General features: G+C 61.6%; 46 protein-coding genes, 4 pseudogenes and 1 riboswitch (2 of these 51 cut by a window edge). Of the genes and pseudogenes, 21 read left to right on the forward strand and 29 right to left on the reverse strand.

Annotated elements, in window-relative coordinates:
• The 3 genes and pseudogenes from putA to AAIA72_RS12525 form a co-directional block, all read right to left on the reverse strand.
• Positions 1-932: the 5' portion of a bifunctional proline dehydrogenase/L-glutamate gamma-semialdehyde dehydrogenase PutA gene (gene putA, locus AAIA72_RS12515; protein ID WP_369600648.1), read on the reverse strand. 1,594 nt of this gene lie to the left of the window's left edge; only the first 932 of its 2,526 coding nucleotides appear in the window; its start codon is at positions 930-932; its stop codon lies off the left edge, out of view.
• Between the two features lie 152 nt (positions 933-1,084).
• Positions 1,085-1,585 (reverse strand): annotated as a pseudogene (locus AAIA72_RS12520) (bifunctional proline dehydrogenase/L-glutamate gamma-semialdehyde dehydrogenase); the annotation flags it as partial.
• Between the two features lie 103 nt (positions 1,586-1,688).
• Positions 1,689-2,456 carry an AraC family transcriptional regulator gene (locus AAIA72_RS12525; protein ID WP_369600649.1) on the reverse strand — a complete coding sequence of 256 codons (768 nt, stop codon included), beginning with the start codon at positions 2,454-2,456 and terminating at the stop codon, positions 1,689-1,691.
• Between the two features lie 149 nt (positions 2,457-2,605).
• Between AAIA72_RS12525 and AAIA72_RS12530 the strand changes: the two genes are divergently transcribed.
• From AAIA72_RS12530 to AAIA72_RS12540, 3 genes are all read left to right on the forward strand, one after another.
• Positions 2,606-3,112 carry a hypothetical protein gene (locus AAIA72_RS12530; RefSeq protein ID WP_369600650.1) on the forward strand — a complete coding sequence of 169 codons (507 nt, stop codon included), beginning with the start codon at positions 2,606-2,608 and terminating at the stop codon, positions 3,110-3,112.
• Positions 3,113-3,605: 493 nt separating this feature from the next.
• The gene (locus tag AAIA72_RS12535) at positions 3,606-4,136 is read left to right on the forward strand and encodes an OmpA family protein (RefSeq protein WP_369600651.1); all 531 of its coding nucleotides are present in this window, start codon (positions 3,606-3,608) and stop codon (positions 4,134-4,136) included.
• A gap of 389 nt (positions 4,137-4,525) precedes the next feature.
• Complete coding sequence (locus AAIA72_RS12540; protein ID WP_369600652.1) at positions 4,526-4,840, forward strand: TRL-like family protein; 315 nt, start codon at positions 4,526-4,528, stop codon at positions 4,838-4,840.
• Between the two features lie 80 nt (positions 4,841-4,920).
• Here AAIA72_RS12540 and AAIA72_RS12545 read toward each other — a convergent pair whose 3' ends face one another.
• The 3 genes from AAIA72_RS12545 to AAIA72_RS12555 are packed head-to-tail and all read right to left on the reverse strand — an operon-like array spanning position 4,921 to position 9,384.
• Positions 4,921-5,979: an ACP S-malonyltransferase gene (locus AAIA72_RS12545; RefSeq protein WP_369600653.1), complete on the reverse strand. Its 1,059-nt coding sequence runs from the start codon at positions 5,977-5,979 to the stop codon at positions 4,921-4,923.
• A complete protein-coding gene (locus tag AAIA72_RS12550) occupies positions 5,976-8,195 on the reverse strand; it encodes a dehydrogenase E1 component subunit alpha/beta (protein ID WP_369600654.1) in 2,220 nt (739 codons plus the stop codon). The genes AAIA72_RS12545 and AAIA72_RS12550 overlap by 4 nt, the downstream gene beginning before the upstream one ends.
• A gap of 10 nt (positions 8,196-8,205) precedes the next feature.
• Positions 8,206-9,384, reverse strand: a complete 1,179-nt coding sequence (locus AAIA72_RS12555; protein ID WP_369600655.1) for an acyl-CoA dehydrogenase — start codon at positions 9,382-9,384, stop codon at positions 8,206-8,208.
• 447 nt (positions 9,385-9,831) lie between these two features.
• Between AAIA72_RS12555 and AAIA72_RS12560 the strand changes: the two genes are divergently transcribed.
• Positions 9,832-10,680 carry a LysR family transcriptional regulator gene (locus tag AAIA72_RS12560; RefSeq protein WP_369600656.1) on the forward strand — a complete coding sequence of 283 codons (849 nt, stop codon included), beginning with the start codon at positions 9,832-9,834 and terminating at the stop codon, positions 10,678-10,680.
• A gap of 9 nt (positions 10,681-10,689) precedes the next feature.
• Here AAIA72_RS12560 and AAIA72_RS12565 read toward each other — a convergent pair whose 3' ends face one another.
• Positions 10,690-11,466, reverse strand: a complete 777-nt coding sequence (locus tag AAIA72_RS12565) for a tRNA/rRNA methyltransferase (protein ID WP_369600657.1) — start codon at positions 11,464-11,466, stop codon at positions 10,690-10,692.
• A gap of 127 nt (positions 11,467-11,593) precedes the next feature.
• Here AAIA72_RS12565 and AAIA72_RS12570 point away from each other — a divergent pair, with 127 nt between their 5' ends.
• Positions 11,594-12,193, forward strand: a complete 600-nt coding sequence (locus tag AAIA72_RS12570; RefSeq protein WP_369600658.1) for a hypothetical protein — start codon at positions 11,594-11,596, stop codon at positions 12,191-12,193.
• Positions 12,194-12,215: 22 nt separating this feature from the next.
• Here AAIA72_RS12570 and AAIA72_RS12575 read toward each other — a convergent pair whose 3' ends face one another.
• Together AAIA72_RS12575 and AAIA72_RS12580 are read right to left on the reverse strand one after the other, a co-directional pair.
• Entirely contained in the window at positions 12,216-13,145 is a 930-nt protein-coding gene (locus tag AAIA72_RS12575; RefSeq protein WP_369600659.1) for a LysR family transcriptional regulator, read from the reverse strand.
• A gap of 77 nt (positions 13,146-13,222) precedes the next feature.
• Positions 13,223-14,212, reverse strand: a complete 990-nt coding sequence (locus tag AAIA72_RS12580) for an AraC family transcriptional regulator ligand-binding domain-containing protein (protein ID WP_369600660.1) — start codon at positions 14,210-14,212, stop codon at positions 13,223-13,225.
• Between the two features lie 287 nt (positions 14,213-14,499).
• Here AAIA72_RS12580 and AAIA72_RS12585 point away from each other — a divergent pair, with 287 nt between their 5' ends.
• On the forward strand, positions 14,500-15,462 hold the full coding sequence (locus AAIA72_RS12585; protein ID WP_369600661.1) for a sterol desaturase family protein: 963 nt from the start codon (positions 14,500-14,502) through the stop codon (positions 15,460-15,462).
• Positions 15,463-15,565: 103 nt separating this feature from the next.
• A complete protein-coding gene (gene metE, locus AAIA72_RS12590) occupies positions 15,566-17,815 on the forward strand; it encodes a 5-methyltetrahydropteroyltriglutamate--homocysteine S-methyltransferase (protein WP_369600662.1) in 2,250 nt (749 codons plus the stop codon).
• Positions 17,816-17,872: 57 nt separating this feature from the next.
• Here the strand turns inward: metE and AAIA72_RS12595 are convergent, their stop codons facing one another.
• Together AAIA72_RS12595 and AAIA72_RS12600 are read right to left on the reverse strand one after the other, a co-directional pair.
• Positions 17,873-18,319 (reverse strand): OsmC family protein, encoded by a 447-nt coding sequence (locus AAIA72_RS12595; RefSeq protein ID WP_369600663.1) that lies wholly within the window; start codon positions 18,317-18,319, stop codon positions 17,873-17,875.
• A gap of 138 nt (positions 18,320-18,457) precedes the next feature.
• On the reverse strand, positions 18,458-19,375 hold the full coding sequence (locus AAIA72_RS12600; RefSeq protein ID WP_369600664.1) for a vWA domain-containing protein: 918 nt from the start codon (positions 19,373-19,375) through the stop codon (positions 18,458-18,460).
• A 540-nt stretch (positions 19,376-19,915) separates the two neighbouring features.
• On the opposite strand from AAIA72_RS12600, the gene AAIA72_RS12605 reads away from it, so the two are divergent.
• The 3 genes from AAIA72_RS12605 to AAIA72_RS12615 all read left to right on the forward strand — a co-directional run bounded on the left by AAIA72_RS12605 (position 19,916) and on the right by AAIA72_RS12615 (position 25,648).
• The gene (locus AAIA72_RS12605) at positions 19,916-21,076 is read left to right on the forward strand and encodes a hypothetical protein (protein WP_369600498.1); all 1,161 of its coding nucleotides are present in this window, start codon (positions 19,916-19,918) and stop codon (positions 21,074-21,076) included.
• A gap of 55 nt (positions 21,077-21,131) precedes the next feature.
• Positions 21,132-21,365: riboswitch (cobalamin riboswitch) on the forward strand.
• Between the two features lie 125 nt (positions 21,366-21,490).
• Positions 21,491-24,274: a ribonucleoside-diphosphate reductase subunit alpha gene (locus AAIA72_RS12610; RefSeq protein ID WP_369600665.1), complete on the forward strand. Its 2,784-nt coding sequence runs from the start codon at positions 21,491-21,493 to the stop codon at positions 24,272-24,274.
• 141 nt (positions 24,275-24,415) lie between these two features.
• Positions 24,416-25,648, forward strand: a complete 1,233-nt coding sequence (locus tag AAIA72_RS12615; RefSeq protein WP_369600666.1) for a ribonucleotide-diphosphate reductase subunit beta — start codon at positions 24,416-24,418, stop codon at positions 25,646-25,648.
• 38 nt (positions 25,649-25,686) lie between these two features.
• Here the strand turns inward: AAIA72_RS12615 and AAIA72_RS12620 are convergent, their stop codons facing one another.
• A complete protein-coding gene (locus AAIA72_RS12620) occupies positions 25,687-25,956 on the reverse strand; it encodes a hypothetical protein (protein ID WP_369600667.1) in 270 nt (89 codons plus the stop codon).
• A gap of 327 nt (positions 25,957-26,283) precedes the next feature.
• On the opposite strand from AAIA72_RS12620, the gene AAIA72_RS12625 reads away from it, so the two are divergent.
• Positions 26,284-27,318, forward strand: a complete 1,035-nt coding sequence (locus AAIA72_RS12625; RefSeq protein WP_369600668.1) for a nuclease-related domain-containing protein — start codon at positions 26,284-26,286, stop codon at positions 27,316-27,318.
• A 40-nt stretch (positions 27,319-27,358) separates the two neighbouring features.
• A complete protein-coding gene (locus tag AAIA72_RS12630) occupies positions 27,359-27,769 on the forward strand; it encodes a Fic family protein (RefSeq protein ID WP_369600669.1) in 411 nt (136 codons plus the stop codon).
• Positions 27,770-27,771: 2 nt separating this feature from the next.
• Here AAIA72_RS12630 and AAIA72_RS12635 read toward each other — a convergent pair whose 3' ends face one another.
• Complete coding sequence (locus AAIA72_RS12635; RefSeq protein ID WP_369603004.1) at positions 27,772-28,119, reverse strand: gamma-glutamylcyclotransferase family protein; 348 nt, start codon at positions 28,117-28,119, stop codon at positions 27,772-27,774.
• Positions 28,002-28,595, reverse strand: coding sequence for a gamma-glutamylcyclotransferase (locus tag AAIA72_RS12640; protein ID WP_369600670.1), 594 nt, complete (start codon positions 28,593-28,595; stop codon positions 28,002-28,004). The genes AAIA72_RS12635 and AAIA72_RS12640 overlap by 118 nt, the downstream gene beginning before the upstream one ends.
• A gap of 137 nt (positions 28,596-28,732) precedes the next feature.
• On the opposite strand from AAIA72_RS12640, the gene AAIA72_RS12645 reads away from it, so the two are divergent.
• Both AAIA72_RS12645 and AAIA72_RS12650 read left to right on the forward strand, forming a co-directional pair.
• Entirely contained in the window at positions 28,733-29,428 is a 696-nt protein-coding gene (locus AAIA72_RS12645; RefSeq protein ID WP_369600671.1) for a substrate-binding periplasmic protein, read from the forward strand.
• 192 nt (positions 29,429-29,620) lie between these two features.
• Entirely contained in the window at positions 29,621-30,136 is a 516-nt protein-coding gene (locus AAIA72_RS12650) for a DUF4136 domain-containing protein (protein ID WP_369600672.1), read from the forward strand.
• Between the two features lie 2 nt (positions 30,137-30,138).
• On the opposite strand, the gene AAIA72_RS12655 is transcribed toward AAIA72_RS12650, so the two are convergent.
• Positions 30,139-32,439 carry a LemA family protein gene (locus tag AAIA72_RS12655; RefSeq protein WP_369600673.1) on the reverse strand — a complete coding sequence of 767 codons (2,301 nt, stop codon included), beginning with the start codon at positions 32,437-32,439 and terminating at the stop codon, positions 30,139-30,141.
• Positions 32,439-33,524 carry a helix-turn-helix transcriptional regulator gene (locus AAIA72_RS12660; RefSeq protein ID WP_369600674.1) on the reverse strand — a complete coding sequence of 362 codons (1,086 nt, stop codon included), beginning with the start codon at positions 33,522-33,524 and terminating at the stop codon, positions 32,439-32,441. Before AAIA72_RS12660 ends, AAIA72_RS12655 begins: the two co-directional genes overlap by 1 nt.
• 95 nt (positions 33,525-33,619) lie before the next feature.
• Between AAIA72_RS12660 and AAIA72_RS12665 the strand changes: the two genes are divergently transcribed.
• Positions 33,620-33,763, forward strand: coding sequence for a hypothetical protein (locus AAIA72_RS12665; protein WP_369600675.1), 144 nt, complete (start codon positions 33,620-33,622; stop codon positions 33,761-33,763).
• 18 nt (positions 33,764-33,781) lie between these two features.
• Here the strand turns inward: AAIA72_RS12665 and AAIA72_RS12670 are convergent, their stop codons facing one another.
• The 3 genes from AAIA72_RS12670 to AAIA72_RS12680 form a co-directional block, all read right to left on the reverse strand.
• Positions 33,782-35,359: a GNAT family N-acetyltransferase gene (locus tag AAIA72_RS12670; RefSeq protein ID WP_369600676.1), complete on the reverse strand. Its 1,578-nt coding sequence runs from the start codon at positions 35,357-35,359 to the stop codon at positions 33,782-33,784.
• Positions 35,360-35,500: 141 nt separating this feature from the next.
• The gene (locus tag AAIA72_RS12675) at positions 35,501-36,850 is read right to left on the reverse strand and encodes an MATE family efflux transporter (RefSeq protein WP_369600677.1); all 1,350 of its coding nucleotides are present in this window, start codon (positions 36,848-36,850) and stop codon (positions 35,501-35,503) included.
• Positions 36,831-37,571: a hypothetical protein gene (locus AAIA72_RS12680; RefSeq protein ID WP_369600678.1), complete on the reverse strand. Its 741-nt coding sequence runs from the start codon at positions 37,569-37,571 to the stop codon at positions 36,831-36,833. Before AAIA72_RS12680 ends, AAIA72_RS12675 begins: the two co-directional genes overlap by 20 nt.
• Before the next feature lie 57 nt (positions 37,572-37,628).
• Here AAIA72_RS12680 and AAIA72_RS12685 point away from each other — a divergent pair, with 57 nt between their 5' ends.
• Together AAIA72_RS12685 and AAIA72_RS12690 are read left to right on the forward strand one after the other, a co-directional pair.
• Positions 37,629-39,500, forward strand: a complete 1,872-nt coding sequence (locus AAIA72_RS12685; RefSeq protein WP_369600679.1) for an ATP-binding protein — start codon at positions 37,629-37,631, stop codon at positions 39,498-39,500.
• The gene (locus AAIA72_RS12690) at positions 39,497-40,903 is read left to right on the forward strand and encodes a sigma-54-dependent transcriptional regulator (protein ID WP_369600680.1); all 1,407 of its coding nucleotides are present in this window, start codon (positions 39,497-39,499) and stop codon (positions 40,901-40,903) included. Before AAIA72_RS12685 ends, AAIA72_RS12690 begins: the two co-directional genes overlap by 4 nt.
• Here the strand turns inward: AAIA72_RS12690 and AAIA72_RS12695 are convergent.
• On the reverse strand, positions 40,842-42,509 hold the full coding sequence (locus AAIA72_RS12695; RefSeq protein ID WP_369600681.1) for an ABC transporter substrate-binding protein: 1,668 nt from the start codon (positions 42,507-42,509) through the stop codon (positions 40,842-40,844). The genes AAIA72_RS12690 and AAIA72_RS12695 overlap by 62 nt on opposite strands.
• A 77-nt stretch (positions 42,510-42,586) precedes the next feature.
• Positions 42,587-43,876 (reverse strand): phosphatidylinositol-specific phospholipase C domain-containing protein, encoded by a 1,290-nt coding sequence (locus AAIA72_RS12700; RefSeq protein ID WP_369600682.1) that lies wholly within the window; start codon positions 43,874-43,876, stop codon positions 42,587-42,589.
• A gap of 214 nt (positions 43,877-44,090) precedes the next feature.
• Between AAIA72_RS12700 and AAIA72_RS12705 the strand changes: the two genes are divergently transcribed.
• Entirely contained in the window at positions 44,091-48,026 is a 3,936-nt protein-coding gene (locus tag AAIA72_RS12705; protein ID WP_369600683.1) for a type VI secretion system Vgr family protein, read from the forward strand.
• On the opposite strand, the gene AAIA72_RS12710 is transcribed toward AAIA72_RS12705, so the two are convergent.
• Both AAIA72_RS12710 and AAIA72_RS12715 read right to left on the reverse strand, forming a co-directional pair.
• Positions 48,023-48,982, reverse strand: coding sequence for a formylglycine-generating enzyme family protein (locus AAIA72_RS12710; RefSeq protein WP_369600684.1), 960 nt, complete (start codon positions 48,980-48,982; stop codon positions 48,023-48,025). The genes AAIA72_RS12705 and AAIA72_RS12710 overlap by 4 nt on opposite strands.
• A gap of 141 nt (positions 48,983-49,123) precedes the next feature.
• The gene (locus AAIA72_RS12715; RefSeq protein ID WP_369600685.1) at positions 49,124-50,068 is read right to left on the reverse strand and encodes a formylglycine-generating enzyme family protein; all 945 of its coding nucleotides are present in this window, start codon (positions 50,066-50,068) and stop codon (positions 49,124-49,126) included.
• A 288-nt stretch (positions 50,069-50,356) separates the two neighbouring features.
• On the opposite strand from AAIA72_RS12715, the gene AAIA72_RS12720 reads away from it, so the two are divergent.
• Complete coding sequence (locus AAIA72_RS12720; RefSeq protein ID WP_369600686.1) at positions 50,357-50,974, forward strand: DUF3592 domain-containing protein; 618 nt, start codon at positions 50,357-50,359, stop codon at positions 50,972-50,974.
• 24 nt (positions 50,975-50,998) lie between these two features.
• On the opposite strand, the pseudogene AAIA72_RS12725 reads toward AAIA72_RS12720, so the two are convergent.
• From AAIA72_RS12725 to AAIA72_RS12750, 6 genes and pseudogenes are all read right to left on the reverse strand, one after another.
• Positions 50,999-52,308: pseudogene (locus AAIA72_RS12725) on the reverse strand (ISNCY family transposase).
• A gap of 200 nt (positions 52,309-52,508) precedes the next feature.
• Complete coding sequence (locus AAIA72_RS12730; RefSeq protein ID WP_369600687.1) at positions 52,509-52,760, reverse strand: formylglycine-generating enzyme family protein; 252 nt, start codon at positions 52,758-52,760, stop codon at positions 52,509-52,511.
• Positions 52,757-53,446 carry a formylglycine-generating enzyme family protein gene (locus AAIA72_RS12735; protein ID WP_369600688.1) on the reverse strand — a complete coding sequence of 230 codons (690 nt, stop codon included), beginning with the start codon at positions 53,444-53,446 and terminating at the stop codon, positions 52,757-52,759. The genes AAIA72_RS12730 and AAIA72_RS12735 overlap by 4 nt, the downstream gene beginning before the upstream one ends.
• A 163-nt stretch (positions 53,447-53,609) precedes the next feature.
• A complete protein-coding gene (locus AAIA72_RS12740) occupies positions 53,610-54,158 on the reverse strand; it encodes an adenine phosphoribosyltransferase (RefSeq protein ID WP_369600689.1) in 549 nt (182 codons plus the stop codon).
• Positions 54,159-54,203: 45 nt separating this feature from the next.
• Positions 54,204-55,495, reverse strand: a pseudogene (locus tag AAIA72_RS12745) (NCS2 family permease).
• A gap of 104 nt (positions 55,496-55,599) precedes the next feature.
• Positions 55,600-55,980, reverse strand: coding sequence for an MAPEG family protein (locus tag AAIA72_RS12750; protein ID WP_369600690.1), 381 nt, complete (start codon positions 55,978-55,980; stop codon positions 55,600-55,602).
• A gap of 190 nt (positions 55,981-56,170) precedes the next feature.
• Between AAIA72_RS12750 and AAIA72_RS12755 the strand changes: the two genes are divergently transcribed.
• Together AAIA72_RS12755 and AAIA72_RS12760 are read left to right on the forward strand one after the other, a co-directional pair.
• The gene (locus AAIA72_RS12755) at positions 56,171-57,340 is read left to right on the forward strand and encodes an ISNCY family transposase (RefSeq protein ID WP_369600308.1); all 1,170 of its coding nucleotides are present in this window, start codon (positions 56,171-56,173) and stop codon (positions 57,338-57,340) included.
• A gap of 155 nt (positions 57,341-57,495) precedes the next feature.
• Positions 57,496-57,671: pseudogene (locus AAIA72_RS12760) on the forward strand (ISNCY family transposase); it runs 1,134 nt beyond the window's last position.

Below are 57,671 nucleotides of genomic sequence, written 5' to 3' on the forward strand. Positions count from 1 at the left end.
AGATCGCGTGGCAGCGGGATCGCCGGGTTGGGCAACTGCCCATGAGCCCGGAGGGCATCCAGCGGATGGCGGCTGAGGCGCTCCACCGGTGTCCGTGCATCCAGCAGGCGATGAACGAAGGACGTGTTGGCACCGTTCTCCAGCAGGCGGCGGACCAGATAGGGCAGCAGATCCTTGTGGGCACCCACGGGGGCGTAGATCCGCACTGTCATGGGCGTGTCGTCCAGCACCGTGTCATAGAGGGCGTCGCCCATGCCGTGCAGGCGCTGAAACTCGAACGGTCGCGGGCTGCGGCGTGCCAGGTGGCGGATGGCCGTGACCGTGTGGGCATTGTGGGTGGCAAACTGGGGATAGAGCGCCCCTTCGGTGACCGGGCTCATCAGGAACCGGGCACAGGCCAGATAGTTCACGTCCGTGGCTTCCTTGCGGGTCCAGACCGGATAGCCCTCCTGTCCGCGCTGCTGGGCCCACTTGATCTCGCTGTCCCAGTACGCGCCCTTGACCAGCCGCACGGGGATTTCATCGCCCTGTTCGCGTGCCAGGGCCGCCAGCCACGCCAGCGCCGGCAGTGCGCGCTTGCCATAGGCCTGAACCACCAGGCCGAACTGTCCCCAGCCGCGGCCTGCCGGTGAGCGGTAAAGACGGGCAAACAGCTCCAGAAAGAGTTCCAGACGGTCCATCTCCTCCGCGTCCAGCGTCACCGCCACATTGCGTTCCCGGGCGTGCCGGAGCAGGGATTCCAGCCGCGGCAGCATGACGGCCATCACTTCCTGACGGTGAGTGGCCTCGTAGCGCGGATAGAGGGCCGAGAGCTTGACGGAAATGGATGCGGCCTGACGCCCCTTGGCCAGCTCGGGCTGCCGGGCATTGGCGTCGGCCACCGCATCAATGGCTGCCCGATAGGCTGCGTCGTAACGCTCCGCATCCGCCATGGTAAGGGCAGACTCCCCAGCATGTCGAAGGTGTACGTATAGGGCGGTGCCTTGCGGCGGTTGAGTGCCTGGGGCAGGGTCTCGCCCAGCACGAACTGGTGCGCCATGATGGCCATGGCCCGTTTCAGCGCGCTGCGCACCACCGGTTCACCCAGCCGGGCCAGCAGGTGATCGAGCACGCCTGCGGGGGTGCGGTCCTTCTGACGGATACGGACAATCTTGCCCGTGAGCAGCAGACCCCAGGTCCCCGCATTCACCAGCGTGGAGGGGCTCTGGCCCAGATGGCGGCGCCAGTCGGCGGCGGAAAGCTTGTCCCGGATGAGGGCTTCGGCGGTCTTGCTGTCCGGGATGCGCATCAGCGCCTCGGCCAGACACATGAGCAGCACGCCCTCGCGGGTCTCCAGACTGTATTCCTGCAAGAGCTGATCCACCAGATGTCGTGCGTCAGGACGCTGGCGCACGGCGCGGATCAGGTCCTCACAATCGCGGGTGATGGCCTGGCGCTCGTCTTCCTCCGGCCATTCGGCCAGGGGCATCAGCGCCTCAAGGGCCTGGGTTTCGTCGGTACAGGCCATTTCAGTCAGCTGTTGCCAGAGGGTTGCGGTATCGGGAAGGGAGGCACCGGGCTCGATGAGCGCTTGGGGTTGAAACATGATCCTCTCCTGCTGTGTTGTCGTTGTGTGACAGGATCAGGACAGCTTAACCTGTCCGCGGGCGGACACGCTTGTCTGAAACTCCGGCAAGCGTGTCTGAAACTCAGGATCGCAGGCGTGTGGGCGGCATGCCGAAATGGCGGCGGAAGGCATGGCAGAAGGTGCTGGCATCGGCAAAGCCGGTTTCTGCCGCGATGCGGGTCATGGGCCAGTCGGTGGTGCAGAGCAGATCACGGGCCCGCATCAGCCGCTTCTGCCGCACATACTGTTGGGGCGTGAGGCCGGTTTCTTCCTTGAAAACACTCTGGAACCAGCCCGGACTCAGGCACACGCTACCCGCCAGCTCGGCCACGCTGATGGGGCCGCCCATGCGGGCGTCGATCAGGGCATCAATGCGGGCAAGATCCAGCCGGTAGCGGCGCTGCAGGCGTGTGACCACCCGCGGGCGTTCGCTCAGCACACAGGCCCGGATGAGCGCCGTACCCAGCGTTCGGGCCAGGACCGGATCTCCGGGCATGCGGTTCAGCGTTGCCAGCGCCGCATCCGCCAGGGCACGCACCTCCGGCGGCAGGGTCAGCAGTCGGGAACGCTCGAACAGGGGCGCCAGGGCATCGTGATCCGGGTGTCTGGTATCCGAGAGGGCCGGTTCGTCACCGTCCAGATTCACCACAATGATGCGGTTGCCCGCCTCGCCAAAGAAGGCATGGCTGGCAAACCCCTGAACCACGCAGGCCTGAAGGGTGCTCAATGGTGCCTGCAAGCCTTCCAGATCAATCTCGCCACGGCCACAGGCGGAAATCACCAGCTGATGATGGGGATGCTGGTGCAGACAGGGTTGTTGGGGCAGGGAACTCAGGTGAGTATGCAGCATGGCTGTTATGGTTGTTTTTTCGCCAGTGTAGAAGCGGGGGGCCGGGGCGTCAATATGGGATTGGGCGGATGGGCAGGGCGTTTGACTTTGTCCGGCGCCCCGGGGAAGATTGTGTCATGAAAGGGAATTGATTACATGGAGGTCTTGCGGTGAGCAGGTATTGGCTTCTTCTGGGTGCCTGGGCATCTGCGGTGTTTGCGTCCGCTGATGACACTCATACTGTCACTGTAACGGTGTCACCGGATCTTTACGTTTCCTTTGAAGAACGACAGGTGCCGGATGCCTGCCACACTTCACCCGGTTCCTGTGAGGTCAATGGCACACCCCGGATCGGGGCCATCAGCGCCCCTCCCGACAGCTACCTTTCCCGGATCTCCCTCAGATACAAGGATCGCACCTATCTGCTCGATTCAGGCCACATGTACAATCCACAGCTTGCAGGCCGGGCCGTGCCTGCGAGGCCGGAGGGGTGGGTTCATGCGTCCTGCATGGATGCGGAGAACTGTGTGGTGCGAGTGGTGCTGGGGGATGCTGGCGATACCTATGTAGCCGAATGGTACGTACTGGATGGTAAGTCCCTGCGAACGCTGCTGTCGCCTTCGGAAGACCTGATCAACCTGTTCATGAAGGACATCCGGCCGCCGGTGTACGAGTAACAGGTTCGCGCAAACGGTTTTCAGAAACGGCTGTTTCAAATCATGGACGGAGCGAACAGGAAAGCATTGGGACGTTCCGTCCGTATTCTCCGGCGCCGCAGGGCGCGCTGAATAGACCGGCACAATGACGACAGGAATAAGGATGCTTCCGGGAGAAGCGCTGCAGGCACATAATTTAGTAGTAAAAATGATAATAGTGCGATAATATGTCTGCGCTTGATTGCCATGTGGCACTCAAGTCACAACGCCAAGCATTTTTATGGAGCATCCTCGATGAATCACCCGACCCCGATTACCCGTTTCAAGCGCACCTGCATCGTCTGTGCACTGGCACTTGTTCCGTCCCTGTGGCCTCACTGGCTCAGGAGCCCGAATTTGCACACCGTGCATACCTTGATCTGGGCCTGGGCCTCTCGGACATGGACCCGGAGCTGGACGGCACTGGTTTCGGCCTCAAGGATGACAGCGATACCGCCTGGCGCCCAAACCGGTCGTGAAGGATGACGATGGCGATGGTGTGCCCAACACCCGGGACCGTTGTCCGGCAACCGTCACCGGTGCCGAAGTGAATGCACAGGGTTGCGAGCTGGATACGGATGGTGATGGCGTGGTCAACCGGCTGGATGCCTGTCCCGCCACCGCAAAAGGCAAGGCTGTGGACACGAAGGGCTGTGAGCTGCCGGTCGTGATCCGCCTGGAAGGTGTGACCTTCGAGACGGGTTTCGCCCGCCTGACGCCAGCCTCCCTGACCATTCTGGATGAAGTGGCCGAGACGCTGCGCAAGAACCCGGATGTGCGGGTGGAAGTGGCGGGCCACACGGATGACCGCGGTCGCCGCGACTTCAACGTGAAGCTGTCCCGGCAGCGCGCCGAAGCAGTCCGCGACTACCTGGTGAACAAGGGGATCGCAGCCGATCGCCTGTCTGCCAGGGGTTACGGTCCGGATCAGCCGGCGGCAGACAATGCCAGCGCGGAAGGCCGTGTCATGAACCGTCGGGTGGAGCTGAAGATTCTCAATCCCTGAGTCCGCTCGGGCTGAGTGATCAGCATCATCAGAGAAAGGGGCTTCGGCCCCTTTTTTAGTGGGGCAGCGGGCAATTCACTTCTTTATCCGCTTTTAAAGTACTGGCCACCAATGGACTGTGTTCCGGATCACAACCTTCTCGAAGCGTTCCATGGGGGGTGATGACCATGACCAGTGCCGATGAGGTGACGGTTCGCTTTGGCGATGATACCGGCATCCCCGAGTGAGCCGGCCAAACCACTCGGCAGGAGTTGTGTGGAGTGTGAAGGCTGTCAACGCAGGGACTACGTAAAAACACGTAGATTACCGCCGTCTTCGGACACGCCTCAAATCACGATGTACAAGGAGTAAGGACGTATGAAAAAGGCATTTTTCTGGCTGCGGCAGTGATGTCTGCAAGTTTGCTTTCCGGCTGTGCGACCAACATGTTCCCGGGTGGGCTGACACCGGCTGGTGTGGTCTTCACCAATGTCAAATCCCCGGCGCAGCATCTGGCACTGGCGACGGACGCGCAGGCAAATCCCATGAAGGTGGGCAAGGCCTCTGCCTCTGCCGTACTGGGCCTGTTTGCCACAGGTGACAACAGCATCAGTGCAGCCATGAAGAACGGAGCCATCAACCGGGTACATCACGTTGATCACGAGGTCAATTCATTCCTGTTCGGCCTCTGGCTGCAGGACACGACTTATGTCTATGGCGAGTGATACCGCGGCTGTGGTCTGACATGGGCTGACCACAGGATCCTGGAAAGCCGGGCCTGGTGCCCGGCTTTTGCGTTTCCGGATCAGCTCACGCAAATCAGTGCCCGCTGCCCCGGCCGGCCCATGCTGATTACCGGAGGCGTGTCGCCGGCCTGGGCGGCACTGAAGTCCGCCTTGCAGGTCAGGTCTTTCAGTCGGTGCCGGATCAGCGTCTGGGCCACGGGTGCCCCCAGGGTTTCACCGGGTCCGAGGATGACCAGGTGCGTTGGTGCATACTCCTTGGCAACCATTTCCACCGCATGGCTGAAGAAGTAAGTGTGCGTGATCTGATGGCCCAGGGTGTAGGCATGCAGCGCAAGGGTGTCCGTGCTCCAGGGCGTCCAGATCCGGCCGCGGCCATCCACCAGGGGGATGCGGGGCACGCTGAAAATGTCCGCGCTGATCTCTTTGCGGGCCGCTTCGCTGGCAAACCGCTGCAACGGTGTGTGAAAGGCCGCATGGTTGTAGAGCTTGAGGGGGAAGCGGTCATCCACCGGCGGCAGCTCCGCCATCAGGTCCTGAATGGCCCGGTCGGTGCCGGCCAGTACCCACATGCCCCCCAGATCGATGGAGAGGAAGGCTTCTTCGTTGCCGTAGCGGGCGTTGAGGGTGGCCATCAGGTCGCGCAGTGCGGCCTTCCGCGCTTCATCCGGGCGCCAGTCCGCATCCACCACGGGGTAAACCACCTGCCCGCCGATGCGTTGTTCCTGCATCAGTCGCCCGGTGGTGCTCATCATGTGCAGGGCATCCACCGGATCCACGGCGCCGGCACAGGCCAGGGCGATGTACCAGCCCATGCTGTTGCCGGTGATGACGTTCACCCCGAAGCGTTCGCGGTCAATGCTCAGCCAGTCCAGCCAGGCGCAGGCAAAGATGAGCGCTGAGGCGTGTTCGCCCCGGCTGTGCAGGGTCATCTGGTAGCGTGGGGCGCTGTCCAGCTCGGTGATGGTGGGCAGGCCCTGTTTCCGGCGATAGGCGTCGAAGGCCGCCAGCCATCGGGCCTTCTCCGGATGGCCGTCCTGGTGATGGCGTTGAATGTAACCCAGTTCCGGGGCGTTGTAGGTGCCCCGCCCGGGGCAGATGACGGCAATGCGTGTTGTCATGCGTGTTGTCTCCCTGTGCGTCGGGCGTCCAGCAGGGCGGTCAGCCGGGCTTCGATCTCCCCGGTGGACGGCAGCGTGGCCGTCGCGGCCGGGCCGAGGGGGATGAAGCTGTCCTCCGCGGTGATACGGTGCAGGCGGTCGGCGGGCCAGCCGGTTTCAGCCGCCCGGGTCATCAGGGCTTCGCTCACCGAGCCGCTGCGGCGGCACTCATCCACGATCAGAAGCTGATCACATCCCGCTGTGGCGGCAGTCAGCGCATCCAGAGGCAGCGGCATGAGCCAGCGCAGGTCAATGACGCGCACTTCGGCTGCGATGTCCGGCCGGCGTGCCAGGACCTGCAGGGTCAGGTACAACCCGTTGCCATAGGTCACGACGGCTACGCCGGTGCCCTGGCCGTGCACACCCACCTCGCCGTGGCGGATCTCGCGCTGCCGGGCTTCGGTCCAGACGGCGGTCCAGCGGCCGTCTTCCGGCAGCAGGTCACGTTGGTGGTAGAGCGCAATGGGCTCGAGGAAGATGACCACCCGCTGTTCTTCCCGCACCAGCCTCAGGGCTTCATGGAGCAGGGCCGGGGCATCGGCCGGATGAGCGGGGCAGATCAGGATGAGCCCGGGGATGTCCCGGAACACGGCGAGGGCGTTGTCATTGTGGAAGTGCCCCCCGAAACCGCGCTGGTAGCCCAGACCGGCAATGCGGATGAGCATGGGGTTGGTGTACTGTCCCCGGGAGAAAAAGCTGAGGGTGGCCGCTTCACCCCGGATCTGATCTTCGGCGTTATGGACATAGGCCAGGAACTGAATTTCCGTGATGGGGGTCAGGCCGTTGTGGGCGGCACCAATGCCCAGCCCGAGTATGCTCTGCTCATCCAGCAGGGTGTCGATCAGGCGTGCGGCACCATACTGGGCCTGCAGGCCCTTGGTGATGCCGTAGACACCGCCCTTGCGGCCCACGTCCTCGCCGGCGATGAAGGTTTCCGGGTAGCGGTGCAGGGCTTCGGAAAGCGTCAGGTTGAGCAGGCGTCCCAGTGGCTGGGGCTCGTTGCAGGCCCGCCACTGGCTGCCGAACAGGGCCGGCAGGTCGGATGCCGGACGTTCCTCGGGGGGCCTGCGTTTCGGGGGAATGAGGCTCGCCATCACGTCCTGTGCCGTTTTCAGTGGCGGGCGCCGGATCACCTCCTGCGTTACGGCGCGTACCCGCTCGCGGGTGTGGTGCCAGAGGTCAAGAAGGTCCGCCTTGGTCATCAGGCCCCGGACACGCAGCAGACCAGCGCTGTACAGGAGTGGATCCTGCGCTTCCTGGGCGTCGATCTGGGCGCTTGTCAGATAGGCATTCTGGGCATCGGAGCCGGCATGACCCATGAGGCGCACCGTGCGCAGGTGCAGGAATACGGGCTGGCGCTTGCGGCGGGCGAGCTGCTCCGCTTCCCGGGCCGTGCGGTAGACATCCACCAGATCGCGACCGTCGCAGGACAGGTAATGGATTGCCGGCCGGGATCGGGCACTGGCTTCTACCCAGCCATCCGGTGTGGGGGTGGAGATGCCGAGCCCGTTGTCCTCGCAGATGAAGACCAGCGGCATGGGCAGTTTCTGCCAGGCGGTCCAGGCGGCCGTGTTGAGTGCCCCCTGGGCTGTGGAATGATTGAGCGAGGCATCCCCGAAACTGCACAGGATCACCGCATCCCGGGGCAGTCGTGCGGTAACCTTCAGTTGCCGGGCCAGGCCGATGCTGTGCGCACAACCCACTGCCTTGGGCAGGTGGGAGGCAATGGTGCTGGTCTGGGGCGGAATGTTCAATGCCAGGGAGCCCAGTACCTTGTGGCGGCCTCCGGAGACGGGATCGTCGGCCCGGGCGGCGAAGCTCAGGAGCATGTCCCAGGTGATGGGCTGGCCGGGGACCTGCTTGCTGCGTTCGATCAGAAAGGCGGCATCCCGGTAGTGCAGGAAGCCCATGTCCGTGGGGCGGAAGGCCGTGGCCACGGCGGCCATGGCTTCGTGACCGGCACTGCCGATGGTGTAGTAACCGTGCCCGGCGGCCTGCATTTCCCGGGCATTGAGGTCCAGCACGCGGGAGAGGATCTGGCTTTCCACGAGCTGAATGAGCGCTGGCTCCGTCAGTCCGTCCGGCAGCGGGGCATGTGCGGAGGCCGGTACCGGGAGGTCATCGGCTGCCACCCGTTCCAGCCAGCGGGTTTCAACGCTGTGCAGTCTGGTTTGCATGGTCTGGCCCTCAGCCGGTGAACGCCTGCAGGCCGGTTTGTGCGCGGCCCAGAATCAGGGCGTGCACGTCGTGGGTGCCCTCGTAGGTGTTGACGGCCTCCAGATTCATCACATGACGGATGACGTGGTATTCATCGGAAATGCCGTTGCCGCCGTGCATGTCACGCGCCATGCGGGCGATGTCGAGGGCCTTGCCGCAGGAGTTGCGCTTGATGAGGGAAATGAGCTCGGGGGCACACTTGCCGGCGTCCATCAGTCGTCCGGCCTGCAGACAGCCCTGGAGACCGAGGCTGATTTCCGTCTGCATGTTGGCCAGCTTCCACTGGATGAGCTGATTGGCGGCCAGGGGGCGGCCGAACTGATGGCGCTCCAGGGTGTACTGGCGTGCCCGGTGCCAGCAGAACTCGGCCGCACCCAGCGCGCCCCAGGCGATGCCGAAGCGGGCCCGGTTGAGGCACTCGAAGGGACCTTTCAGCCCCTGTGCGCCGGGCAGCAGGTGATCTTCCGGCACGAACACGTCTTCCATCACGATCTCGCCGGTCACGGAAGCACGCAGGGAAAACTTGCCGTGGATGGTGGGAGTGGAAAGCCCCTTCATGCCCCGTTCCAGCACGAAGCCGCGGATCACGCCGTCCAGTTTGGCCCAGACCACCATCACGTCTGCAATGGGCGAGTTGGTGATCCACATCTTGGCGCCGTTGAGGCGGTAGCCGCCGTCCACACGCTCGGCACGGGTGCGCATGCTGCCGGGGTCCGAGCCCGCATCCGGTTCCGTGAGCCCGAAGCAGCCGACCCACTCTCCCGACGCCAGTTTCGGCAGGTACTTCTCGCGCTGGGCCTCGGTGCCGTAGGCGTAGATGGGGTACATGACCAGTGAGGACTGCACGCTCATGGCGGAACGGTAGCCGCTGTCCACCCGCTCCACTTCCCGGGCGATGAGACCGTAGCTGACATAGTTGACCCCCGCGCAGCCGTACTTCTCCGGGAGTGTGGCGCCGAGCAGGCCCTGTGCGCCCATCTCGGTCATGATTTCCCGGTCGAAGCGCTCTTCCCGGAAGGCGGACTGGACCCGCGGCATGAGTTTTTCCTGACAGTATGCCCGGGCGCTGTCGCGGATCAGGCGTTCGTCTTCGGTCAGCTGGTCGTTGAGAAGGAACGGGTCTTCCCAGTTGAAGGCGGGTTTGGTCATGGTGCTCCCCTTGTCTTTGCGTCCGGAGTTTTTCAGTCGGGTTGGTCGCCCGTTCCGGAGACGTTGTAAATACATCCCTGTACGCTCAAGGGCCGCATCCATGCGGCCGATGCTCCGGAACGGGTGACCAACCCGCCTTCATGTGTTCGTATGCGTTGCTGGCGATTGAGCGCATCAGCACCCGTTCAATCCAACCCTTTATTTCATCGGGGTATGTTCTGACGCCCGAGGAAGGAGTGAATCAGGTGTAATGAGCTGTGCTTTTCAGAACCATCGGCCGCATGGACGCGGCCGTTGAGCGTGCAGGGCTGCATTCACAGCGTGTTCTGAAAAGCACAGCTCATTGCGCCTTCCGATAACCTGGTGAAAAGCATACGCCGGATTCGTGACATCGGTAAAATAGTGTTTTAGTCTGTGAGGTATCGGAAAAAACTATGGATATCCCCCGTGTTTGATCTCCGCGCCCTGCGTTACTTCCTCGCCATTTATGAAGAAGGCTCGGTCAGCGCGGCCTCCCGGCGCTGCCACATTGCCCAGCCGTCCATCTCGGCAGCGCTGAAGCAACTGGAAGAGGATCTGGGTGTCACGCTTTTTGAACGCGGTCGCCGGGGTGTGGTGCCGACGGAGGCCGGCCGGCAGTTTTACCCGGAAGCGCTGGCGCTGGTGCGTCAGTCCGAATCCCTGCGCAACCGGTTCCGCACCTCACCGGAAGAGTGGCCCCTGCGGCTCGGGCTCATGCGCTCGCTGGGAGCGGAACGCATGAGTGGCCTGCTGCGACGGGTGCTGGAGCGGGCGCCGGTACAGCTGACCCTGGTGAATCCAGAGGAGCCCTGTGATGCGCGGATCATCAGCCGGGAGTCGGCGACCGCGGCGGAGGCGGTGCAGCCCATCTGGCATGACCGGTACTTTGTGGCGCTGCCTGCCAGGCATCCTCTGTCACTGAAACCGGCGCTGGCGCTCGCCGACCTGAAGCAGCTGGATTTCATTCATCGTCAGCCCTGTGACGCCCTGAGCGAGCTGGAAAGGCAACTGGAGGCCTCGGGCATCCGGTTGCGGGTGCGCGCGCAAATCCGCACCATTGAGTATGCGGTGGCGCTGGTGGCGGCAGGCGTGGGCGCCGCGCTGCTGCCGGACTGGCCGGAAGTACGCAGCCGGCAGGAGGTGGTGCTCAGGCTGTTGGCGCGGCTGGAACTGGCGCAGGACATTGTGCTCGCCTGGCCGCGCAACAGTGCGCCCACACCGGCACTGGAGGCGCTGATCCACGCCTGTGCCGAGGTGGGGCAGCGGATTCTGTAGGAAGGGTGGTTAGCTGTCAGGGCTGTTGCTGTTCCCGGAGCGAAGCGCCTTCTCCAGCGACTGGCAAAGGGTATGCAGGAACTTCACGTCCTTCTCGTTGGCCCAGGCCAGTTGCTCCAGTGCCCACTGCTCCAGGGGCGAACCGGGCACCTTGTCGAGCTGCTGAAAAAGCCGCAGGATGCGCTGGCGCAGGGCGTCCTTCTGCCGGATAGTTCGTGTTTCCGCGTCGGGTGTGGCTACCGCCTCCGCCCTGGCGGATGAGGGCTCGGGCTGGCCCGGCTTACTGGCCGGCAGGTGCGGGTCCGCACTCACGCCTTGCCGCAGAAGGTAGGCATAGAGCATCACCGACTGGCCCAGATTCAGAGACGGATACGGTTGTGCGAGGGGCAAGGTGGTCAGGACATCACACTGGCGCACCTCCTCATTGGAAAGCCCCCGGTCCTCGCGCCCGAACACGATGGCCACATGCGGCGCATCGGGCACATGGTGGCGGATCAGCTGCAGAGTGGCGTCCGGCTCCAGCACAGTGCGCTTGTCATGCCGGGCCTTGGCGCTGGTGGCCAGGGAGAGGTCCACATCGGCCAGTGCCTCGGCCAGCGTGGCGAAGGTTTCGATGCCCTCCAGCACATCATCGGCTCCATGCGCCACCCATCGTGCGGGCGGCTCACGATGTGCACGGCTGTTCACGATCCGCAGGCGCGAGAAGCCCTGCGTTTTCAGTGCCCGGCAGGCGGCGCCCACGTTTTCCGGCACCTTGGGTTCAACGAGGATGAAAGTCAGCTGCATTCAGGAGCCCTGATACACTGTTGAATTCAATGATTGGGGCGGGAGTATACCTTTTTTGGCCGATGACAGAAGTGCGCGTCGTTTGGTAGGCTGGATTTTCACAAGAATTTTGTCGAAAGGATTCGGGATGGCACGCACACACCAATATCTGTCAGCTTTTAGCCTCTGTCTTCTGATCTCAGCCTTGCCTCCGAGCAGCGTTCAGGCATCGGGGAACCATGCCGGCAAGTCTGAAGCAGTGGTTCAGAAAAAGGTTTTCAACATCGATATCGGTGGGTTTATCCGGCTGGCCATCCCGATGGCAATGCTGGAGCAGAGTCTTCTGGTTCCCATTGATGGCGGCGTGATGATGGTTTTTCCGGAAGGTGGCTCGTTTGATGCCTCGGTATTGCCCGATACTCAGACGGGATTTCCCGGGGCAGATATGAGACGGGCGCCAGCATACATGTTTGGTCAAGGAAGCGGATCGGATTCCGGCGATGCATTTCAGAAAGAAATGCAGAAAATGGGGCGGATTTTTATCCAGACCTACCAGCCCATCTCGCCAATCCGGAAGTTTGACATGGAGGGGGGAAGGGGTACTGGCTGGAAGGTACCGAAAATTCACTCATCATTCTTGTCTCGCAAGAAATCCGTGACCATTTGGTCGTCATATCCGCAAAGGGTATCCCGGGTGAAAAGATCATTAACTGGGTTTCTCAAGGTGCCGGGACGGCCGGGAGACTGAACTGATTATTTCCGACCTTCCTTTACTCCGGCACCGGCCGTATCCCCTTCAGCGTCTGGAAGCAGGTACGGCGGGCCAGTTCAAGAAAGTGGGCCATGTAGGGCAGTTCGCGGGTATCGGGGCGGATGGCTGCGTGCAGGGTATTCCACACGCCGTCCGGCGTCAGGGAGCGCGTGGCCACCAGATTCTGGGCAGCGAAATCGGCCACCGCCCAGTTGGGCAGCACGGCCACGCCCCGGTGGCTGGCTACCAGCTGCAGCATCATCAGGGTCAGCTCGGTCTGGCGGACCTCGCGGAACCAGGTGCCTGCCGGGGCCATGAACAGGCGGTACACGTCCAGTTTTTCCTTGCTCACGGGGTAGCTGATCAGCGTTTCTTCAGCCAGCCGTTCGGCGGTGATCTGCGGGACCTTCATCAGGGGATGATCCGGTGCCAGCACCAGCACCGATTCATAGCGAAACAGCGGCGCATAGGCCAGAGCCAGCGAGGTGTCCGGATCGGCGGTGACTACCAGGTCCACGTCGCCGCGCAGCAGGGCCGGCAGGGCATCAAAATGAAAGGCGTTGGAGAGGTCCATTTCCACTTCCGGCCAGTGTTCCCGGTAGGCATTGAGGACCGGCATCAGCCAGTTGAAGCAGCTGTGGCATTCCACCACCATGTTCAGTCGCCCGGCCTCGCCGCCGGCCATGCGCGCCAGCGCCTGCTCCGCCTGTTCCACACGGGGCAGTACCTCGTCAGCCAGGTCGGCCAGTATCTCACCCGCAGGTGTCAGCCGCAGGGGCCGGCTCTTGCGCACGATCACCGCCACATCCAGGCGTTGCTCCAGCTCGCGCAACTGGTGGGAGAGGGCCGACTGGGTCAGTGCCAGCACGTTGGCGGCCTTCGCCAGTGAGCCGGCATCCCGCAGGGCTCTCAGGGTCTGAAGATGTCGCAGTTCGATCCGGTGTCGCATGCTCTGGGCTTCATTGAAAGTGGTGTCATCATAGCATGAGCCGGCGGCTGGAAAACCCTTCCGGTTACGGGGAGGCGTCAGTGGTGCAGACGCTGGCGGTAGCGGCCGGGCGTTTCCCCGAACCAGGCCTGAAAGGCCCGGGTGAAGGCGCTCTGTTCCGAATAGCCCAGCAGGAACCCCACCTCTGCCAGACTCAGCGCAGGATCGCTGAGATAATGCCGGGCCAGCCCCTTGCGGGTGATCTCCAGCAGCTGACGGAAATTGAGGCCGCGGGCTGCCAGCCGCCGGTGCAGGGTGCGCGGAGAAAGATGCAGCGCCCGGGCCAGCGTTGCCAGAGAAGCGGTGCCCCGGGCCATCTGTTCCACCAGATGTTTCTGGGCCTGTTCGATCCACTCGTCCGCCGGGGTTTCCGCCAGCAGTGCATCGGCCTGCCGTTCCAGCAGGATCAGCAGATGGGGGTTGTGAGTATTGATAGGGGTTGAGAGCACCTGGTGAGGCATGTCGATGGCCACCTGGGGCCAGTCGAAATCCACCGGACAACCGAACCAGTCCTCATAGGGGGCAACGGGCCCCGGTGCCGGGTGCAGAAAGTGCACCGCATGGGGCGACAGGGACCGGCCCGTGGCGTGGCGCACATGGGTCACCAGCCCGGCCAGAAAGACCTCGTCGGACAGTTGTGTGGACACACCCCGTTCCACATCCCAGGTCAGGCGCACAAAGCCGTCATGGGGTTCGATCTGCAGACGTGAAAAGTTGTGGATCAGGGCCTGGTAGCGCTGAAAGTGCTGCATGGCTTCGCCCACGGTCCGGCAGTGGAGCGTCATGTAGCCCAGCACGCCGGAGTCCTCCGCGCGGACACAGTCACCGATATGCAGTCCCAGGGCCGGCATGTTGAGATGGGCCTGAATCCGGTCCAGCAGGGCCCACCAGGCGGTCATGGGCATGCGGCTGTGCGGTGGCCTCTGATCCAGCGCCGCCATGAGCTCCGGATCATCCACCGGATGCTGTGCCAGAAAGCGCCGCAGCAGGCTGGCCAGATCACTGGTCACGTAGATGGCAGGGTTCATGGCCGGGCACCCTCAGGTTTGACCGAATCACCTCCCGTGGACAGGTCCTTGCCTGACCCGGGGGCATCTGACCGGCCATTCCGGTGATCCGCCACACCTGTCAGTTGATGGAATGCTGTGCTGGTCATGCGCGGTGGTGTCTCCGGGCGGTTTTTCTGCAGTGTAGACGAGTCTGCGGGGAATGGCGAGAAATGTCAAAACACTGGCTGTGCACATCAAGAAGTGGCCGGACGGATGCGCGATACTCAACCTGAGCCCAACTCCACAACAACAAGCAGGAGCCAACCATGCAGGACGTATTGCACGCCATCGGATTCATCTTTGCCTTCGGCGCCCTCTTTGTGGGCGTGATTGCCGCCGAGGCCTGGTACTGGAAACGTCGCGGGCGAACGGACGTCTATGATCTGAAGGAAACCCTGGCCAACATGGCCACCGGCCTGAATTACAAGCTGGTGGATGGTATTGCCGTCGCCCTGTTCATCCGGGCTTTCTATGACTGGGTGTATCCCTTCGGGCTGCAATACCGGCCGGTGCATGGTATCGGGAGTGTGCTGCTGATCTTTCTGGTCACGGACCTGGCCTTCTGGATCAACCATTTCCTGATGCACAAGGTGCGCTGGTTCTGGGCCGCCCATGTGACTCACCACTCCTCACAGCGCATGAACTACTCCACCGCACTGCGCCAGAACTTTACCCTGCTGTTCAACGGCGGCTGGATGTTCTGGTGGGTGCCCATTGCCCTTGTGGGCTTTGACAAGGACTGGGCCACCATCGCCATCGAGCTCAATCTGGCTTACCAGTTCTTCCTGCACACGGAAACCCGCAGCCCGCTGGACCGCTTCGGCTGGATTCTCAACACCCCGTCCCATCACCGCGTCCATCATGGCAGTCGTCCCTCCCAGATCGACACCAACTTCGGGGGCGTGCTGATTCTCTGGGACAAGCTCTTCGGCACCTTCGTTCCGGAAGACCAGGCCGGGGAAATCCGTTACGGCGTCACCACCCGGCCGCCGACATCGCTCAATCCCTTTCATCTGCAGCTGCACGAATGGCGCAACCTGTTTCAGGACCTCTGGCAGAGCCGTGACTGGCGGGTGGTCTTTCGCGCGCCGGACTGGCGCTCTCCGCGGCTGGATGGAAACCGGAAAGAGGCCTTGGGGCATGACGCGCGGGTGAAGGCCGTGCCGAACAGCGCTGATGACCGGCTGAAACAGGCCGCCCCGGCAGGTGCAGGGCGGCAGGATGTCTGATTGTTGAGAGTCTCTCAATAATGGCTTGAAAATAATGAACTGTACTCAATAAACAAGTCGCTCCAGAATGTCTATCGAAATTATTCGATGGAAGGAGCGAAGGATGCTGACACATTGTCTGGGATACCCGCGGCTGGGGCCGTTTCGGGAGTACAAGTTTGCAGTCGAGAAATACTGGCGCGGTGAGCTGGATCGGGACGGCCTGTCCGCCACACGCCGGGACCTGATCCGCCAGCGTATCGAAGCACAGGTGGCGGCAGGGCTGGATCTGGTGACCGTGGGGGATTTCAGCTGGTATGACCCGCTGGCTGATTGGGCACTGAGTCTGGGCTATGTCCCTGCCCGCCATGCCGGTGAATCCCTTGACCGCGAGGATCAGCTGTTCTTCATGGCCCGGGGTGTGCGGCCCGATGGTGCCGCCGCGCCGGCCCTCCGGCTGCGCAAGTGGTTCGACACCAACTACCATTATCTGGTGCCGGAACTGGAAACCGGACCCGTGCGTCCGCTGGATGTTTCCCCGATGCTGGAAGAGCTGGCTGCTGCCCGGGCCACCGGCAGACCGGTCAAGGTCGTCGTCCCCGGGCCGCTGACCTTCCTCTGGCTGAGCGATGCCGGAGCGGATACGGATCCTCTTGTCCACCTGCCCGTGGTCATCGAGCGCTACCGCCAGGCCCTGACGGAACTGGCCGAAGCCGGTGCCGACTGGATTCAGCTGGACGAGCCGGCCTTTGCGCTGGATCTGCCGGTCAGGTGGGTCAGCCAGGCGGAGGCCGTCTATCACGGTCTGCAGCGTCACGATGTGAAACTGATGGTGACGGTGAGCTATGGTGCGCCGACTCTGCCCCTGTCCACGCTGGCCGCGCTGCCGGTGGCCGCCCTGCACGTGGACGGTCTGGACGACCCTGCCACGGCAGAAGCGCTGGCGGAACGCTTGCCGCCCCACCGTGCCCTGTCGCTGGGTCTGGTGTCCGGCCGTGCGGTCTGGCGGGCAGACCTGAACCGGCTCACGGCCCGGTATGCCGGGTTGGCCCGTCGTCTGCAGGAGAGGCTGTTCATCGGCACCACCACCAGCCTTCAGCATCTGCCCTGGGATCTGGATTCCGAAACGGCCCTGAATCCGGACGTCCGCGCCAAGCTCGCCTTTGCAAGGCAGAAGCTGGACGAGATCGTGACGCTTCGCGCCCTGTTGAAGGCGGCACCGGAAGGACTGGCCATTCAGGACAGCGTACCGGCAGTCACCCCACCCACGGAGGCGGAACTGACGAGAGCAGAGCCCCGGGCAGTCCGGCTGCCGCGCCAGCGGGCGACACTGGATCTGCCCCTGTTGCCCACCACCACCATCGGCTCCTTTCCCCAAACGGCCGAGCTGCGTCACGCGCGTGCTCAATGGCGCAGGGGCGAGCTGGATGAGGCGGGCTACCAGCAGGTCATCGATCGCTATCTTCAGGAGTGCATCCGCATTCAGGAAGATGCAGGCGTGGATGTGCTGGTTCATGGCGAGCCCGAGCGGACGGACATGGTGGAATTCTTCGCGGAGTTTATCGACGGCATGATCACCACCACCTGCGGCTGGGTGCAGAGCTACGGCAGCCGTTGTGTCAAGCCGCCGGTCATCGTGGGCGACCTCAGGCGCCGGCAGCCCATGACAGTGGACATCTTCAGGCGTACCCAGGCACTGACGTCACGTCCCGTGAAGGGCATGCTCACCGGGCCGGTGACCCTGCTCAACTGGTCCTTCGTCCGTCAGGACATTCCGCGTGAGGCGGTGGCCTATCAGCTCGCACGCTGTGTGCGGGAAGAAGTGGCCGATCTGGAAGCGGCAGGCGCCCGCATCATCCAGGTGGACGAACCGGCACTGCGCGAAGGATTGCCCCTGAGGCAGAGCCAGCACCAGGCGTACCTGCAGTGGGCGACCCGGGCCTTCCGGCTGGCCACGGCTGTTGCCGGGCCGGATACCCAGATTCACACGCACATGTGCTATGCCACCTTCGGGGACATACTGGAGGCCATCGTGGCGCTGGACGCGGATGTCATCACCCTGGAAACCTCCCGTGCCCAGGGCGAACTGCTGCGCCATCTGGCCCGGCATCCCTATCCCGCGGACATCGGGCCCGGTGTCTGGGATGTGCACAGTCCGGCCGTGCCTGACACGGCGCAGCTGGTGGCGTTCATCGAGCAATTGCTGACCGTCATTCCGGCAGAGCGGCTGTGGATCAACCCGGACTGTGGTCTCAAGACACGAAACTGGGAGGAGGTCATCCCTTCACTGCATCACATGGTGGATGCGGCACGGCAGGTACGGGAGAGGCTGAACGCTAAGGCGGCCCGGAAAGCGGGTGAGGCGGTGCACTGAAGCCCGGGAAACAGGGAGGTCGCGGGCGGCCTCCCTGCCTTGCCATTCCGGCTCAGTTTACTTGAGCTTGGCACCGTCCCGGTCAAACACACTCACATCCACGCGTATACCCTGGCGGATGGAGGCCGTGACCGTGCAGAAATCCTCGAACTGTTCAAGAATGCGGTCGAGGTGATTGAGGTTTGCCTTGCTGTTGCCCACCGTCAGTTTCACGTCCAGCTTCTGGATGCGCAGGCGGTTGCTCTCGTTGCGCCCGATGGTGACGTCCACCTCCGCACGGATCGGGTAGGCCTGATTCTTGAACTTCTGGTTGGCAAACAGCAGGCTTGCTGCCAGACAGTTGCCCGCAGCCGTGGCCAGCATGCGTTCGGGAGAGGGCCCCTTGAACTGGCCCAGCGGCGCGCCTTCGTCAGTGGTCAGGTCCGGAATGGGTGTATCCGGAAACTTCACCCTGAACTCGTAGCCATCCACCTGTTCCAGTATGACTTTGACTTTTTCGGACACGATTGTTCCCCCTGACAGAATTCATGCGCACTATAGCCAGCACCAGCGGGCTCTGGCAAGCAGGTTGTGTATGGGAGATGAATAAATTGCAAGCGAAGTGCTCTCCCCGGCACTGTGAGTCCGGGGAGAGGATAAGGATTATGCGCTCAGTTTGCGGCGGAAACCAAGGCCTGCCAATCCGAGTCCGAGAAGTGCCAGAGTACCGGGTTCGGGTACAGGACGGATTGTCTCCTGAACCTTGACATCAATAAACGCTTTGGTAAACGAATCAGCTTTCAGCCCTCCAGCGCGCAATTGGTTCAAGTCCCATGCTGCACCGCCGGTTGCCAGTGCGAGTTTCACGTAATCAGAGATCGTCGAACCAGCTCCAAACCAAGCGGAGGCACTTCCGCATGTCGTCACCCCACCGCTGCCATCGGCTTTGTAACCTTTGCCACTGGAGTCCATGCCGAGAGCAGAAGAGCCGTCGCTACAGCGAAAACGGGCGTTGACTACAGCGTTCAACAACGCATTTTCCGCCTTCAGGTTGTTCAGAATGCTACTGAAGGTCAGGCTATTGGTGTTCAGATTATCCCGGTCTTCATCTGTAACCAGAATCACGTTGGTTCGGGCTGTTGGACGCAACGTGTAGTCGTTCAACGCGGTGTGGATGCCGGAGTAGCCGTCCTCGAACCCGCCGTTGAGTACCAGGCTGCCGGTTGCCGCAGCATACTGTGGTGCGGTGCCGAAATCACCGCCGCCCACATTATGCTTGTGCCCGGCGAGATGTGACCCGGCACCACCAAAGCCCACCAAGCCGTACTGGGTACTGACCGGATCCCCTGCCGCAACCGTGTTGAATGCAGCATCCAGAGACTGAATCATTCCGCCGAGCCAGGCATGTTCGCCAGACATTGAGCCGGATTCGTCTACAACAGTGATGACATCAGTGGTGATAGCTACGGCACCGGCACCGGCCGACATGGATAGTACAATGGCGCCAATCGCCGCCTTTAGGGAAGTTGAAAAATTTTTCATGATGATGCTCCATGTTGCTAGATTTGTCAGAGGTTGCATGCCCATTCCCCAGTCAGGTTCGTGAGCCCCTCTGGTATTTCTGCAAATATTGATCCGAAAGTTCCTAAAGCACTATTAATCATCATGATAGTGGGCACTTGCGTTTTTGGGGTTGTCTTATGGCTCAGGATTACTCGGAATGTGTATACCAAGCTGACATGAAATTCAGAGAAGTTGCCTGATATTGATTGAAAAAAGCTCGGTCAGCTCTTGTATTCAGGCGTTCCAATCCGCTTGATTAGCCAGCAATCTCCTGTATTGAATGTGTGAAAAATTTTGACACGACCATTTCCCGAACACTGGCGTCTCCCCATTTTTTCAGAAGGCGCCATTCAACCTTTTGACTTTAAAGGGAAAAACGTGATGTGGTAACGGAATCGGGGTTTCCCTCCAGGTACAATGTGATTGCCTATAAGTCACTGAACCCAAAGGAAAACCCCGATGCCTTACCATGCCACAGATCGGACAAAATGGAAAGCCCGCCTCTGCAGCCTGATTGACCAGGCACCTGAACAGATCACACGGCCTGTGAGAAAACTCATGGCAGAGGTCACTTTCGGCATCCTCACTTCCGGTTCCCTCACGCAGGCAGAGATTGCCCGCACACTCAATGAGCCATGCAGACTGCACCATACCCAGAAGCGCATCTCCCGCATGCTGGCCGGACACAGTGAAGTGGCCTGGGCCGCAGAGCAGGTGCAGCTTGCGCACGTCAGCCGGCACGTCACGCAGGACATGATCCTGGCCATTGATCCGGGCGATCTGAACCGTGACGGCGCACCGAAAAGTGAATGGCGGGGCCGCGTCAGGGACGGCGATACCGGAGAAATTGTCGGCGGATATCCGCTGATGACTGTGGTGGCACGGGATGTCCGGCGCGGGAAGACGCTGCCGTTGCTGACCCGCCTGAACACCCCGCAGCGCACGGCATTCAGAAGCGAGAACCATGACATTCTCTCGGTGATGGATGAAGTGAGCCGGCATATCCGGAAGGATCTGCTCTGGGTGATAGACCGGGGAGGCGACCGGGGCATCCTGTGGGATGCCTGGATCCGGTGTGAGCGACAGGTGCTGGTCAGAGCGGCCAATCAGCGCTACTGGTGCTGGCGGGACCGTCATAAAACAGCGCAGCAGATTGCCCGTGAACTGCCGCTGAAGCACCAAGGGCAGCTCAGACGGGGAGGCCCCCGCGTCAGGTTCGGTATCACCCGGGTGATGCTGCGAGAGCATCCGGACAGCCCCTTGTGGATGATTGTCGTCCGCCATGACCGGCCGGAACCTCTGGTGCTGGTTACCACGCGTCCGGTGCGCGGAAGGCGACAGGGAGAACGCATGATCCATGCCTACATGGACCGCTGGGCCTGCGAGGAAGGCTACCGCTTTACCAAGCAGGGCTTTGCGCTGGAGTCTGTGCCGGCACGGCGCTTCACCACACTTCAGAATCTGGTTGCGCTGGCGAGTCTGGCCTGGGGACTGCTTGCCGTCTGGCAGGACCGGGATAGCTGTCTGATCAGAAGTTCACGCCGTCAAAAGCCAGACAAGGCGCTTAAGTTCCCGTTCTACAGCCTGCTCAAGGGATGGCAGAACCTGTTCAGAGGTGCACGGGTGCTGTTCTGGCCACTTTGGCGCAAACGAAAACCACGAAGTCTGATTGATGACTTGTTTGCCCGAAATGGTTCTCTCGCCACGGGGCCGGGGTAAAAAATGGGGAGACGCCAGTTCCCGAACATACTTGTCATTCTCCTGGAATTCCCATATCTTGTATCCCGGTTTTGGTTCACGCCCACATCTTGGGTTGTGCGAAGAGGGAATCCGGTGCGAATCCGGAACTGACGCGCAGCGGTGTGGGGGAACGAAGGTGACACGGGCCCGGCTGTCGCCGGAGTCCAGGCACTGTCCCCGCGGGGATGGGAAGCCGTCACTGTAGGTTGCCGGGCAGTCCCCGGCGTGCCCCCGAGTCCGAAGACCTGCCAGAACCGGCGCAGCCGCGCCACGAATGACCGCCCTCGCGTTCCAGGGCCGGGCCAGTGTCCGCATGCCGGGATATTCATGCCCGCCTGTGCTGCCTGCCCTGCCACGCGAGGTCTCTGACACGCGAACCGAGCAGGAGCAAGCATGAGTACCGAGCCAACCTGGCAAGTTATCAAGCGCACGGGCGATCTGGCCCCCTTTACCCCCGAAAAGATCCGTATCGCCGTCAGCAAGGCCTTCATTGCCACACTGGGCAACAGTGCGGAGGTCTCCAGCCGCGTCCGGGCACAGTCCCAGAAGATTACCGAAGCGGTTACCGGGGCGCTCAAGCGCCGCCTGCCGGACGGGGGACGCATTCATATCGAGGACATCCAGGATCAGGTGGAACTGGCCCTCATGCGCAGCGGCGAGCACGCCGTGGCGCGGGCCTATGTGCTCTATCGCGAGGCCCATGCCCGCCAGCGCACCGAGGCCGCCAGGACGCAGGGTGCGCCGGAGAAGCCGGTCATACACATCACCGGTGCGGACGGCCAGCGCCGGCCTCTGGACCGCCAGCGCCTCGAAGCCATGCTCGACGAGGCCCTTGAAGGGTTGCAGGATGTCAGCGCCGGGCCGGTACTGGAAGGTATCGAACGCTCCCTGTTTGACGGCATGACGGAAAAGGATCTGGCCGACGCCGTCATTCTCAGCGCCCGCAACCTCATCGACCGGGAGCCGGATTACACCTACGTCGCGGCCCGGCTGCTGCTGGACAAGCTCCGTCACGAAGCTCTGACCCGTCTCTGGCAGGAACCCATCCACCTGACCCAGACCCAGCTGGCGGAACAGTACGGCGACACCCTGGCCCGCACGCTGCAGGTCGGCGCCGAACTGGGCCTGCTGGACCCGGAGCTGACCCGGTTCGATCTCAAACAGCTCGGTGCCGCCCTGAAGCCGGAAAGGGACTTCCGGTTCACCTATCTGGGCCTGCAAACCCTCTATGACCGCTACTTCATTCACGACCACGGTACCCGGATCGAACTGCCACAGATTTTCTTCATGCGGGTTGCCATGGGGCTGGCCATCAACGAGGTGGAGCGGGAACGGCGGGCCATCGAGTTCTACGAACTGCTCTCCAGCTTCGACTTCATGAGCAGCACGCCCACCCTGTTCAACTCCGGAACCCTGAGGCCCCAGCTCTCCAGCTGCTATCTCACCACCGTCCCCGATGACCTGGAAGGCATCTTTAACAGCATCCGGGACGATGCCCTGCTGTCCAAGTTTGCCGGCGGTCTGGGCAACGACTGGACCCGCGTGCGCGGCATGGGCGCGCATATCCGCGGCACCAACGGCACATCCCAGGGTGTCGTGCCCTTCCTCAAGGTTGCCAACGACACGGCCGTGGCCGTGAACCAGGGCGGCAAGCGCAAGGGGGCCATGTGTGCCTATCTGGAAACCTGGCACATCGACATCGAGGACTTCCTCGAACTGCGCAAGAACACCGGTGATGACCGCCGCCGGACCCATGACATGAACACGGCCAACTGGGTGCCGGATCTGTTCATGGAACGGGTGGTGGAAAACGGCGAGTGGACGCTGTTCTCCCCCGATGAAGTGCCGGAACTGCACGACCTCTATGGCCGGGCCTTCCGGGAAAAATACGAGGCATACGAGGCCGCTGCGGACCGGGGAGAAATCCGCGTCTGGCGGCGGGTGAAGGCCCAGGACCTGTGGCGTCGCATGCTCGGCATGCTGTTCGAGACCGGTCATCCCTGGATTACCTTCAAGGACCCCTGCAACATCCGTTCACCCCAGCGCCACTGCGGGGTGGTGCACAGCTCCAACCTGTGCACGGAAATCACCCTCAACACCAGCGATGACGAGATTGCCGTCTGCAACCTGGGGTCCATCAACCTCGCCCGTCACGTGAACGAGAGCGGGCTGGACATGGCCAAGCTGGAACGTACGGTGCGCACGGCCATGCGCATGCTGGACAACGTCATCGACTACAACTTCTACGCCGTCCCCCAGGCACGCCGGGCCAACCTGCGTCATCGCCCCGTGGGGCTGGGCATCATGGGCTTTCAGGATGCCCTTTATGCCCTGCGCATCCCCTACGCCAGCGAAGAAGCGGTGGAATTTGCCGACCACAGCATGGAGGCCATTTCCTGGTTTGCCATCCGCGCCTCCACCGATCTGGCGGAAGAGCGCGGCCCCTATCCCAGCTTCGAAGGCTCCCTCTGGAGCCAGGGGATTCTGCCCATCGACTCCATCCGGCTGCTGGCGGAAGAGCGCGGCAACTACCTGGCCATGGACACCTCCAGCCATCTGGACTGGGACAGTCTGCGCGAGCGAGTGCGCAAGGTGGGCATGCGCAACTCCAACTGCATGGCCATCGCACCCACGGCCACCATCTCCAACATCTGCGGGGTGAGCCAGTCCATCGAGCCGACCTATCAGAACCTCTATGTGAAGTCGAACCTGTCCGGCGAGTTCACCGTGGTCAACCCCTGGCTGGCCCGTGACCTCAAGGCCCGCGGCCTGTGGGATGACGTCATGGTCAATGACATCAAGTATTACGACGGCTCCGTGCAGCAGGTGGAGCGTGTGCCGGAGGACCTGCGCGCCCTCTACCAGACTGCCTTTGAAATGGACACGCGCTGGCTGATCGAAGCTGCCTCAAGACGTCAGAAATGGCTCGACCAGGCCCAGTCCCTCAACCTGTATCTGGCCGAGCCCTCCGGCAAGAAGCTGGACGCCCTCTACACCCTGGCCTGGGTGCGTGGTCTCAAGACGACCTACTACCTGCGTTCGCTCGGGGCCACCGCCATGGAGAAGCATGCCGATGACCGGGACACCCTGAGCACCCCGGTGCCGGAAGCCCCGGCTGCGGAGCCCGAGCCCAAGGTGTGCTCGATTCTGGACCCGGACTGTGAGGCTTGCCAGTAAGCCGCGCAAGCCAGGAGCACTTTTCCCGATCAGCCGCCGGGTTTCGGACAACCGCCTCACGCGACAGGCGTCCGGATGTACCGGAACCCGGCAAGCGCCCGGCACGAGAGCCGGGAGTGGAGACAAACGAGGAGAATCATCATGCTGGACTGGGACGATCCCATTTCCGCTTTCAAGAAACCGGCCGCCACTCAGACCGATACGACTACGCCGGTGCCGACACCGGATGAACACGCCCTGTCAGAGGCCGGAGCGACAGCCAAGGTACCCGAAAAACCGACCCCCACGGATGCCCGGCCCGCCTCGGGCGAGGTGCCGGCGACCCGGCCGGCCGGAGACGCGGGTATTCCAAGCCCCGATGCTGCCGCGCTGCCGCCCGTGCGCGCCGAGGACAAGCGGGTGATTACCGGGCAGACGGACATCAACCAGCTCGCACCCTTCCGCTACCCCTGGGCGTGGGAATTCTTCCTCAACGCCAACAAGAACCACTGGACCCCACTGGACATCAACATGGGGCAGGATGTGCATGACTTTCACCACCGTCTGACCGTGGAGGAACGCCACCTGTACACCAATGTGCTGGCCTATCTCACCACTTCGGACGTGCTCGCCATGCGCAACATCGGGCTGGCGGTGATGGAAAAGATGTGCGCGCCGGAGCTGCAGATTTATCAGGCCCGGCAGGTGTACGAGGAAGCCCTGCATACCTGGACCTACCAGCACTGCATCGAAAGCATCGGCCTGGATCAGGGGGAAATCTACAACCGTTACCGGGTGGTGCCCGAGATTCACGGCAAGATCCGGCTGGCCAACCAGCGGCTGGAATCCGTCCTGCGGGCGGACATCGATCTCACGGACCGGGACGAACAGCACAACTTCATCATGGCCTATATCTTCTTTGCGGCCGTGTTCGAGGGCTGCTGGTTCTACAATGGCTTCACGCCGATCTTTGCCCTGCAGCGCCGCGGGCTGATGAAGGGCACCGCCGAGCAACTCCAGTACATCATGCGCGATGAGGTGCTCCACGCCGCGTTCGGCATCCGGGTCTGCAATCAGATCATCCAGGAGGAAAACCTGAAGCCGGATCCCAGGGCCATCCGTGACATGTGGGACGAGGCCGAGGCAGCCGAAGCGGCCTATGCGGGCTACATCCTCCGGGATCCCATTCTGGGCTACTCGAAGGACGAGCACATGGAGCAGTTCCGCTTCATTGCCAACCGCCGTGCCCGCAAGCTGCATCTGCCGGAACCGTTCCCGGGCGCCCGCAACGCCGTGCCTTGGCTCGACGAGCAGGCCAACCTGCGCAAGGAAAAGAACTTCTTCGAAACCCGCGTCACCGAGTATCAGACCGGCGGCGCGCTGCGCTGGGACTGATCTTCTCCAAAATCAAGCCGGTACGTGCGCGTGCCGGTTTACTTTCCGCCTTCCTGTTGCAGGAGCGTGGTAAAGTCGTCCAGATCCGCAAACAGCGACTTTTTGTTCAGCCGGCGGAATCGTCTGTACGCCGAATAGCGATACAGGCGACCCCGGCGGATCAGACTGCGCACGTCGTCGAGTGTGCTTGTCCGGGCTGGCGGAATCTTTCCGGAAAACGTTAGCAGAAAATCCACTATGGGCCAGAAGCACAGTGCCATCGCTGCTCCGGCCGCCATGACCAGGGTCCATGCTTGCCAGACTGTCATGAAATGCGCCTATGCGGCAAAGCCAACAACTGCTGCACTATCGCCGACCCTGAAAGCCTGATGCCATCCCGGACACTGACTCATGATGTTGACCTCCTTGTTTGTGAAACATGCTTCCTGATAGTACTGGGCAAGACCAATTGTATGGATGCTTCCCTGAGCAATGCAAGCAATGTGCACTCGGCACAAGCCCGAATCACACAGAGTTTCATTAGGGGATGCCGATGACAGGAGTACTCGCTTCGGTTTTGTCACCCTAACGCTTGTATGCTAATTTTATTGCTTCTGAAGCTTGTTGACTGAATGTTTTTGCCACAGGGATGAGCGATGCTGATCAAGGCCCCGGACGACAAAACCCCTCTCATTACCGAACTGGAGCAACTTCTGGCGACAGCGCCGGCCGACAAGCAGAAACTGATCCAGCGTGAGCTGAACCAGATGCGGGCAGGGCTCAAGGCAGAGAAGGAAGCCGCCTACCTCATCGACTTCGAGTACGGCAAAAGCGAGTATATTGCGGTCATTCATGACCTGCGCCTGGACATCGGCGGTCGTGTCGCCCAGATTGACCATCTGATCCTCAACCGGTTTCTGCACCTGTTTGTACTGGAAACCAAGAGTGCGCGGTCGGGTATCCGGATCACGGAAGAAGGCGAATTCCTGCGCTGGAACAGTTATACACGCAGCTATGAAGGTATGGCCTCGCCGCTGGCTCAGAATGAGCGTCATATCATGGTTCTGAAGGAAGCCTTTGGCCGGATCGAATTGCCCAGGCGCCTGGGCATCACCCTGGTACCCACCTGCATTTCCTGTGTCATCGTTCCGCCAGCCGTGCGGGTCATCCGCCCGAAAAAATTCGATACCAGTCAGGTGATACAGGCGGACCGGCTTTCGGACGCGCTGGACGCTCTGGTGAACAAGCAGAACCCCTACAGTACCCTTGGCAAAATCGTCAGCGCCGAGACCGTCATGAATCTTGCGCGGCAACTGGCTTCTCTGCACAAGCCCATGCAAATCGACTATGCAGCCAGGTTCGGGTTGCAGAATACACCGCAAACGGTACAGACTGCGTACGAGAATTTTCAGGGAGGGCAGGATACCGTATCGACGCATGAGCCGGTACCCTTGACGCCCGACCAAAGCGCCCCGGTATGCCGTCATTGCGGGCAGGCATCCCTGCGCATCCTTTACGGCCGCTACGGTTACTATTTCAAGTGTGACGCTTGTGAAGGGAATACGCCCATCCGGCTGCAGTGCACAGATGCCAGCCACAAAGTCCGGTTGCGAAAGCAGGGCAATCAGTTTTTCAGTATCTGTCCGGAGTGTGATCGGGAATCCCTGTACTGGGTCAATCCAGCGGATTGACGAGTACGTTGAAAGGATAAATATATTTGCAGACAAGGAGTTGGATGAGTTTTCAACAATCGAGGAATTCTCGGTAGTTCGGCAGGAAGGAAAACGGCAGGTTCGACGACGGCTCCGGCACTATAATCTGGATGCCATTATCTCGTTAGGTTCCCTAACGGTCTTCGGTAAGCCGGCTTATCCAACCATTGAAGCCAAGGCCGCACACTTGTTGTACTTTGTGATCAAGAATCACCCGTTTGTTGACGGTAACAAGCGCAGTGGAGCGTTTCTTTTCGTTGATTTTCTGGCACGCAACGGCCGACTCATTCGTAACGGCGAACCAGTGATCAACGACGTGGGGCTGGCAGCATTGGCGTTGTTGGTTGCCGAATCGGACGCCAGAAATAAGGACGTCGTGATCCGGCTGATCGAGAACATGCTGGCCATACCCGCTATTGAGAAGGGATAGGCTCAGTAGCCCGCTGAAGGATCAGGCGGCTCCAGTCCTGCTTCGGCATAGCCGGTCACAATGTGCTGCAGGTAGGCCTCTGACGGACGGCCCTCGCCCAGTCGGTCGGGATGGCCCAGATAGATATGACAGGGCAGGGTCCGGTCTCCGTTCAGGGGAACGTCCACAAGGGTGCGCAGGTAATGCGCCGGCGCGCGTTCAAAGCCATCCATGATATGAAGCTGATCCGGTGTCAGGGTGGCAATGCGCACGGGCAGACGATCTTCGGGGCGACCGGTCCAGACCGCATTGGCGACGGTTCCGTTGCCGTCGAAGGCCGTCTTGTTGAAGGCCAGCCGGTAGCCGGGCAGCCAGGCTGTACGCAGGTCCTGCACCGGACCACCCGGTCCTCCAGCCGCTTGCGGCTCATGTTGGAACCGTAGCACAGCAGATACTGGAGGCTGTCCCGCGGATGGCAATGGACCCGGTAACAGGGCACCTCAACCCGGGGCGCAGGTCGCTTCAGGGCGTAAAAGTAGGCATCAACCGTCACCGGCTGCCCGTCGGCGAGCCGCCGGACCCTGACGCTGCGGCGAAAGTAGAGGGATGCATCCGGCCGGTCGGGAAAGCAGTCTTCATACTGGTCCAGGGCCTTCAGGTGACGCGGAGTCACCTGATAGAGTTCGCCCAGTACACCCGGCCCACCTTCAATCAGTCCCGGATAGGTCCCCAGATCGGCCAGCTGCACCCGGTTCAGCCAGCCGAGCCCGCGAAAGCGGGCGCCCCGCATCAGCATGTCGGCAGGCATGCCCTGACGCAACGTGCCGTACACCCAGATTTCCGGCATGTGTCCTCCTGTTGGCAACCTTTCAAAGGTAGTGCACGGCGCTGGCCTTCGTCAAAGCCCGGGCGTGATTGCAAACCAACGCAAACAATGGAGCCGGGGCATTCGCAGCCCGGTCCGGTCAGGGCTACACTATCAGCATGCGTATCCTGATCACGATTTTCATCGGGTGTCTGGTCTCACTGGCATGGGCCGGCGAGCCTGTGGTCACGCTCATGTATTTCGAGCGTCCCCCTTACATGACCCTCGATCCGGACGGCAGGCTTGCCGGGCTGGTGGGTGAGCCGGTGGAAAAGGCGGTGACCCTGGCCGGGCTTCGGGTTGTCAGGGAGGAAGCGCCGGCGGCGCGGCAGCTCTACCTCATGCAGCGCAGTACCCGGCCGCTCTGCGGCATCGGCTGGTTCCGCACGCCGGAGCGGGAGCAGTGGGCCCGCTTCTCTCTGCCGCTCTACACGGATCACCCCTACCAGTTGGTCAGCCGATTCAGTCCACCCTATACCCTGGCCGAGTTGCTCGAAAACGGCGGTACCCTGCTGGTTCAGCATGGCTATGCCTATGGGGAGCCGGTGGACAGTCTGATCCGTCGCCACGAACCCCAGGTGACGGATGTGACGGTACCGGTGACGACCATCATGAACATGCTGCGTCATGGCCGGGCCGACATGGCCCTGATGGCCTTTGAGGAAGTGCAGGCACTGCTGAGTCCGTTGCCGGAAGGCTGGATTGCCGCGACGCCGGAAGACATGCCCCCGGGTCTGGACCGGCACCTGATGTGCAATCAGGCGGTGAGCGATGACTGGATCAGGCGTTTCAATGCCGGGCTGATGGAAGACTGATCAACAGCCGCAAGACCTGTGCCGGCGCGGTTCGGCGCCGCTTGTCCGAAGCCTGTTCACAAGGTTATCCACAGGATTTGGGGAAAACTCCGGTATGCCGTACACTGGTATCCGGTGTCTCACAGGGTCCGGAGATCTGCATATGGTAATCCTCAACAGACCGGTTCGCTGGCTGATACTCTTCATCCTGCTGTGGCTGGGGGATGCGCCAGCGATCCCGTACGGCTGGATTATGACCAGAATGCCCGGTTCGAGCCGGTCAGTACCTGGGTATTTCTGGGTGCCACGGCGGATGCGGGTGAGGCAGTGACCCTCATGGACCGGCGCGTTCATGATGCCCTGAAGGTGATTCTCGATCACCGGGGCTGGCAGGAAGTGAGCGGGTCCGGGGCCCGGATCGGCTGGCGCTGGGATGTGATCGAGGATACCGAACTGGAGCCGGCGCCGGGCGTGACCTGGGGTGTGGGTTTTGGTATCGGGCACCGGCACAGTGGTCTGGGATTCGGGTTCCGGACACCCGCGCCAATGAGGGAGAAGCGTCACTACCGTCTGGTGCTGGAGGCGCTGAAGATGCCGGAGCGGCAGGTGATCTGGCGGGCCGAATCCCGTGAGCGGCTGCTGCAGGAGGACACCCCTGAAGCCCGAACCGCCCAGATCCGGCGGCTGGTGGCGGAAATGCTCGGACACTGGCCGCCCCCCGGCCGCTGAACTCAGTCGTCCGGGCCGGACAGCGATACGGCAGGGGCCTGTCGTGCCGACGCGTCCGCCTTCAGGTGGGCCGCATCCTCGAACCGGAACAGCCGGGCCAGGATCAGGTCGGGAAAGCTTTCCCGGCGCGTCGTGTAGCGTTCGATGGCCAGCGCCAGTCCGTCACGCATGAAGGCCAGTTCGTTCTCCACCTGAGTCACCATGGCCATGAGCTTGCTCATTACCGGTTGTGCCTTGAGCTGTGGATAGGCTTCCACGGCCGTGCGGAAGCGACCGAGGGTTTCCAGTTCATCCTCCAGATGATGCAGCACCCGGTCCGCACCCTCCTGCGCTGCCGGCAGGTTGCGCAGTGCGGCCAGGCGGGTCTGCAGTTGCTGTTCGTGGGTCAGGTAGCGCCGGGCGACCTTTTCCAGATTGGGCAGCAGGTCATGGCGCTTCTGCAGGATGACATCAATGTTGGCCCGGTTGCGCACCACCCGCTGGCGCAGGAACACCAGATCGTTGTAGTGCAGAACCAGAGTGGTCACAATGAGCAGTCCGGGTGAAATCATGGCGGCCGCCAGAAAATCCGTGGGCGCGAAGCCGCCGGACTGTCCGAAACCCAGCAGTGCGGCCAGCAGCACGCCGGCAAAGCCCAGGGCCACGGACACCATGCCGGCCGTGGCCTTGCGCAGCATCAGGGTTTCTTCGTCCAGATTGGAAATGATATAGGGCACGTCCGGGTCGCGTTCAAAGCGCAGCGTCGAGGGGGCCTCCGGCACGGGACGGGCCTGACCCAGCACGTAGAGGGCGTCGCCCGGTTCCAGCCGGGTTTCGGTGTAGCGCATGTCACCATGGCGCTGCGTGTCCTTGTGGCGGGTAATGATTTCCGCATCATCCGGATGAATGGCGATCCGGCCGCTCATGTCCTCACACTGGAAGACCCGGTACTCGTTGCGGCTTTCAATGGTGACCCAGCGCGCGTTCTTGCCGGAGCCCCGGCGTTCTTCCACCCGGTAGGTGAACCAGGTGCACGGGCGGCCCGTCAGCGGCCCGGTCAGGGGCGGATCCAGCGGCGTCAGCACGCCGGCCACTTCATTGATGCCCGGCACCACCGCTGCCACGTCGGTGGTGGGAATGTTTTCGATCATGCGCTTGACCCGCACCCAGCGGAAGGCCAGGAAGAAGGCAAGCACACCCAGGACGAGTGCAATCCAGTACACCCAGGGCAGGTAACCGCCTTGTGCCACCGTCGGGACCACGCCGGACAGTGCTTCACGTGTCCGGGCATCCACGGGCCAGTGTTCCGCCACCGGCGGTACCCGCAATCCCCACCAGGGGGCCAGCCAGCGCTCCGGGAAGCGGCGGAAGTCCCGTTCTAGCCGGTCATGGGCCGCGGCCAGCCGGGTGTAGATGTCCGTGACCTGCTGTCGTACCGCGTCCGGCACGTCCGGTCGGCTCAGGGCGTCGGCCAGGGCGCTTTCGTTGCCGAGGCGGATGTCCGCCTTCCAGAGAATGTGGCTGGCCAGTTTCCAGCTGTTGTCGTGCTGGGCCTGAAGCCGGGTGAGCGCATCACTCAGGTCGGCCCGCATCATGGACAGTCCGAGGCTGACCAGCACGGCGGCCAGCACCGCCGACAGGGTGGAGAGATAGCCCAGAAGGCGGTGCTGTTTCAGGGCGCGGAAAGCGGCGAACAGGGCCAGGGCCATCAGGGAGAGCCCGCCCCAGAGCTTGAACAGGGCCAGCACGCCGAGGCTGTTGCGTTCGGCGGCTTCACCCTCCGTGGAAATGATGGGGCGATACTGGCCCGGCTTGTCCAGTCGCAGCACCATGCCCACCGGCTCGAGGCTCGCATAGCCGAACACGCTGACGCGGTCTCCCGGCTCCAGCCGCCATTCCGTGTAGCGGTGCGAGCCCTGCTGACGGTAGAAGCGCTGGGGCACGTGCCAGGTTACGGGCACGGTGCCCGGGTCCACGAACACGAACAGGGTACCGGTGTCATCCGCCAGCCTGAAATCCACCCCCTGGGCCACGTCTTCCACCGTATCCCAGTAGGTGTTGCCATCCGAATCCCGTTTCTGCACGTCATGCCGGTAATGGTAGTAAAGGCTGGGCGTGCGCGTATGGCGGCTGATCACCTGTTTCTGCCATTTCCGCGCCTCGCCCGTGACCAGGGTTTCCCCGCCCGTGACCGCGTGAACCGGCGTGGGTACCAGGCGTTCAAGCTGACGCACGGCCCGTACATCCGTGTAGCCGTTGTTCAGGAGCAGCCAGCCACCGACGCTCAGGGCCAGTGCCAGCAATGCGTAGAGGATACGACTCATCAAGTGTCCTTTTGTTGTGCCAGGATGGTGTGCAGCAGTGTCTTCACATCTTGGCGGATGCAGTCCGGGGCGTCAATGCGGGCCACATCGGCCACACTCAGCAACCAGTGGCGCAACTGCACGGTACGGCGCACCCGTGCGGTCAGATGCCAGTTGCCCTGAGCGTCCTTCGTCAGCGTCTGATCCGGGCTGATGGGGGAGTCGCGCAGGTCATCCAGCAGACCGGGCCGCAGGGTCCTGGACGGGAAGGTGAGCCGGAGGGTGTAGAGATCCCGGTCGGCCGGATCCAGATACATCTCCATTTCGCCGGATTCCAGCCACTGGCGCAGGTTGAAGCCGGGGTCCACACGGGCACTGCCCGGTTCCAGCCAGGCGGAATGAATGCGGTGCACCAGGAAGGTCTGCAGGGTTTCACCGTCATCCTTGCGGGCCACCAGGTAGAGCTTGGGCAGGAGAATGGCCACACCGTACACATGCACGCGGTAGGTGCTCAGACCCCGGGCGCTGCGGTACTCGAAGCCGAGCATGCGACCCAGGATGATGGCCCGGTAGAGGGTATCCAGTACCAGGGGATCATAGGGAGCCGCCTGCAGGGCATGCCCCCGCTGAAAGAACTCCACCGAGTCCTTGAGACGGCCGTAGTGATGCGGACGGAGACCTCGGTGGGCCTGACTGAGTCGCCGTTCCGCCTGTTCCAGAAACCAGGCCAGTTCATCCCGGGTGCCGGCAGGCAGGATGGGCGCCAGGTGCTTGCCGGTCATGCCCAGGGTCAGCGCCATGAAGGCCGGCATCCGCTCCCAGTCGAAACGCATGTCGGACCAGGGTTCCAGGGCCCAGTACAGGGTGCGGCGCGGGCCCTGTTCCACGGTGAGGCCGAAGGGGTTGTCCGGCTCGCCGTCCTCGTCCACTTCGCCGAGGAGAAAGTTCAGGTCGCGCTGAACCAGCCGCAGCGCGGCAGGCTCACTTGTTTCGTTGTCCACGTAGTCCGCATCCCGCAGGTGTTGAAGGATATCCCCTGTGGTACGTGGCACGCGGCTGCGCTTGAGGTAGTCGAGAATGGCCAGCCGGCGCAGAAAGGTCCGCATGAGGTTCGTCTTGCTTGTAGTGTTCGACACATTCTGTCGTTTTGGTGGGTAATCTGCAACCTGTCACAACGGGAATGCAACAGAGGAGACACCCCATGTATCAGGTCAAGGCGATCAGCAAGAAAGGTACCCAGTTCCGCTTTCGTGTGCGGACAGGCAGCATTCAGGAGCTTCAGAACATGCTGGATGCGATATTCAGGGGGCGCGGCATGCGCATGGTGCTGGTGCAGCCGGTGTGACGGCTGCACCCGACGGGCTCAGCTTTCGTCTTCGTCCGGCAGCCAGACGATCTTGTACAGGTCGCGGCGCCGGTCCAGATAGTTGCGCACCGAGCCCTCGTTCTGCAGGCGCTGGAGCTTGTCCAGATCCACATCCACGATCAGCGTCATTTCCGTGTTGGGTGTGGTCTCGGCCATGACCGCATCATGCGGGAAGGCAAAGTCCGAGGGGGAGAACACGGCTGACTGGGCGTACTGGATGTCCACATCGTCCACCTTGGGCAGGTTGCCACAACTTCCGGCTATGGCCACGTAGCACTCGTTCTCGATGGCGCGGGCCTGGGCACAGCGGCGAACCCGCAGGAAGCCGTTCTTGGTATCGGTCCAGAACGGGACCAGCAGGATCTGCACTTCCTTCTCGGAAAGCAGACGTGCCAGTTCGGGGAATTCCACATCGTAGCAGATGAGAATGCCCACGCGGCCGAAGTCCGTATCGAACACTTTCAGCTCGTCGCCGCCCTGCATGATCCAGTCACGCTTTTCATGGGGAGTGGGGTGAATCTTGTACTGGGCGTCGATGGTGCCGTCACGCTTGCACAGGTAGGCCACGTTGTAGAGCTGGCCATCCTCGATCACGGGCATGGAGCCGGCCACCACGTTGATGTTGTAGCTCACTGCCAGCCTGGAAATCTCATCCCGGATTTCCGCCGTGAAACCGGCCAGAAAACGGATGGCATCCACCGAGGACTTGTGGGTGTCCAGCCCCATCAGCGGGGCGTTGAAAAACTCCGGGAAGACGGCCACATCACAACGGTAGTCGGACAGCGCATCAATGAAATACTCCACCTGCTGCAGGAACTCTCCCACGCTGCCCATTTCACGCATCTGCCACTGTACCAGTCCGACACGTGCGGTGGTTTTCTTGTTGCCGATCAGCTTGCGCTTGCTGGGATCGTAATAGATGTTGGTCCACTCCAGCAGCGTGGCAAACCCATGAGAGTCCGTGTCTTCAGGCAGGTAGCCCTTGAGCACCCGCTTGACCTCAAAGTCGTTGGAGAGCTGAAAGGTCAGGATGGGATCGTAAATTTCCTTGCGCTTGACCGCTTCGATGTATTCATGGGGGGACATCTTGTCTGCGTAGTCCTTGTATCCCGGAATGCGCCCACCGGCCACGATGGCTCGCAGATTCAGGTTCCGGCACAGCTCCTTGCGCGCTTCGTACAGCCGGCGCCCGAGTCGCATTCCCCGGTATTCCGGATCCGCAAAGACATCCACACCGTAGAGGACATCACCGTTGGGATCATGGGTGGTGAGGTAAGCATCGCCGGTGATTTCATCGTAGGTATGGTCATCACCAAAGCGGTCGTAATCAACAATCACGGAAAAGGCTGCGGCCACCACCTTGCCGTTGTCTTCGATACAGATCTGCCCTTCGGGGAAGGCCTTGAGCATGGCCCGGTATGACTGGCGGGACCAGACACCGCCGAGAATCTCATAAACGCTGTTCATGATCCGGGCAATGTCATCGTAATCTTTCAGGCGCAGGTTACGCAGGCGCAGGTGGTGTTCATCGCCATCATCGTGAGTGGCGCTTTGAGGGGTATTTTCGGTTGTCATGTGATGTTCCGGATAGTTCGTGACAGAATCGGACAGGTGTTCTGAATGCAGTGTATGCCAATGCGAAAAGAATACAAATGAGTGGATGCTTGACGTAAAGGTGAGGCTGTTCAGTCCTGAAGTGATAAAAGTATACCTGATTCAGCGGTAAATGGCACTCAGCAACCGTGGCCTGACCCAGAACAGCGTGAACAGGCCGGCCAGTGTGTTGGCAGCCGCCATGCCTGCAAAGGCACCATTCACCCCTGCGAACCAGATACCGGCCGAGACCAGCGGCAGGGCCAGCACCACCAGCCGGGCGGTCTGCAGCCCCATGGCTTTAAGGCCTTCACCCAGGCCATTGAAGATGGCGCCGGCCTGATAGACGCAGGCCAGCAACCCCCAGCTCCAGCCGATCCAGCGCAGGTAACGTACGATCAGTTCCGAGACCCCGGGATCGTCACTGAAGAAATGAGCCACCCAGGGGGCCGCCAGCCAGAGCAGGATGTAAAGCAGAGCCTGCCAGATGAGCAGTCCGCGCAGAGCCAGGCTGAGCGCCTCGTGCACGCGCTCAGGTTGTCCGGCCCCCATGTTCTGGGCGGTGATGGGCGGCAGTACACTGGAGACGGCCATGGAACCGATAAGCAACAGGGCTTCAACCCGGTTGCTGGCGCCCCAGGCAGCGACTGCCTCCACCCCGGTGCGGGCCAGCAGGGCAATGATGATGGCATTGGTGAGGGGGGCGAGCAGATTGGCCACGGCGGCCGGCATGCCGATGGCCAGGATGCGTCGCCACTGACTGAGCATCTCCGGTCCGGGTTGCGGGCGGCGCAGGAGGTCGCGGCGGTGAAGCTGGCGCACACCGGCGATGAGCGCCAGCAACCAGGACAGGATGCTGGCAATGGCGGCTCCCTGTATGCCCAGCTCCGGAAAGGGGCCGATGCCGAACATCAGCAGCGGATCCAGCACACCATTGGCCAGCCCCGCCAGTGCCATGATGATGCCCGGCGTGCGGGTATCTCCGGTAGCGCGCAGTGCACTGTTGCCGACCAGCGGCACCACCAGCAACGGCACGCCCAGAAACCAGGGCACCATGTAGGCCCGGATGAGTGCCAGCAGGGTGTCATCGGCACCCATGGCACGGAAGAGGGGCGTCAGCCACATCAGCCCCGTGGCCGAAAGCAGGGACACCAGCAGTACCGCCAGCAGCACACCATGGGTGGCAAAGCGACCGGCCGCTTCATGGTTGCCCTGTCCGAGAGATCGACCCAGGGACGCAGACAGCCCCACCCCCAGCCCCATGGCCAGAGAGGTGATAACGAACGAGACCGGGAAGGTCATGCTCACCGCCGCCAGCTCGTGGGTGCCCATCTGGGCAATCCACCAGGTATCCACCAGATTGAAGAACAGGATGGCCACGATGCCGGCAACCATGGGGCCGGTCATGCGCCGCATCACCTCGGCAACAGGCCGGGTCAGCAGTCCGTGACGGTCACCCCTTGCGCTGGGCACGCAGAAATGTCCATGGCTCAAGGAAGGAGGGCACCAGGGCCGTATGGGTCTGTATGGCGGTGAAGTCCTGCTCCAGCGCCTTCCCGATGAAACTCAGCCAGGCATCATGCCGGGCCAGATCGTCGGATGAGTAGCCCTGTCCACAGCACTGCATGGTCAGCACACCACCGGGACGCAATGCGTTGGCAATGCGCTGCAGTGTTTCCTGCACAAACGCTTCACGTGTCTGACCTTCACGGACCGGATTCATGGTCAGATCATAGATGAGCGCATCCAGGCCGCGGGCCGAATCCAGCCAGGCGAAGGCATCGCCATTGATGACACTGGCCTCCGGGGCGTTATCGATCCGGTTCCAGTGATGAGGGAATGCCTTGCGGCAGAGACCTGTCACCACCTCATCAATATCAATCATCACCACTTCCGAGAGCGGACGGCCCAGGCGCCTCGTGTGCCCGACAAGCGTCGCCAGTACGCCTCCGTCGCCGCCTCCCAATATGCCAACCCGTGTCAGCCGGTCGAGGGGCAGGACAGGGGCAACCAGAATCTCGTCATAAATGCTATCGGCAGTGGAATACTGGAGATCATCATCCAGAATGAGCTGTTCGCCGAAAAGGGGGTGGCGGGCGAGCTTGATATCCTGCCAGCGGCTTTTTTCATGATGCCAGACCTGAGAATCCGCCAGAGCAGGGTCAGTAAACTTGAATGGGCTGTGATTCGACATGGTCTCCCACAGAGGTTGAATGGTCGCGACAGATGCAAAGCTGCTAGACTAACGCGAATGAACCCGTTTTTCCATGCCGGACAGCCCGTATCCTGGAAGCGCGCCCTGTTGTGGGGCGGGCTTGTGTTGGCGAGCGCCCTGCTGCTGGTCGGGTTGGCGGAGCAGTGGGCGTCACGCAGCGCTTACCGGGGTCTTGAGCTGCGCACGGCCGATGAGCTGCGGCGCACCGTGCTCGAGCTGGAAGGCGTTCTGGCGCGTTATGCGCCCATTCCGCGGATGCTGGCGCTGGATCCGCGGCTGAGGCAGTTGCTATCCGATCCCACCAACCGGGCCATGCAGGCCCACATCAACCGCTTTCTGGAGAGTACCGCCCACGTCATCGACGCGTCCGACATCTATCTGCTGGATGCGGAGGGCACGACCCTGGCCGCCAGCAACTGGAACCTGCCGCGCAGCTTCATCGGCCAGAACTACAGTTTCAGGCCCTATTTTACCGAGGCCATGAGCGGGCGCGCCGGACGCTACTTTGCCCTCGGCATCGCATCGGGTCAGCGGGGTTACTACTTTTCCTGGCCGGTCTCCGAGGGTGACGACATTGTCGGTGTCGTGGTGGTGAAAATCCCGCTGGAAGGGATTGAAGCGCGCTGGCAAACCCCATACGGCTCCGGTGACCGGGTGGTGCGGGTGGTGGATGACTACGGGGTGGTGGTCCTGTCCACCCGGGCCGAGTGGCGACTGCGTGCCACCCGTCCGCTGTCGGATGCCGGGAAGGCCGAGCTGAAGGCGGAACGGCGCTATCCGGTGGATCGGCTGGAAAGGCTGGCGATGATCACCCTGCCGTTACCGGACGGGCTGGACACGGCACGGACCCAACTGGTCGCCCTCCCGGGAGGGGGGCGCAATCAGCGCTGGCTCATGCAGACGGCAGATATGCCCGTAGCCGGCTGGCAGGTGCAGGTGCTGCAGCCGCTGTCCGCGGCGAGACGGGAAATCAGCAGCGCCGTCTGGTTTACGCTGACACTGGTGCTGACGATTGTCCTGCTGGGCTTGCTGCTGCTGGAGCGTTACCGCCGGGCCCGGGTACTGGAACAGGCCCGCAACGACCTGGAAAAACGGGTGGCAGAGCGAACCGCGGATCTGACCCGCACCAACCTCCAGCTGCGTGAGGAAATTGACGAGCGCCACCGGGCCGAAGCGGCACTCCGGCAGGCGCAGGAAGAGCTGATCCAGACGGCCAAGCTGGCCGTTCTCGGTCAGCTTTCTGCCGGCATCAACCACGAGATCAATCAGCCGCTGACCGCCATTCGCAACTACGCGCAGAACGCCCTGCGCTTTCAGGCCCGGGGCGAGGCGGAAATGGTGCGGAGCAATCTGGAAGAGATTCTCGCCCTGAGTGATCATATTTCCCGGATCGTGGCCCAGCTCAAGGTCTTTGCCCGCAAGAGCGACGGCACGCTGGCACCGGTGCCGGTCAGGGGCGCCGTGGAAGCCGCGCTGCGGATCGTGGAACCGCAGTGTCACAGCCTCGGCCTGGCGGTGACAGTGGCCGGTCTTGAGGACAGTGACTATGTCATGGGCGATCTGGTGCGGCTGGAGCAGATTCTGGTCAACCTCCTGACCAACGCCCTGCAGGCCGTGAGTGGCCGGTCCGGCGGGGCGGTCTGGCTGGACGTGGCAAGAACCCGGGATCAGGTGTGCCTCAGGGTGCGCGACAATGGTGAAGGCATCGAACCCGGCAAGGAAGAACTGATCTTCGAGCCCTTCTACACCACCAAGGGCGTCTCGCAGGGGCTCGGGCTGGGGCTGGCCATTTCCCGGCGGATCGCCGAATCCATGCAGGGCAGCCTGCGGGCCTTCAACAATCCGGACGGCGGGGCCTGCTTCGAGCTCTGTCTCAAACGTTTCGATACGGAGAGCCACACAACATGACGCCACAGGACGCGCCGCAGGGAGAAGTCATTTTCATTGATGATGACGCCCCCATCCGCAAGGCCGTACAGCAGACCCTGATGCTGGAGGGCTGGTCAACGCGCACCTTCGGTCAGCCTCAGGAGGCCCTCAGGCAGATCAACCGGGACTGGCGCGGTGTGGTGGTCACGGATCTGAGCATGCCGGACATGGACGGCATGGCGGTTCTGGAAGCGGTTGCGCAAACGGACGGGGAAATCCCCGTGATTCTGGTGACCGGCCACGGCGACATATCCGTGGCGGTGGAGGCCATGCGCCGGGGTGCCTACGACTTCATTGAAAAGCCGTTTACCAACGAGCGCCTGGTGGATACGGTGCGCCGTGCCCTGGAAAAGCGCAACATGGCGCTGGAAATCCGCGCGCTGCGGCAGGAACTGCGCTTGCAGAACGCACCCGGCCCGCGTTTGCTCGGCAACTCGCCGGCCATCCGGCGGCTGAGGCGCACCCTGCACGCCATTCTCGACATGCCCGCCGATGTACTGCTGCATGGCGAGACCGGTACCGGCAAGGATCTCATCGCCCGGTATCTGCATGAACACAGCCAGCGCCGCGAACACAACTTCGTGGCCATCAACTGCGGTGCCGTGCCGGAAAATCTGATCGAGAGCGAACTGTTCGGTCATGAAGCCGGCGCCTTCACCGGGGCGGACAAGGTGCGTATCGGCAAATTCGAGCATGCCAATGGCGGCACCCTGTTCCTTGATGAAATCGAGAGCATGCCCCTGGCCCTGCAGGTCCGCCTGCTCCGGGTGCTGGAAGAGCGGCAGGTGGAGAGGCTGGGCTCCAACCGGCTCATCCCGCTGGATATCCGCGTGATCGCCGCCACCAAGGCAGATCTGAGACAACTCGCCGACGAGGGCCGGTTCCGGGCCGACCTGTATTACCGCCTGAACACCGTGAGCGTGGACATCCCGCCCCTGCGCGAGCGCCCGGAAGATATCCCGCTGCTGTTCGAGCATTTTTCCGTGATTGCATCGGCCCGCTTTCAGCGTGAAATGGTGCCCCTGAGTGTACCGCAGATGCAGCGTCTGCTGGCCCATGACTGGCCGGGCAATGTGCGGGAGCTGCGCAACCTGGCCGAACGCTATGTGCTGATGGGAGATGAGGCGCTGAATGACCTGGAAGGGGGCGCCTGGCCAAGATCCGGTGATGCCCAGCAGACCCTGCCGGAACGGGTCGAATGGTTCGAGCAGAGCATCATCCGGGACGCCATGCGCCGCCATCGGGGTGTGATCAAGGACGTGATGGTGGAACTGGGGCTGCCGCGCAAGACACTGTACGACAAACTGGCCAAGTACGGGATCAGGCGCCAGGACTTTCTGGCTGCCCCGGATGATCCAGCGGCACCTCCCGGGCCGGGCTGAACTGATTGAAATTCCTCCCCTTGCGCTTGGCCTGATACATCAGCTTGTCCGCCTTGCGCAGGGCGGAACCCACGCTGTCCGTGCCGTCCAGCCAGAGCATGCCGATGGAAATGCCGATGGGCACCTCCAGCCCCAGCGGTGCATAGTGGGTCTGCAGGGAGGCCCGCAGCTTGCTGGCCAGGGTCTGTGCATCGGGCTCCGACCTGCAGTCCTCCACCAGCACCACGAATTCATCCCCGGCAAAGCGGGCGCACTGGTCGGCGCTGCGCAGGGTCATGCGCAGGGCGTAGGCCACCTGCTGCAACACCTTGTCTCCTGCATCATGGCCGTACATGTCGTTGACGGTCTTGAAATTGTCCAGATCCATGAACATCAGCAACGGGAGCAGGCCTTCCCGCCGGGCACGGTGCAGGACCTGGCGCAGACGATCGGTCATCAGCGCCCGGTTGGGCAGATCGGTCAGCGGATCATGAGTAGCCAGATAGAAGGCACGTTCCTCGGCCCGCCGCCGTTCGGACACCTCCCGGGCCAGCAGCCGGTTGTGCCGGGTGACCCAGGTCAGGGCGATAAGCACCGCCGCAAAAAGCGCTGACAGCCCGCCGGCCCAGGGATAGAGTTCGGCCCAGGTCACCTTGCGTTGAGGGGTGTAGAGGAAGTTGTTCAAATCCAGATTGGCCGGGATGCGGCCGAGGCCCGCGAGCTGGTCCGCAATCTGGCGCCAGCGCGTGCGGCTCATGTGGCCGATGTCCACCACCTGACTGAGCATCAGGCCTTCCAGCGTGTTGGCCTCGTAGAGCAGCTTGTCGGCTGAAGCATTGGGGGCATACCGGGTCAGGATGTGCCGGACCATTTCCTCCTTGTGCTTCAGCGCCCAGTCCCAGCCCTTCAGCGTGGCCTGCCGGAACGCCTCCACCGTATCCGGTTCACTGTCCACCAGGGCCTTGCGGGTGAAGAGCACGTCACTGTAGAAATCCACCCCGAAATCCCGCGGACTGATGATCAGCGGCTCCAGGCCATGCTGGCGCAGCACGTAGGGCTCATTGCTGATATAACCGTTGTAGAGATCAACCCGGCCTTCAATCAGGTCCCGCAGGTCATAACTGGGTTCGACGGCCTGGATGCGCCGGGTGACACCCAGATGGTTGAGCAGGCTCAGCAGCTCGCCACCCTGTTGCGGTGTGGGGACCACCACCCGGGCACCGATGAAGTCCGCCGGGGTCTGGATGCGGCGACCACGCACGCCGATGAAGGCACCGGGAGAGTGCTGCATGACGGCCGCCAGCGCCACCACCGGCTTGCCCTCCGCAAACGCTTCCAGAAGACCGGTATTGCTGATGGCAAAATCCGCCCGGCCGGACGTGACTTCGGCAACCAGATCCAGTCCCGGCTCGATGGGGCGCAGGGTCACATCAAGTCCGGCATCGTCATAGTAGCCCTGTTCCAGGGCGGCGTAGTAGCCGGCGAACTGAAACTGGTGATACCACTTGAGCTGAACGATTACCTCGCGGGCGTGGACGCAGGAGGCCAGCACCGCAAGCAGGAGGCCACCGGTCCGGGCCAGCATTCGCCACCGGCCGGGTCGTCGGTGGCGGGATCGTTCAGTCATGATGCATCCAGCAAAATTGATGAATGTCTGATTCCGAGTATAACCCGGCGGAATCGGTCAGTCCAAAAAATGTACAGTCAGAAGCCGGCCTGCCACTGGCCCTCGGTGATACGGTCGCTGTAATTCAGCCACACACGCTCGGCTCCGAGCAGGGCCTTGACCGCCTTCAGGTTCTCGTTGTCCCAGGCATTGCGGGGAACGGCGAACCGGTACTGCCCCCCGGTTTCCGCTGCGCAGAGGGCATCACCCTCCTGCCAGGGCGCGGACTGACGGGTCACATACCAGTCATGGGTTCCGGGCCGCTGACAAGCAAAGGGGCGGAACTCACCGCAGTTCAGGTCATTGAAACGGCCATTGCCGAGACTTTCCGCACAATCTTCCTGTCCGGCCCAATCGTTGGGCTCGCCCGGCTGCCAGCTCCAGACCGCCGCATCCAGCCTGCCATCGCCGGGTGACAGCATGTCCATGCCCGGCATGTTGACGCCACACTGAACCGCCCTGGCCAGAGCGGCAGGGGTCAGCGGATCGCCCGGATCACCAAAGGTGGCGGAGAGACGCGTCCGATCCTCATAGACCCGCACAATGTGGCTGTCAAAAAATGCGCGGCTGAACCGGCTGGCCAGACAGGTGCCAAGATCGGCCACCTCTCCCGTGGGATAACCGTTCAGGTAGTCTCCGAATCCACCGAACACCCACCGGTTCCACTCCGTGTTGCGGCAGCCATCCGTCATGATCAGCACCTGCTTGCCCGCACGCAGGATATCCGTCTTGCTGATCTGCATGGGAATCCCCTGGCAGCCGTTGCCGGACGGGCGGAAAATGCGCTGGCCAAAAGCCTGGCTGAGCGTCCGGATGGCATCCCCGTAACGGCCATCCATGTGATCCTCGATGTAGAGCAGAATGACCTCGGAAGGGTTACGGTCCAGCCAGCGGGCGATTTCGGCCACACCGTCACGGAAATAGCGGTCTGCAGGGCTGCAGCCCACGTGATTGTCCTGGCCATGACAGAGCAGCAGCCGGTTGCCCCAGTTCCAGGGCCAGCCGTCAATCTTGAACGTGTAATGCACGTCCAGCTCCAGTGCCCGGATGCCCATGCGCAACTGGTCGGTCAGGCTGTAGCGCTGATTCGGGTCCAGGTAGCGGGTCGCGTTCTGGTAGGCCTTTGAATTGTAGGAATTGTGTGTGCCGGGGAAAAATGCCTGTGCCAGCGGCTGGTCTGCATCCAGCGCCCGCTGCAGGGCCAGTGCACGGGCGGTCCAGCTGTTTTCGAAATCATCCACCGCACCGGCCCGGGCCAGGGCGGAGACAAGAAGGGCGAGCAGGAAAGCGGTCAGGCGAAGCCGCCTGAAGCGATTCAGGTGGGGCATGTGGTCTTCCTCTTCTATTGTTTTTATTGGAGAGGACAGTCTAGAAAATGATCAGCCTCAAAAATGAGAACTGCGTACCATAAATCATAAAACGTGATTGACTGTCACGAAAATGACCGGATCCGACCGCATCGGGCCGTCAGGTTGACACTCGCCGGCCCCGCTCCCTAGAATGCCCGGTCAGACACTGACCACTCGTCACGGAGACACATCAATGAGCAGGTACGCTCAGGTCAGCTGCCGCATCGCGCAGGAACGCGATGTCTGGCAGGTGGAACACTGGCAGGGCCGGGAAGGCCTGGACACCCCCTTTTCCTTCACCATCACGCTCGTCAGCCGCCAGGGTGCTGCGGATCCGGACTGGATCGACCGGGATGCCTGCCTGACCCTGACCGGCCCGCTGGGCAGCCGGCACGTGCACGGCCTCATTGTCGGCCAGCGCACCCAGATGGAAGACCGGGGGCTCAAGACGGTGGTCATCGAACTTGCCCCCTGCACGGATCTGCTGCGTCACCGGGTACGCCGTCGCATTTTCGAGAAGGCCACCGTTGAGGAGATTGCCACCCGTATCTGGAAGGAAGCCGGCCTGCCACCCGGTGACCTGCGCTTCGATCTGCGTGACAGCCTCCGGCGGCCGGACATGACCGTCCAGTTCGACGAGTCGGAATGGGACTTCCTGACCCGCCTCTTTGCCGAACAGGGACTGCATTACCATTTCGTTCACCATGCCCACCGGCATGAACTGGTGGTGAGTGACCATCAGGCCGTGTTCCGGCTGCCTGATCCCCTGCGCCGCAAGGTCAGCGTGCGCGATGACGCCCGCATGACACCGGAACCGGTACTGTACGACTGGCAGGAAACCTGGTGTGCCACGCCCGCCCGGGTGACCGTGCGCCAGTATGACCTCTGGCGACCGGACCGCTTCGATGTGGCCGAAGCCGGTGAGGATGACGGTACCCACTGGCGGGTTTTCGGATACGCCGGTATCCACCCCCCGGCCGCGCAGCGTGCACGCCGGATTCACGCGCGCTTCCGTGCAGACGCCGAACGCGCCCGTGCCTTCAGTCAGCGGGTGGACCTCAGCCCGGGCGAATGGGTGGATGTGGCGCATGCCGGTGCGCCGGCGGGGCGCTACCTCATCGTCGCCCTGCACCACGAAGGTACCCAGGACAGTGTACGCGAGGAAAGGGCGCTGGAGGGGTCCGAATCGGTTCAGCAGATCGAGCTGCTTCCTCCGGGGCTGGACTGGGCCGCCCCCCTGCCGCCGCCACGCCCGGTTGCCCCGGCACAGACCGCCCTCGTGATGGGGCTGGAAGAAGACCGGGTGCATACCGATGAACTGGGCCGGGTACGCCTGCGCTTTCACTGGGATGACGACCCGGGGCGCAGCGCATGGGTGCGCGTCCTCACCCCGTTCGCCGGTCCCCGGCAGGGACTCTGGGCCCTGCCCAGGGTCGGACAGGAAGTCATCGTTCGCTTCGTGGAAGGGGACCCGGACCACCCCGTGGTCACCGGCGCCCTCTACAACGGGGTCAATGGCCTGCCCTGGCAGGGTGACGACACCCGCTACCGTACCGGACTGCGAACCCGCACGGTGGGCGAAGGCGCCAGCCACGTGGTGCAGTTTGATGATACACCCGGCAAGGAACAGATCTTCCTGCAAAGCGCCGGCGACATGGACCTGCGCATCGCCGGGGATCAGGTGGAAACCCTGGATGGTCACGACCGCCAGCGGATCAGCGGACACAGCCAGACTCAGGTGAGCGGCGACGTCATCCAGGCCATTGGCGGCGACCTGCGCGGTCAGAGCCGGACCACCCTGGCCCTCGGCGCCAGCGCTGACCACAGCCTGAAAAGCGGCGGCAACATCCGCCTCGGCGGCAGCACACAGATCAACGCCTGGGCCGGGCAGCAAATGGTGATCGAATCCTGCAGCCAGATCGTGCTCAACGGCGGCGGCAGCACCCTCACCATCACCCCCGGTGCCATCATCCTCAACGCCCCCGCTGTCGGCTTTGGCGGGGGTGGCGGTGCCGCAGGCGGCCGGGTCGCTGCACAGGCCGCGCAGGTGCAGGGCGTGGGCCTGAAGCGGCAGGACAGCACGGCAGCACAGGGCACCGGTCAGCAAAGCCGGACCGGCCAACTCGTCATGGGCGGGGCCGATGACGGTACCGATGCGGGCACGACATCCGGCGGGAAGGCAGAGCACACCAAACCGGCGGCCGGCGCAGCGGCACCTCGAAAGCCCGATCCGGCGGATGACGGCGATACCAATGCGCTGGTTCAGGTCACCGAAGAACTGGATACGCTGATCTATGTCCCGGGCCTTCCCGACGAAAGCGGCTCGCACACCGAGCCTGTACTGGCCGCGCTGCCCAAGGATGTGGCGGACCTGCTGGAGGAAGAGGCCCGGCGGCTGGACGATCTGCTCAGAAAGGCCCTCGACGCATTTCGGAAAGGTAACGAAGCCGCCCGGGCACAGGCGCTCAGTGAGCTGGATGCCACCATCAAACCCTTGTTCGACACGGGCAAGATCGCACCCATTACAGAGGTCTGGGGTGGCTGGGGTCGCAAATTTACCTACGTGCGCTCCGATGTCCTGCGCAACCACATCCGCCGCTACAAGCTTGATGTGGATGTGCGCAATGGCCGCAAGTTCTCGCATCCTGATGGACGCCTTGATCCGGCAAAGCTGCGCAAGGCCCTGACAGAAGGCGTACGCAAGAAAGTCAGTGAACTCAGCCAGGGTTCTGTGAAGTTCGAATACAAGGCCGACCTGGTGGAGCGGAAGACGGTTGCGCTGACAAAGATGCAGTTGCTGATCAACGCCGAGGCCAATCACGACCCCTTCGGGACCCGAACCTGGAATGCCTCTGCGGCTGCCCAACTGGTGCGCTATGCGTATGGGGCCGGTCTGGCCCTCACCGCCAACCCACGCGAAGGCTTCAGCCTCAAGATGGATGGTTTTGTGTCTCTGACATGGGCCGAAGGCAAGGCAACCCTTGAAGGTTATCTGCCAAATGAAAGCGGTCAGCCCGTTGAACTGAACCTGCCCACCAAGCAGGGCACCCCGAAGCCGCTCCGGTTGGGCACTTACCGGGTCCTGGCCAAGATTAGCGCCAGCGGATACGCCGGTAGCAAACTGCAACTGACCGCCGACGCAGCTTGCACCCTCGAGCAGGGCCGGCTCATGCTGCGGGGACTCAGCAGTGAAGAGGCACGGGAACTGCGCCGCAAGGACAAATTCTTCACGCCCGCCAAAGCAGAAATCAACGGCTTTGCCGGTATCAGTGCCGGTATTGAATGCATGGGATCCCTGCAGTGGGACAATCCGGAAATACAGAAACCCGGCAAGCCCGATTCCGGATGGTGTGACCTGGCCGCTCTGGGACTGGAAGGCAACGCAAGTGTTGGCGCCGGTGTCACCGCAGGCTTCTATGTCAGTTACGAAGAAGGAAAATTCCGTATCCGAGCCAAGGCGGGTGTCGTCTGGGGCGTGGGTGCAGGGGGAGACATCGGCGCCACCGTGGACACCTCACAGATCCTGACACTGGCACAGTATGTGTACCACCAGCTCAAGGATAATGATTACAACTACCTGACCTATATCCAGCCCATGGCATTCGAGATGTTGTATTCCGGTATAGCCATTCAGATTATAACGGGGCGGCCAGTTCAGACAATAATCAGTATAGGCTATCGCCGTTTGAGCCAGCTGTTTAATCGAGTTATGCAAGAGCATGAATCCGGTATGAGGTTGGCTAAGGCCATCGTCAAGGGTGAGCAAGATGACTGGTTATCTTCTGCTGTACCGGAACTCAAGGGCATCATGCTTTGGCAACTGACCAATACGAATATCGCCAGTTATTTTGATCCGGAAACCTATGCAGCACTGGATGGTGGCTGGCCAAAGGTCAATGAAATACGAGAAGAAGCAGTCATCAAGGTACTCAGTTATACACAAAGCCAATCAGAATGGCGGGAAATTCTTGAACACTGCTCGCAGAACGGTCAAAAAACAGATCCTTTGGTAGCTGAAAATCGTATCGCAGAATTTCTGGATGGTTGCCAACGTATCCGCTACGACATGTTTACCCGACTTATCCGGGAGAAGCCTGTGCCTGGTGCAGTCAGGCGGCTGGCACTCTAGTCAATGTGGTGGATTGCAGCGGTATTGATCGCACATCTGAAACCCCCGCCGGGCAGGTCTTCGCGCCAGCTTTCTTCCGGCTCTTCCTGCCGGACAAACACGTTGGCACCTGATGGTGATTCACCATAAATACCGCCCCTGAAAATCTTCATCGTGCCACTTTCCGGGCCGCGCGGGTTCTTTTCCGGAGATTTTGAATAATATTCAGCATCGTACCAATCCAGCACCCATTCAGCTGCATTGCCGCTCATATCGTAAAGACCCAGAGGATTGGATGGCCAGCTTCCCGGAGGATACAAGGTTGCTTTCTGTGCCGGGTAGTAATTGCGCCCCGGCTCCATTTTCCCGTTGTCGGTGGCAAACGGCACCAGCTGCCCGCGGCTGCGCGCTGCGTATTCCCACTGGGCTTCAGTGGGCAAGTCAAAGGGCAGGCCGGTGAGCTTGCCCAGCCACAGGCAATAGTCGCGGGCATGGGGCCAGCTGACCCCTGCAGGATACTGGGGCTGGCGGTTGTAGGCTTCGCGTTGCCAGTCCTTGTCCCAGAGCAGCCTGGGGAGGTCGTTGGCCTCCGTGTAGAGATCGTATTCTCCCCAGGTCACCTCATATTTGCCGATGTGGTAACTGTCCAGCGTCACCTTGTGAGCAGGCTTCGAATCGGCACCCCAGGTGTGATAGAGGCCTGACTCCGGGTCACGGAAATCCCCCATCATGAAGGACCCGCCTTCCACAAACACCATGTTGTCCAGGGTCTTGCGGACGAGGGCGTCAACGTCTTTCTGGATGTCCGCCTCGGTCCGGCAGCCGGCGAGGGCAATCAGTGCGACCACCAGCCCAAGCATGAATAAGCGACGCAGGGTGTGCACATCCGGCCATGCCGGTTGAGGTTCGGGATTGAGCTGGTCGATGGCCAGCTGAGGCGCTTTGGTGTGACGGCGAAAGTGATGCTGGTTTTGCATGACTGACTCATCCTGATCCCTGGATTGTGAGCCAGTTTAGCGCGTCGAACACGCTGAGTCACTCAGCCACCCGGCCGGGGAGGCCCGGCTGGGCATATGGTACCCTGAGGCCAGTCCGTGTTCAGCGGGTTTAGCAAAGAGTCATGGTTTCAGGCGCGGGCTATTGATTGCGCATCTGAAACCGATGCTACTATAAGCTCTTTCGAAATCATCAGTCTCCTGACGTACAAAGACGTTGGCACCTTCCGGTGATTCCAGAAAGCTTCCCCCACGCTTGATTTTCTTTGTTCCCGTTTGTGGTCCGGAGGGATTTTTATTTGGCGAGTGGCTGTAGTAATGCTCGTCATACCAATCAAGCACCCACTCATTCTGGTTGCCACTCATGTCATAAAGTCCTAGTGGATTGGGAGGCCAGCTGCCCGGAGGGTATGGTGTGGCGGTTTGTGCAGGATAGTAGTTCCGACCGGGTTCCATTTTTCCGTTGTCGGTAGCGAATGGAACCAACTGCCCACGACTGCGCGCTGCGTATTCCCACTGTGCTTCAGTGGGCAAGTCAAAGGGCAGGCCGGTGAGCTTGACCAGCCACAGGCAATAGTCGCGTGCGCCCTGCCAGTTTACACCGGCGGCATAGGGCGGTGTCCGCCATACTTCGTCATAGGTCCAGTCTTCCCAAAGTACCCTGGGTATGCCATTTGCTTCGGTATAGAGATCAAATTCGCCCCAGGTCACCTCATATTTGCCGATGTGGTAGCTGTCCAGCGTCACCTTGTGAGCAGGCTTCGAATCGGCACCCCAGGTGTGATAGAGGCCTGACTCCGGGTCACGGAAATCCCCCATCATGAAGGACCCGCCTTCCACAAACACCATGTTGTCCAGGGTCTTGCGGACGAGGGCGTCCACGTCTTTCTGGATGTCCGCCTCGGTCCGGCAGCCGGCGAGGGCAATCAGTGCGACCACCAGCCCAAGTATGAATAAGCGACGCAGGGTGTGCACATCCGGCCATGCCGGTTGAGGTTCGGGATTGAGCTGGTCGATGGCCAGCTGAGGCGCTTTGGTGTGACGGCGAAAATGATGCTTGTTTTGCATGACTGACTCATCCTGATCCCTGGATTGTCAGGTAGTCTAGCGCGGAGAACGCGCTGAGTCACTCAGCTATCCGGCCGGATTTCGGAGGAGCCAAACTCAGTGTGCAGGCATTCAGGAAAATCGGATGGTGCAGCTGAAAGTTTGGTGGAGCAGAAAGCTGTTGCATTGTTAGAATTGCTGTATTCAGAGCATTGGTAGCCTGTTCTGTGTCTGGTACATTTCTCTCCGGCCTGGCCCGGTTAGGCAACTGGCATTATAAGATGGATATTTGGAACAAGGAGGATATCAATGAAAGGTTTGACCCTTTTCAAAGTCGTTTTTACTGGCGCAGGGATACTGGCGCTGGCGATGGCGGCCTGGCTGTTTCAAAAGGAACGGGCATTTCTCGCCACTTCCGAAGAAGCGGTAGGAATGATCATCGACTTCCAACGCTATGAGAGAGATGGCCAGTATCAGTATCATCCGGTGATTATTTTTGAGGACCGGGCATTCAAACCCTATCAGTTTGTCGCGGCACAAGCATCGTCCAACCTGCGAACAGGTGAGACAGTAACGGTCTTGTACGATCCGGAAGATCCGAACAAGGCGCATGTTGCCTCTTTCGAATCGACATGGGGCGGGACACTGATCTGCGGCTTCCTGGGGCTGATTTTTATCTCTGTGGGAGGTGGACTGATCGGCTGGGACATCTATCACAATCGCCTCTCCAGAAAGCTTCAGCACCAAGGGCGGCATGTTCTGGCGAGAATCACCGGCGTGGAAGAAAATCCGTCATTCCAGATTAATGGGCGCAACGCCTTGCGCGTACTGGCGGAGTGGCAGGATCCAGTCAGTGGCAAGACTTATACTTTCAAAAGCCGCAACTGTCAACCCAATTCTAAAATGTCCCCTTTTTACCAAAGCTAAAGTGTCCCCTTTGGGTATCCTGTTTCAGGAGGTTACCGACTGCCTGCCGGAGGCCGCTTTACCAACCGGAGAACGTCGCCATGGATGGTCCGGCGCGGGCTTTCTGCCTGAGGATGCCTTTTGTCTGGCTCTCGCCTTGTCGACACGTTGGTGGAGGCTTTTCTCGTCATCCAAAGGGACCGGGGCTCGCCTTCGCTCAGGATTTGCCAATCCAGTTGATGCCCTTTGTGGAGCACCGTCACATGGCCATCCTGTGCTTCACAGATGGTGATCCGGGCGCCCCGGAGCCGATAGCCCTTTCCATAGCCGGTGAGCTGGTATTCCCGGTTCCTGAACTGAAAGGTCAGGTTCTTTGAGAGCTTTCGGTGGTTGTGCAGGCACAGGATGAGCGCCAGCTCCTCTGGTGTGTGCAGAACGGGGCGGTGAGCATCCGTGGCGTTCTGGGCGGGTTTGGCAAAGCGTGCGTTGAAATCGCGCATAAAGCCCGGCAGCCAGGCATTGGCGGTCTCAATGTCCGAGATGCCCGCAAGACGCAACTCCTTGACGAGGCGGTCCTGAAGCGTCTGGTTGGCACGCTCGACACGCCCCTTGGCCTGAGGGGTATTGGCATGAATGGGCTCGATATCCAGCGTTTTGAGAGCCCGGGTGAACTGGGTCAGCTCACCTTCGCGCTCGGGTTGGTTTACCCGGAAGATGCTGTGCTTGTCGGAATACAAAGCAGCGGGGCGGCCGTGCTCGGCCAGATAGCCTTGCAGTGTCTGCAGGTAAGCCCAGGTGGTCTCGGCCGGGGCGAAGCGTAATGCCATCAGTTCACTGGTGGCGTCATCAATGAACACGATCAGGGTGCAGCGCGGGCCGCGCCCTTCAAACCAGTCATGTGGTGAGCCGTCAATCTGAATCAGCTCGCCGCGACAGGGCCGTCTGGGACGTCGCTGGTGAATCCGGGCGGCCTTGCGTTTTCCGGGTTTCCAGAGTCCGTCAGCGATCATCCACTGTCGGAGGGTCTCGGCTGACAGCTTGTATCCATGCAGTGCGGTGAGTTTTTCACAGGCAAGCGTTGGTCCGAAATCAGGGTAGCGTGTGCGAACCAGAGAGAGTACTTCCTTGCGCACGGCCCCGGGAATTGCATTGCCCGGGCGTTTACCGAGATGGCCGGAAACCAGTCCTGACGGCCCCTTCTGACGAAAGCGGGCGACCAGACGCTTAACTTGCCGGACACTCAGCCCAAGCTGCCGGGCAGCTTCCTGTTGCCGAAGCTGTTTTGCGGTCACCTGCTGAATGATTGCCAGCCGATCGATCGCTTTTTGCGTCATTGCAATGGTCTCCTCTGCCATTGCCCCCTCCTGTATCCCAAAAGGGGACATTTTAGAATTGCGAGAAGGGGACATTACAGCTTTGGGCTAACACTTTCAAAAGCCGCAACTTGTGGGAGATTCCGGATACACTGGAAGATAGGGAAGATGTGACTGTGTACATTGATCCGGAGAACCCACGTCGCTACGCAATGAATATTCCGGAGCAGATAGCCTGAGGCTCAGTTTGCAATCCGTTCCGGTGAGCTTATGGCACACCGGAATCCGGTACCGGGAAAATCCTGTTGCCAGGATCCGAAATTCTGCTCCTCACGGACAAATACATTGGAACCTGAAGGTGACGCCAGGTACGAGCCACCACGCAGGATCTTTTTCATGCCATCTGATGGGCCTTTTGGATTGTTTTCCGGAGAGTGCGCATAATAATCAGGGTCATACCAATCCAGCACCCATTCAGCTGCATTTCCGCTCATATCATAAAGACCCAGAGGGTTGGGTGGCCAGCTCCCCACGGGGTAGGCGTCTTCGCCCCCCTGCGGTAGTTGCGCCCTTCTTCTATAGTCCCGTTGTCGGTGGCAAACGGCACCATCTTCCCGCGACTGCGCGCTGCGTATTCCCACTGTGCTTCAGTGGGCAAGTCAAAGGGCAGACCGGTGAGCTTGCCCAGCCACAGACAATAGTCGCGGGCATGGGGCCAGCTGACCCCTGCAGGATACTGGGGCTGGCGGTCGTAGGCTTCGCGTTGCCAGTCCTTGTCCCATAGCAGCCTGGGGAGGTCGTTGGCCTCCGTGTAGAGATCGTATTCGCCCCAGGTCACCTCATATTTGCCGATATGGTAGCTGTCCAGCGTCACCTTGTGGGCGGGCTTCGAATCGGCACCCCAAGTGTGATAGAGGCCTGACTCCGGGTCACGGAAATCCCCCATCATGAAGGACCCGCCTTCCACAAACACCATGTTGTCCAGGGTCTTGCGGACGAGGGCGTCAACGTCTTTCTGGATGTCCGCCTCGGTCCGGCAGCCGGCGAGGGCAATCAGCGCGACCACCAGCCCAAGCATGAATAAGCGCTGTAGGGACTCCGGTTGAGATTCGGGATTGAGCTGGTCGATGGCCAGCTGAGGCGCTTTGGTGTGATGGCGAAAGTGATGCTGGTTTTGCATGACTGACTCATCCTGATCCCTGGATTGTCAGGTAGTCTAGCGCGGAGAGGGCGCTGCGTCACTCAGCCATTCGGTAGGGTTTCGGAGGCAGCCTCCGGTGCCTGCACTGCAGACACCAGGGGAGCCCGAAGGTCAAGAAGGGCGTTTCGGGGAGGGTGCCGGTTCAGTCGCCCTCGAACTCGCACAGCGCGAAAACCGACAGATTTTCTTCGCGCATGCGGGCGGAGCCGCCCAGATCCGGCAGGTCGATGACGGCGGCGCATTCCACGATCTCGCCACCAAGCTTGCGGATCAGGCTCGCCGCAGCCAGCATGGTGCCACCGGTGGCGATCAGGTCATCCACCAGCAGTACCCGGTCACCGGGACGGATGGCATCCTTGTGCAGCTCCACCTCGGCCTCGCCATATTCCAGGGTATAGCGCTCGCTTACGGTATCAAAGGGCAGCTTGCCCTTCTTGCGAACCGGCACAAAGCTGGTATTCAGTTCATAGGCGATGGGGGCACCAATGATGAAGCCGCGCGCGTCCACGCCTGCCACCACATCCAGCCTTTCACCATGATAGCGGTGTACGAAAGCATCAATCAGCTTGCGGAAGACCGTGCGATCCTGAAGCGCCGTGGTGATGTCCCGGAACATGACACCCGGCTGAGGCCAGTCGGGCACGGTCCGGATTGCGTTGCGGATGGTATCTCGGAAATAGGGATCTGCCATGAGCACACCTGTTGTGAGGCGGCCCCCAGGGGCCGCCGGATGGGATCAGCCGAAGAACGCAAATTTTACAACAAAGAGCGCGGAGACGGCATAGAGGCTCAGGTTGAGCTGGCTGGTCTTGCCGGACAGCAGCTTCAGCAGCGTGTAGGTGATGAAGCCCAGCGCAATACCGTGAGCGATAGAGAAGGTGAACGGCATGGCCAGCGCGGTGATGGCCACCGGTGCGGCTTCGGTGATGTCTTCCCAGTCCACCTGTTTCAGGCCCGAGCACATCAGAACGGCCACATACAGCAGTGCAGGTGCCGTGGCAAAGCCCGGAATCATCTGGGCCAGCGGTGAGAACACCAGGCTCAGGAGGAACAGGATCGCCACCACCACGGCAGTCAGACCAGTGCGGCCGCCGGCGGCAATACCGGCCGTGCTTTCCACATAGCTGGTCACAGTGGAAGTGCCCAGGGCGGCACCGGTCATGGTGGCGGCGCTGTCGGCCATCAGGGCCTTGCCCAGGCGGGGCAGCTTGCCATCCTTGTCCAGCAGATCGCCCTTGTGTGCGGCGCCGATCAGGGTGCCGGAGGTGTCAAACAGATCCACGAACAGGAAGGCAAAAATCACGCTCACCAGACCTACATCCAGCGCACCGCGAATATCCAGCTGCATGAAAGTGGATGCCATGGAGGGCGGGGCTGCGACGATGCCCTTGTACTCCACGTGGCCGGTCGCCAGGCCGGCAACCGTAACGGCCAGAATGCCGATGATCACAGCACCCATGACGCGCTTGTAGGCCAGCACGCAAATCAGGATGAAGCCCAGCAGGGCCAGCAGTTGCGGGGTTTCCGTGATGTGGCCCAGGGTCACCAGAGTGGCCGGGTGATCCACCACCAGGTTGGCAGTTTTCAGCGCGATCAGCGCCAGAAAAAGCCGATGCCGGCACTGATGCCCAGACGCAACGAGAGGGGAATGCTGTTGATGATGTACTCCCGGATACGGAAGATGCTGAGCAGGAAGAACAGCAGGCCGGAGATGAAGACCGCACCCAGTGCAACCTGCCAGGAATAGCCCATGCCCAGAACCACCGCATAGGTAAAGTAAGCGTTCAGACCCATGCCCGGTGCCAGGGCAATCGGGTAGTTGGCCCAGAGACCCATGATCAGTGTGCCTACGGCCGCCGCGATGCAGGTGGCGGTGAAGACTGCACCGTAATCCATCCCGGTTTCGCTCAGGATGGCAGGGTTCACCACGATAATGTATGCCATGGTGAGAAAGGTGGTAATGCCGGCAATCACCTCCTGACGGACGGTGGTACCGTGTTCTTCAAGTTGAAACAGCTTTTCCAGCATGATCCTGCCCTGTCTGCTCTGGTTGAAAAACGCGCATTTTACAGATGGGTGATGCGGGTGTCAGGCAAAATGCGTACGTGGTTTCCACTATGTGGTCAAAAGACTCAGCTGAGCGCGATGACGGCCAGCAGTACCAGACCGGTGGCTTGCATCAGGAAGGTGAGGGTGGCACCGATCCGGCGGGTGACAAAACTGGGTGCCATCATGCCGTGAGCATGCAGGACACGGCCCAGCGTGAAGGCGGTGACCATGCCCGTCAGCCAGAGGCCGTTGAAGCCTTGCAGTTCCAGCGCCAGAACCAGCAGAATGAAGAGCGGTACCTGCTCGGTTCCGTTACCATGAGCGCGGATGGCGGCCTTGAGGCGAGTGTTGTTGCCATCTCCATAGGCGACGCCTTCCTGAATCCGGACACGGACAACATTCAGCGCCAGAATCAGCAGCAGTGCGCCGTTGGCGAGTAACGTGGCTGTAAAGTGGTTGAGCATCGCGAGCCTCTCTGCAATCAGGTCAGGAGGCTCATGGTGCAGGTCGGCCGATGAAATGTCCAGACTTCAGATGCGGTGTTGTTGGGAGCAAATAAACTGTCCGGACTTGTAGCACGTGATTTGTCCGGTTTCATGATCACCAAGGAGGTGAGCCATGAGACGGACAGAACTGCTACAGGAGATCCGGAAAATGCGATTCGAAGAAGCCTATACGGGATGGACCGAGAAACGGCTGACCCAGGAAGAGGCGGCGCGGCTGCTGGGGGTCTGTGAGCGGACCTTCCGGCGCTATATCGACCGCTACGAGGAGGAGGGCCTCGACGGCCTGATCGACAAGCGCCTGAGTCAGGTTTCCCACCGCAAGGCCCCGGTGGATGAGGTTCTACGCCTCGAGGCGCTCTACAAGGAGCGCTACGACGGCTGGAACATCAAACACTTCTACAGCTTCTACCGCGACCGTCACGGCGGCACACGCAGCTATACCTGGGTACGGAACACCTTGCAGAAGGCAGGCCTGGTCAAGAAGGCACCGGCTCGGGGTAAGCATCGTCGACGCCGCGAGCGGGCGCCCATGGTCGGCATGATGCTCCACCAGGATGGCTCCACCCACGAATGGGTTCCCGGCCACCACTGGGATCTGATCATCACCTTCGATGACGCCACCTCTGAGCACTACTCCATGTTCTTCGTCGAGGAGGAAGGCACGGCTTCGAGCTTCCAGGCCATGCGAGAGGTCATCACCGATCACGGCCTTCCCTCGAGCCTCTATACCGACCGGGGCAGTCACTACTGGCACACCCCCAAGGCCGGCGGCAAGGTCGACAAGTCCAACCTCACCCAGTTCGGCAGGGCCATGGCCCAGCTCGGGGTCGAGATGATCCCCGCCTATTCCCCCGAGGCCCGGGGCCGCTGTGAGCGCCAGTTCGCCACCCATCAGGGACGCCTGCCCAAGGAACTTGCAGCCCAGGGCATTACCACCATGGCGGCGGCCAACCGCTACCTTCGGGAGCACTACCTGCCGGCCTTCAACCGGGAGTTCTGCGTCAAACCCGCCGTCGAGGGCAGCGCCTTCGTGCCTTTCATCGGCCCTGGACTGGACGACATCCTGTGTGAGCAGTACGAACGCACCGTGAACAAGGACAACTGCGTCTCGTTCGAGGGACTCAAGCTGCAGATCCCTGCCGACCGCTATCGGCGCCATTACGTCAAGGCCAAGGTTCGGGTACACCGTTATCCTGATCGCTCCCTGGCGATCTTCCACGGCCCCAGAAGACTGGCCAGTTACACCCCAGAAGGCCTGCCCTTCGACCCCCTCGAACCTATTGATCAGGCACCGGCCAACGTCCGCTGCCAAGTCTGATCATCAGTGGACCCAAAGCGGACAGTTTATGTGCTACAAAACCGGACAGTTCTATTTGTTGCTAACAGACTTCAGATGCGGTGTGTTAGCCCAAAGCTGTAATGTCCCCTTCTCGCAATTCTAAAATGTCCCCTTTTGGGATACAGGAGGGGGCAATGGCAGAGGAGACCATTGCAATGACGCAAAAAGCGATCGATCGGCTGGCAATCATTCAGCAGGTGACCGCAAAACAGCTTCGGCAACAGGAAGCTGCCCGGCAGCTTGGGCTGAGTGTCCGGCAAGTTAAGCGTCTGGTCGCCCGCTTTCGTCAGAAGGGGCCGTCAGGACTGGT

This window comes from Thermohahella caldifontis, assembly GCF_041153465.1.
GTDB lineage: Bacteria > Pseudomonadota > Gammaproteobacteria > Pseudomonadales > Oleiphilaceae > Thermohahella > Thermohahella caldifontis.

Bases quoted from the DNA above. Each gene is read 5' to 3' on its own strand.
- AAIA72_RS12605 (WP_369600498.1), top strand. From the start codon at position 19,916: ATGGCAGAGGTCACTTTCGGCATCCTCACTTCCGGTTCCCTCACGCAG.
- AAIA72_RS12620 (WP_369600667.1), bottom strand. From the start codon at position 25,956: ATGACAGTCTGGCAAGCATGGACCCTGGTCATGGCGGCCGGAGCAGCG.
- AAIA72_RS12550 (WP_369600654.1), bottom strand. From the start codon at position 8,195: ATGCAAACCAGACTGCACAGCGTTGAAACCCGCTGGCTGGAACGGGTG.
- AAIA72_RS12670 (WP_369600676.1), bottom strand. From the start codon at position 35,359: ATGACAACCGAAAATACCCCTCAAAGCGCCACTCACGATGATGGCGAT.
- AAIA72_RS12610 (WP_369600665.1), top strand. From the start codon at position 21,491: ATGAGTACCGAGCCAACCTGGCAAGTTATCAAGCGCACGGGCGATCTG.
- AAIA72_RS12755 (WP_369600308.1), top strand. From the start codon at position 56,171: ATGCGATTCGAAGAAGCCTATACGGGATGGACCGAGAAACGGCTGACC.
- AAIA72_RS12665 (WP_369600675.1), top strand. From the start codon at position 33,620: ATGTATCAGGTCAAGGCGATCAGCAAGAAAGGTACCCAGTTCCGCTTT.
- AAIA72_RS12750 (WP_369600690.1), bottom strand. From the start codon at position 55,980: ATGCTCAACCACTTTACAGCCACGTTACTCGCCAACGGCGCACTGCTG.
- AAIA72_RS12690 (WP_369600680.1), top strand. From the start codon at position 39,497: ATGACGCCACAGGACGCGCCGCAGGGAGAAGTCATTTTCATTGATGAT.
- AAIA72_RS12660 (WP_369600674.1), bottom strand. From the start codon at position 33,524: ATGCGGACCTTTCTGCGCCGGCTGGCCATTCTCGACTACCTCAAGCGC.
- AAIA72_RS12730 (WP_369600687.1), bottom strand. From the start codon at position 52,760: ATGAGCGGAAATGCAGCTGAATGGGTGCTGGATTGGTATGACCCTGAT.
- AAIA72_RS12655 (WP_369600673.1), bottom strand. From the start codon at position 32,439: ATGAGTCGTATCCTCTACGCATTGCTGGCACTGGCCCTGAGCGTCGGT.
- AAIA72_RS12575 (WP_369600659.1), bottom strand. From the start codon at position 13,145: ATGCGACACCGGATCGAACTGCGACATCTTCAGACCCTGAGAGCCCTG.
- AAIA72_RS12585 (WP_369600661.1), top strand. From the start codon at position 14,500: ATGCAGGACGTATTGCACGCCATCGGATTCATCTTTGCCTTCGGCGCC.
- AAIA72_RS12545 (WP_369600653.1), bottom strand. From the start codon at position 5,979: ATGACAACACGCATTGCCGTCATCTGCCCCGGGCGGGGCACCTACAAC.
- AAIA72_RS12640 (WP_369600670.1), bottom strand. From the start codon at position 28,595: ATGCCGGAAATCTGGGTGTACGGCACGTTGCGTCAGGGCATGCCTGCC.
- AAIA72_RS12685 (WP_369600679.1), top strand. From the start codon at position 37,629: ATGAACCCGTTTTTCCATGCCGGACAGCCCGTATCCTGGAAGCGCGCC.
- AAIA72_RS12625 (WP_369600668.1), top strand. From the start codon at position 26,284: ATGCTGATCAAGGCCCCGGACGACAAAACCCCTCTCATTACCGAACTG.
- AAIA72_RS12555 (WP_369600655.1), bottom strand. From the start codon at position 9,384: ATGACCAAACCCGCCTTCAACTGGGAAGACCCGTTCCTTCTCAACGAC.
- AAIA72_RS12710 (WP_369600684.1), bottom strand. From the start codon at position 48,982: ATGCAAAACCAGCATCACTTTCGCCGTCACACCAAAGCGCCTCAGCTG.
- AAIA72_RS12695 (WP_369600681.1), bottom strand. From the start codon at position 42,509: ATGACTGAACGATCCCGCCACCGACGACCCGGCCGGTGGCGAATGCTG.
- AAIA72_RS12615 (WP_369600666.1), top strand. From the start codon at position 24,416: ATGCTGGACTGGGACGATCCCATTTCCGCTTTCAAGAAACCGGCCGCC.
- AAIA72_RS12600 (WP_369600664.1), bottom strand. From the start codon at position 19,375: ATGCAACCTCTGACAAATCTAGCAACATGGAGCATCATCATGAAAAAT.
- AAIA72_RS12680 (WP_369600678.1), bottom strand. From the start codon at position 37,571: ATGTCGAATCACAGCCCATTCAAGTTTACTGACCCTGCTCTGGCGGAT.
- AAIA72_RS12715 (WP_369600685.1), bottom strand. From the start codon at position 50,068: ATGCAAAACAAGCATCATTTTCGCCGTCACACCAAAGCGCCTCAGCTG.
- AAIA72_RS12580 (WP_369600660.1), bottom strand. From the start codon at position 14,212: ATGAACCCTGCCATCTACGTGACCAGTGATCTGGCCAGCCTGCTGCGG.
- AAIA72_RS12700 (WP_369600682.1), bottom strand. From the start codon at position 43,876: ATGCCCCACCTGAATCGCTTCAGGCGGCTTCGCCTGACCGCTTTCCTG.
- AAIA72_RS12740 (WP_369600689.1), bottom strand. From the start codon at position 54,158: ATGGCAGATCCCTATTTCCGAGATACCATCCGCAACGCAATCCGGACC.
- AAIA72_RS12645 (WP_369600671.1), top strand. From the start codon at position 28,733: ATGCGTATCCTGATCACGATTTTCATCGGGTGTCTGGTCTCACTGGCA.
- AAIA72_RS12570 (WP_369600658.1), top strand. From the start codon at position 11,594: ATGGCACGCACACACCAATATCTGTCAGCTTTTAGCCTCTGTCTTCTG.
- AAIA72_RS12540 (WP_369600652.1), top strand. From the start codon at position 4,526: ATGTCTGCAAGTTTGCTTTCCGGCTGTGCGACCAACATGTTCCCGGGT.
- AAIA72_RS12720 (WP_369600686.1), top strand. From the start codon at position 50,357: ATGAAAGGTTTGACCCTTTTCAAAGTCGTTTTTACTGGCGCAGGGATA.
- AAIA72_RS12735 (WP_369600688.1), bottom strand. From the start codon at position 53,446: ATGCAAAACCAGCATCACTTTCGCCATCACACCAAAGCGCCTCAGCTG.
- AAIA72_RS12525 (WP_369600649.1), bottom strand. From the start codon at position 2,456: ATGCTGCATACTCACCTGAGTTCCCTGCCCCAACAACCCTGTCTGCAC.
- metE (WP_369600662.1), top strand. From the start codon at position 15,566: ATGCTGACACATTGTCTGGGATACCCGCGGCTGGGGCCGTTTCGGGAG.
- AAIA72_RS12565 (WP_369600657.1), bottom strand. From the start codon at position 11,466: ATGCAGCTGACTTTCATCCTCGTTGAACCCAAGGTGCCGGAAAACGTG.
- AAIA72_RS12705 (WP_369600683.1), top strand. From the start codon at position 44,091: ATGAGCAGGTACGCTCAGGTCAGCTGCCGCATCGCGCAGGAACGCGAT.